At 56.3% G+C, this 57671-nt stretch carries 55 protein-coding genes and 1 tRNA gene (2 of these 56 running past the window's edge); 25 read left to right on the forward strand and 31 right to left on the reverse strand.

The genetic code is table 11. From position 1 onward, the window contains the following. A protein-coding gene (locus LNA76_RS13345) for a dicarboxylate/amino acid:cation symporter (protein ID WP_230019249.1) crosses the window boundary here: on the forward strand, window positions 1–1127 show its 3' portion. It extends 265 nt beyond the left edge of the window; only the last 1127 of its 1392 coding nucleotides appear in the window; its start codon lies off the left edge, out of view; the stop codon is at window positions 1125–1127. A gap of 268 nt (window positions 1128–1395) precedes the next feature. Here LNA76_RS13345 and LNA76_RS13350 read toward each other — a convergent pair whose 3' ends face one another. Both LNA76_RS13350 and trhO read right to left on the reverse strand, forming a co-directional pair. Then, window positions 1396–2079: a glutathione S-transferase gene (locus tag LNA76_RS13350; RefSeq protein WP_230019250.1), complete on the reverse strand. Its 684-nt coding sequence runs from the start codon at window positions 2077–2079 to the stop codon at window positions 1396–1398. A 148-nt stretch (window positions 2080–2227) separates the two neighbouring features. Beyond that, entirely contained in the window at window positions 2228–3235 is a 1008-nt protein-coding gene (trhO, locus tag LNA76_RS13355; protein WP_094198427.1) for an oxygen-dependent tRNA uridine(34) hydroxylase TrhO, read from the reverse strand. Between the two features lie 213 nt (window positions 3236–3448). Here trhO and LNA76_RS13360 point away from each other — a divergent pair, with 213 nt between their 5' ends. After that, on the forward strand, window positions 3449–4543 hold the full coding sequence (locus LNA76_RS13360) for a metal-dependent hydrolase (RefSeq protein ID WP_230019251.1): 1095 nt from the start codon (window positions 3449–3451) through the stop codon (window positions 4541–4543). A 149-nt stretch (window positions 4544–4692) separates the two neighbouring features. Here the strand turns inward: LNA76_RS13360 and LNA76_RS13365 are convergent, their stop codons facing one another. Continuing rightward, a complete protein-coding gene (locus LNA76_RS13365) occupies window positions 4693–5076 on the reverse strand; it encodes a DUF4168 domain-containing protein (protein WP_230019252.1) in 384 nt (127 codons plus the stop codon). Window positions 5077–5192: 116 nt separating this feature from the next. Further along, window positions 5193–5612, reverse strand: coding sequence for a DUF411 domain-containing protein (locus LNA76_RS13370; RefSeq protein WP_108728589.1), 420 nt, complete (start codon window positions 5610–5612; stop codon window positions 5193–5195). A 117-nt stretch (window positions 5613–5729) separates the two neighbouring features. Here LNA76_RS13370 and LNA76_RS13375 point away from each other — a divergent pair, with 117 nt between their 5' ends. Further along, a complete protein-coding gene (locus LNA76_RS13375) occupies window positions 5730–6215 on the forward strand; it encodes a YbaK/EbsC family protein (RefSeq protein WP_094197665.1) in 486 nt (161 codons plus the stop codon). 29 nt (window positions 6216–6244) lie between these two features. Here the strand turns inward: LNA76_RS13375 and LNA76_RS13380 are convergent, their stop codons facing one another. From LNA76_RS13380 to LNA76_RS13395, 4 genes are read right to left on the reverse strand one after another with little or no spacing between them, the layout of a single operon-like run. After that, window positions 6245–6805 carry a cysteine dioxygenase gene (locus tag LNA76_RS13380; RefSeq protein ID WP_230019253.1) on the reverse strand — a complete coding sequence of 187 codons (561 nt, stop codon included), beginning with the start codon at window positions 6803–6805 and terminating at the stop codon, window positions 6245–6247. Between the two features lie 55 nt (window positions 6806–6860). Beyond that, on the reverse strand, window positions 6861–7613 hold the full coding sequence (locus LNA76_RS13385) for an enoyl-CoA hydratase/isomerase family protein (RefSeq protein WP_094197667.1): 753 nt from the start codon (window positions 7611–7613) through the stop codon (window positions 6861–6863). A 43-nt stretch (window positions 7614–7656) separates the two neighbouring features. Beyond that, entirely contained in the window at window positions 7657–9759 is a 2103-nt protein-coding gene (locus LNA76_RS13390) for an acetate--CoA ligase family protein (RefSeq protein ID WP_230019254.1), read from the reverse strand. Window positions 9760–9793: 34 nt separating this feature from the next. Beyond that, window positions 9794–10792: a Bug family tripartite tricarboxylate transporter substrate binding protein gene (locus LNA76_RS13395; protein WP_121739557.1), complete on the reverse strand. Its 999-nt coding sequence runs from the start codon at window positions 10790–10792 to the stop codon at window positions 9794–9796. Window positions 10793–11133: 341 nt separating this feature from the next. Between LNA76_RS13395 and acuI the strand changes: the two genes are divergently transcribed. Genes acuI through LNA76_RS13410 form a run of 3 tightly spaced genes read left to right on the forward strand, consistent with a single transcriptional unit; the run spans window position 11134 to window position 14068 of the window. Then, entirely contained in the window at window positions 11134–12120 is a 987-nt protein-coding gene (gene acuI, locus LNA76_RS13400; protein ID WP_230019255.1) for an acrylyl-CoA reductase (NADPH), read from the forward strand. Between the two features lie 47 nt (window positions 12121–12167). Then, a complete protein-coding gene (locus LNA76_RS13405; RefSeq protein ID WP_094197671.1) occupies window positions 12168–13319 on the forward strand; it encodes a CaiB/BaiF CoA transferase family protein in 1152 nt (383 codons plus the stop codon). Beyond that, window positions 13316–14068: an enoyl-CoA hydratase/isomerase family protein gene (locus LNA76_RS13410; RefSeq protein WP_230019256.1), complete on the forward strand. Its 753-nt coding sequence runs from the start codon at window positions 13316–13318 to the stop codon at window positions 14066–14068. Before LNA76_RS13405 ends, LNA76_RS13410 begins: the two co-directional genes overlap by 4 nt. A 334-nt stretch (window positions 14069–14402) precedes the next feature. On the opposite strand, the gene LNA76_RS13415 is transcribed toward LNA76_RS13410, so the two are convergent. Beyond that, the gene (locus LNA76_RS13415; protein WP_094197673.1) at window positions 14403–15152 is read right to left on the reverse strand and encodes an IclR family transcriptional regulator; all 750 of its coding nucleotides are present in this window, start codon (window positions 15150–15152) and stop codon (window positions 14403–14405) included. Window positions 15153–15493: 341 nt separating this feature from the next. On the opposite strand from LNA76_RS13415, the gene LNA76_RS13420 reads away from it, so the two are divergent. After that, a complete protein-coding gene (locus tag LNA76_RS13420; RefSeq protein WP_108728583.1) occupies window positions 15494–16021 on the forward strand; it encodes a DUF2478 domain-containing protein in 528 nt (175 codons plus the stop codon). Between the two features lie 136 nt (window positions 16022–16157). Here the strand turns inward: LNA76_RS13420 and LNA76_RS13425 are convergent, their stop codons facing one another. Together LNA76_RS13425 and LNA76_RS13430 are read right to left on the reverse strand one after the other, a co-directional pair. Beyond that, window positions 16158–17180: a zinc-binding alcohol dehydrogenase family protein gene (locus tag LNA76_RS13425; protein ID WP_230019257.1), complete on the reverse strand. Its 1023-nt coding sequence runs from the start codon at window positions 17178–17180 to the stop codon at window positions 16158–16160. Between the two features lie 31 nt (window positions 17181–17211). Further along, entirely contained in the window at window positions 17212–18312 is a 1101-nt protein-coding gene (locus tag LNA76_RS13430; protein WP_230019258.1) for an alkene reductase, read from the reverse strand. A gap of 182 nt (window positions 18313–18494) precedes the next feature. Here LNA76_RS13430 and LNA76_RS13435 point away from each other — a divergent pair, with 182 nt between their 5' ends. From LNA76_RS13435 to LNA76_RS13455, 5 genes are all read left to right on the forward strand, one after another. Continuing rightward, the gene (locus LNA76_RS13435; protein WP_094197677.1) at window positions 18495–19442 is read left to right on the forward strand and encodes a LysR family transcriptional regulator; all 948 of its coding nucleotides are present in this window, start codon (window positions 18495–18497) and stop codon (window positions 19440–19442) included. Window positions 19443–19524: 82 nt separating this feature from the next. Continuing rightward, a complete protein-coding gene (locus tag LNA76_RS13440) occupies window positions 19525–21771 on the forward strand; it encodes an alkaline phosphatase family protein (RefSeq protein ID WP_230019259.1) in 2247 nt (748 codons plus the stop codon). Between the two features lie 11 nt (window positions 21772–21782). Beyond that, window positions 21783–22022, forward strand: coding sequence for a hypothetical protein (locus LNA76_RS13445; protein WP_230019260.1), 240 nt, complete (start codon window positions 21783–21785; stop codon window positions 22020–22022). 73 nt (window positions 22023–22095) lie between these two features. After that, window positions 22096–24243 (forward strand): phosphocholine-specific phospholipase C, encoded by a 2148-nt coding sequence (locus tag LNA76_RS13450; protein WP_230019261.1) that lies wholly within the window; start codon window positions 22096–22098, stop codon window positions 24241–24243. A 59-nt stretch (window positions 24244–24302) separates the two neighbouring features. Continuing rightward, window positions 24303–25196, forward strand: a complete 894-nt coding sequence (locus LNA76_RS13455; RefSeq protein WP_094197681.1) for a LysR substrate-binding domain-containing protein — start codon at window positions 24303–24305, stop codon at window positions 25194–25196. Between the two features lie 78 nt (window positions 25197–25274). On the opposite strand, the gene phnX is transcribed toward LNA76_RS13455, so the two are convergent. The 5 genes from phnX to phnD are packed head-to-tail and all read right to left on the reverse strand — an operon-like array spanning window position 25275 to window position 29788. Further along, window positions 25275–26117, reverse strand: coding sequence for a phosphonoacetaldehyde hydrolase (gene phnX / locus LNA76_RS13460; protein WP_094197682.1), 843 nt, complete (start codon window positions 26115–26117; stop codon window positions 25275–25277). Window positions 26118–26163: 46 nt separating this feature from the next. Next, window positions 26164–27276, reverse strand: coding sequence for an iron-containing alcohol dehydrogenase PsrA (psrA, locus tag LNA76_RS13465; protein WP_094197683.1), 1113 nt, complete (start codon window positions 27274–27276; stop codon window positions 26164–26166). A gap of 24 nt (window positions 27277–27300) precedes the next feature. Continuing rightward, on the reverse strand, window positions 27301–28092 hold the full coding sequence (phnE, locus tag LNA76_RS13470; protein WP_395013916.1) for a phosphonate ABC transporter, permease protein PhnE: 792 nt from the start codon (window positions 28090–28092) through the stop codon (window positions 27301–27303). Window positions 28093–28118: 26 nt separating this feature from the next. After that, window positions 28119–28940: a phosphonate ABC transporter ATP-binding protein gene (gene phnC / locus LNA76_RS13475; RefSeq protein WP_230019262.1), complete on the reverse strand. Its 822-nt coding sequence runs from the start codon at window positions 28938–28940 to the stop codon at window positions 28119–28121. Continuing rightward, a complete protein-coding gene (phnD, locus tag LNA76_RS13480) occupies window positions 28937–29788 on the reverse strand; it encodes a phosphonate ABC transporter substrate-binding protein (protein WP_442778989.1) in 852 nt (283 codons plus the stop codon). The genes phnC and phnD overlap by 4 nt, the downstream gene beginning before the upstream one ends. A gap of 152 nt (window positions 29789–29940) precedes the next feature. Here phnD and LNA76_RS13485 point away from each other — a divergent pair, with 152 nt between their 5' ends. Both LNA76_RS13485 and LNA76_RS13490 read left to right on the forward strand, forming a co-directional pair. After that, window positions 29941–30825 carry a LysR substrate-binding domain-containing protein gene (locus LNA76_RS13485; protein WP_230019263.1) on the forward strand — a complete coding sequence of 295 codons (885 nt, stop codon included), beginning with the start codon at window positions 29941–29943 and terminating at the stop codon, window positions 30823–30825. A gap of 140 nt (window positions 30826–30965) precedes the next feature. Beyond that, the gene (locus tag LNA76_RS13490; RefSeq protein WP_094197688.1) at window positions 30966–32612 is read left to right on the forward strand and encodes a long-chain-fatty-acid--CoA ligase; all 1647 of its coding nucleotides are present in this window, start codon (window positions 30966–30968) and stop codon (window positions 32610–32612) included. A 411-nt stretch (window positions 32613–33023) separates the two neighbouring features. On the opposite strand, the gene LNA76_RS13495 is transcribed toward LNA76_RS13490, so the two are convergent. Both LNA76_RS13495 and LNA76_RS13500 read right to left on the reverse strand, forming a co-directional pair. Next, window positions 33024–34328: a hypothetical protein gene (locus LNA76_RS13495; protein WP_230019264.1), complete on the reverse strand. Its 1305-nt coding sequence runs from the start codon at window positions 34326–34328 to the stop codon at window positions 33024–33026. Between the two features lie 299 nt (window positions 34329–34627). Continuing rightward, complete coding sequence (locus LNA76_RS13500) at window positions 34628–35245, reverse strand: LysE family translocator (protein ID WP_230019265.1); 618 nt, start codon at window positions 35243–35245, stop codon at window positions 34628–34630. A gap of 362 nt (window positions 35246–35607) precedes the next feature. On the opposite strand from LNA76_RS13500, the gene LNA76_RS13505 reads away from it, so the two are divergent. From LNA76_RS13505 to LNA76_RS13540, 8 genes are all read left to right on the forward strand, one after another. Next, the gene (locus LNA76_RS13505; protein ID WP_108728564.1) at window positions 35608–36465 is read left to right on the forward strand and encodes a LysR substrate-binding domain-containing protein; all 858 of its coding nucleotides are present in this window, start codon (window positions 35608–35610) and stop codon (window positions 36463–36465) included. Window positions 36466–36619: 154 nt separating this feature from the next. After that, complete coding sequence (locus tag LNA76_RS13510; protein ID WP_230019266.1) at window positions 36620–36943, forward strand: ArsR/SmtB family transcription factor; 324 nt, start codon at window positions 36620–36622, stop codon at window positions 36941–36943. Between the two features lie 91 nt (window positions 36944–37034). Then, entirely contained in the window at window positions 37035–38324 is a 1290-nt protein-coding gene (locus LNA76_RS13515; protein WP_125277704.1) for an arsenic transporter, read from the forward strand. Window positions 38325–38348: 24 nt separating this feature from the next. Beyond that, window positions 38349–38780 (forward strand): arsenate reductase (glutaredoxin), encoded by a 432-nt coding sequence (gene arsC / locus LNA76_RS13520; RefSeq protein WP_094197694.1) that lies wholly within the window; start codon window positions 38349–38351, stop codon window positions 38778–38780. Next, window positions 38749–39483 (forward strand): arsenical resistance protein ArsH, encoded by a 735-nt coding sequence (gene arsH, locus LNA76_RS13525; RefSeq protein ID WP_442778985.1) that lies wholly within the window; start codon window positions 38749–38751, stop codon window positions 39481–39483. Before arsC ends, arsH begins: the two co-directional genes overlap by 32 nt. Window positions 39484–39629: 146 nt before the next feature. Continuing rightward, window positions 39630–40298 carry a response regulator transcription factor gene (locus tag LNA76_RS13530; protein ID WP_094197695.1) on the forward strand — a complete coding sequence of 223 codons (669 nt, stop codon included), beginning with the start codon at window positions 39630–39632 and terminating at the stop codon, window positions 40296–40298. Further along, a complete protein-coding gene (locus tag LNA76_RS13535; RefSeq protein ID WP_230019267.1) occupies window positions 40295–41686 on the forward strand; it encodes an ATP-binding protein in 1392 nt (463 codons plus the stop codon). The genes LNA76_RS13530 and LNA76_RS13535 overlap by 4 nt, the downstream gene beginning before the upstream one ends. Before the next feature lie 96 nt (window positions 41687–41782). Further along, window positions 41783–42190: a YgiW/YdeI family stress tolerance OB fold protein gene (locus LNA76_RS13540; RefSeq protein WP_094197697.1), complete on the forward strand. Its 408-nt coding sequence runs from the start codon at window positions 41783–41785 to the stop codon at window positions 42188–42190. Between the two features lie 342 nt (window positions 42191–42532). Here LNA76_RS13540 and LNA76_RS13545 read toward each other — a convergent pair whose 3' ends face one another. Genes LNA76_RS13545 through LNA76_RS13560 form a run of 4 tightly spaced genes read right to left on the reverse strand, consistent with a single transcriptional unit; the run spans window position 42533 to window position 46277 of the window. Further along, window positions 42533–43759, reverse strand: a complete 1227-nt coding sequence (locus LNA76_RS13545; RefSeq protein WP_230019268.1) for an aminotransferase class I/II-fold pyridoxal phosphate-dependent enzyme — start codon at window positions 43757–43759, stop codon at window positions 42533–42535. A 10-nt stretch (window positions 43760–43769) separates the two neighbouring features. After that, entirely contained in the window at window positions 43770–44984 is a 1215-nt protein-coding gene (locus LNA76_RS13550; RefSeq protein WP_230019269.1) for an MFS transporter, read from the reverse strand. A gap of 39 nt (window positions 44985–45023) precedes the next feature. Beyond that, on the reverse strand, window positions 45024–45746 hold the full coding sequence (locus LNA76_RS13555; protein ID WP_094197700.1) for a TenA family transcriptional regulator: 723 nt from the start codon (window positions 45744–45746) through the stop codon (window positions 45024–45026). Between the two features lie 24 nt (window positions 45747–45770). After that, on the reverse strand, window positions 45771–46277 hold the full coding sequence (locus LNA76_RS13560) for a GNAT family N-acetyltransferase (protein ID WP_094197701.1): 507 nt from the start codon (window positions 46275–46277) through the stop codon (window positions 45771–45773). A 213-nt stretch (window positions 46278–46490) separates the two neighbouring features. Here LNA76_RS13560 and LNA76_RS13565 point away from each other — a divergent pair, with 213 nt between their 5' ends. After that, a complete protein-coding gene (locus LNA76_RS13565) occupies window positions 46491–47477 on the forward strand; it encodes a GlxA family transcriptional regulator (protein ID WP_094197702.1) in 987 nt (328 codons plus the stop codon). Between the two features lie 146 nt (window positions 47478–47623). Here the strand turns inward: LNA76_RS13565 and LNA76_RS13570 are convergent. The 6 genes from LNA76_RS13570 to tyrS all read right to left on the reverse strand — a co-directional run bounded on the left by LNA76_RS13570 (window position 47624) and on the right by tyrS (window position 53042). Next, a tRNA-Ser gene (locus LNA76_RS13570) sits at window positions 47624–47714 on the reverse strand. Between the two features lie 360 nt (window positions 47715–48074). Then, entirely contained in the window at window positions 48075–49223 is a 1149-nt protein-coding gene (gene ribD, locus LNA76_RS13575) for a bifunctional diaminohydroxyphosphoribosylaminopyrimidine deaminase/5-amino-6-(5-phosphoribosylamino)uracil reductase RibD (RefSeq protein WP_094197703.1), read from the reverse strand. 4 nt (window positions 49224–49227) lie between these two features. Further along, window positions 49228–49689: a transcriptional regulator NrdR gene (gene nrdR, locus LNA76_RS13580; RefSeq protein WP_230019271.1), complete on the reverse strand. Its 462-nt coding sequence runs from the start codon at window positions 49687–49689 to the stop codon at window positions 49228–49230. 36 nt (window positions 49690–49725) lie between these two features. After that, window positions 49726–50976 (reverse strand): serine hydroxymethyltransferase, encoded by a 1251-nt coding sequence (gene glyA / locus LNA76_RS13585; protein ID WP_094197705.1) that lies wholly within the window; start codon window positions 50974–50976, stop codon window positions 49726–49728. A 184-nt stretch (window positions 50977–51160) separates the two neighbouring features. Next, entirely contained in the window at window positions 51161–51796 is a 636-nt protein-coding gene (locus LNA76_RS13590) for a YbhB/YbcL family Raf kinase inhibitor-like protein (protein ID WP_094197706.1), read from the reverse strand. Window positions 51797–51815: 19 nt separating this feature from the next. After that, a complete protein-coding gene (tyrS, locus tag LNA76_RS13595; RefSeq protein WP_230019272.1) occupies window positions 51816–53042 on the reverse strand; it encodes a tyrosine--tRNA ligase in 1227 nt (408 codons plus the stop codon). Between the two features lie 241 nt (window positions 53043–53283). Between tyrS and LNA76_RS13600 the strand changes: the two genes are divergently transcribed. Further along, window positions 53284–54651 (forward strand): M23 family metallopeptidase, encoded by a 1368-nt coding sequence (locus LNA76_RS13600; RefSeq protein WP_094197708.1) that lies wholly within the window; start codon window positions 53284–53286, stop codon window positions 54649–54651. Between the two features lie 3 nt (window positions 54652–54654). Beyond that, complete coding sequence (locus tag LNA76_RS13605) at window positions 54655–55752, forward strand: anhydro-N-acetylmuramic acid kinase (RefSeq protein WP_230019273.1); 1098 nt, start codon at window positions 54655–54657, stop codon at window positions 55750–55752. Window positions 55753–56136: 384 nt separating this feature from the next. Here the strand turns inward: LNA76_RS13605 and erpA are convergent, their stop codons facing one another. From erpA to argC, 3 genes are all read right to left on the reverse strand, one after another. Further along, window positions 56137–56505, reverse strand: a complete 369-nt coding sequence (gene erpA, locus LNA76_RS13610; RefSeq protein ID WP_003801826.1) for an iron-sulfur cluster insertion protein ErpA — start codon at window positions 56503–56505, stop codon at window positions 56137–56139. Window positions 56506–56585: 80 nt separating this feature from the next. Next, the gene (locus LNA76_RS13615) at window positions 56586–57323 is read right to left on the reverse strand and encodes a DUF6776 family protein (protein ID WP_159086149.1); all 738 of its coding nucleotides are present in this window, start codon (window positions 57321–57323) and stop codon (window positions 56586–56588) included. Window positions 57324–57358: 35 nt separating this feature from the next. Next, window positions 57359–57671, reverse strand: partial view of an N-acetyl-gamma-glutamyl-phosphate reductase gene (gene argC, locus LNA76_RS13620; protein WP_094197713.1) — the 3' end only. It continues 746 nt past the right edge of the window; the window shows 313 of its 1059 coding nt (coding positions 747–1059); its start codon lies off the right edge, out of view; it ends in the stop codon at window positions 57359–57361.

Here is a 57671-nt window from a genome sequence, read left to right on the forward strand (position 1 = left end):
GCAAGGCCATGATTTATTTTCTGACCTTCTCCACGCTGGCCCTGATTGTAGGCTTGGTGGTCAGCAATATCGTGCAGCCCGGCAGTGGCATGCACATTGATCCCAGCACCCTGGACCCCAGCTCCATTCAGGGCTACGTGCAGCAAGCCCACGACAGCACATTGACGGGCTTTTTGATGAACATCATCCCGGCCACCCTGATCAGCCCCTTTACCGGCGGCGACATCTTGCAGGTGCTGTTTGTGGCGATCTTGTTCGGTATTGCCTTGGCGGCGGTAGGCGATCACGGCAAACCCGTGCTGAAACTGCTGCAAGCCTTGATGACACCCATTTTCAAACTGGTGTCCATCCTGATGAAAGCCGCCCCCATCGGCGCCTTCGGGGCCATCTCCTTCACCATTGGCAAGTACGGCATTGAATCCGTTTCCAGCCTGGCGCTGCTAGTGGTGACCTTCTACGTCACCTCCGTGCTCTTTGTGCTGATCATTCTGGGCGCGGTTGCCCGCTACAACGGCTTTTCCATTACCAAGCTGATTCGCTACATCCGCGAAGAATTGCTGCTGGTGCTGGGCACCAGTTCCTCGGAAGCAGCGTTGCCCACCTTGATGCAGAAGATGGAGCGCGCCGGGTGTGCCAAGTCGGTTGTGGGCCTGGTTGTCCCTACCGGCTACTCCTTCAATCTGGACGGCACCAACATCTATATGACCATGGCGGCCCTGTTTATCGCCCAGGCATGTGATATTCCACTAAGCTTGCAGCAGCAGATTCTGCTCTTGCTGGTTGCCATGCTCAGCTCCAAAGGAGCAGCCGGTGTAACCGGGGCCGGTTTCATTACCCTGGCAGCCACCCTGTCCGTGGTGCCTGCGGTACCGATTGCCGGTATGACCCTGATCCTGGGCATTGACCGCTTCATGTCCGAATGCCGTGCGCTGACCAATCTGGTGGGCAATGCCGTTGCCACCATTGTGGTTGCCCGTTGGGAAGGCGAGCTGGATACCGATCAGCTCAACAGCGCCATGAATGGCGAACTGCCTCCGCTGGATACCAGTGTCACCTTGCATCAACATGGTGAAGTGGGGATTCCCGCACACGAGGCCAGCGAGCCACGCGCTACTGCTACGGCCTGATCCGGGCACATTAATAAAAAAGGCCGGTTTTCAATTGAAAACCGGCCTTTCTTGTTTGTCCACTCTTAAAAACGGCTTCCTGCTGACTGTTCTGACAGGCTCATTCTTGCCTGCTTTAGCCGTTTCACGTCGCTTTCCCTGCCCTTTCATCGTCACTGGGCGTCTAGCTCTGAATCATTGAACGCAACCATCGATGACTCGATCAGCCATCCAGTCAATCGCCATCACATGCTCAAGCCAGCACTGAACGGGCTGATGAAGTGCATGGTCAGACAGCAGGAAAACGCACCACCTCACTTTCTGGCGTCCAGGCAGGATACTTATCCATAATGCTCAGGAACAAGGGGCTGGACTGAAAGTTCAATAACCAGGTCGAGAGTGCCGTCCAAGGCTGCGCATCAAACCAGGCCCTGTCCACTTGTGCGAATTGCCGCACAAAAGGCGCAATCGCCACATCTGCCAGACAAGGGCGCGGCCCCATCAGGTAAGCCTGCTGCCCAATGCGGGCATTCAGGTCCATCAGCCATTCACTGGCCTGCCCCCGATGCAGGACCGAGAAACTGGCAGCATCCGTAAATTGCTCGTCCTCGGTGTGGCGATCCGGGTATTTATAACAATCCAGGTGCCGTTTGAATGGACCATCATTGACCGCAATCAGAGCCAACATTTGCTGGGCATCGCCCTGCTCAGGCTGCAAATACTGTTTGGGATCGTGAGTGCTCAAAGCCCAACGCATAATGTCCAGGCTTTCATCAATGACCTTACCATCGGGCAAGACCAGCACGGGGACGGTGGCTTTGGGAGAGGCCAGACGCAGGGCCTCGGGTTTGTCACGCAGTACAACTTCGCGCAACTGGCAGCTAACGCCGCTGGCTGCAATGGCCAAGCGTGCCCGCATGGCATAGGGGCAACGGCGAAAGGAATACAAAATGGGCAGATCAGATAAGGACATGCTCGATACCATTAGAAAGCCGTGCTGCGGGCACGGACTTAACACGCTAGCGTTCATGCAAAGCGCCCTTCTTCAGCAGAAGGGCGGACTATAAACGACGCAGCGTCAGAATCAAGCTGGTAGAGGTAACACAGCTGCCCGATCAGGGCTAGGCGTCCTTGCCTTGCTGAGCCAGCAGGCGTTGCTCTTCGGCCTTGCGACGGGCGGCTTCGCGGCGCTCGGTCAGCTCGTCCATGCTGACGCCGATGTGACGCTCTTCACGCTCGCGCGCCAGGGCCACTTGCTTTTGGCGCTCACGAAAACGCTCGACCTGCTCGGGAGAGCTATGGCCATGGCAGTAAGGGCAACTGACGCCCTCCTCGAACTGGGGCGAGGCTTTTTCTGCTTCGTTGATGGGCATGCGGCAGGCACGGCAGAAATCGTAATCGCCGGGTTCCAGACCGTGACGTACCGAGACGCGCTCATCGAACACGAAGCAGTCACCGTCCCACAGGCTTTCTGCGGCTGGAATGTCTTCCAGATATTTCAGAATGCCGCCTTGCAGGTGATAAACCTGATCAAAGCCTTGCGAGCGCATGAAGGCCGTGGATTTTTCACAGCGGATGCCGCCCGTACAGAACATGGCCACGCGAGGTTTGCCATGCAAAACCCCCCCTTCCTTGGACTGCTCGGCTACCCACTGCGGAAACTCGGTAAAGCTTTGGGTCTTGGGGTTGATGGCGCGGTTAAAGGTGCCAATGCCCACTTCGTAATCGTTACGCGTATCCACCACCACTACATCCGGATCGCTGATCAGGGCATTCCAGTCCTCGGGGGCAACATACTCGCCCACCATTTCGGCGGTTTTCAGATCTGGCACACCCAAGGTGACAATCTCTTTTTTCAGCTTCACCTTGAGGCGGTAAAACGGTGCCTTGTCGGCATAGGATTCTTTATGCACCAGGCCAGCAATGCGTGGATCGGAGTTCAGATACGCCAAGACGGCACGGATACCCTCCTGAGGGCCGGCAATAGTGCCGTTAATCCCTTCGCGCGCCAGCAACAGCGTGCCTTTGACCTCGTGCTGCTCACAAAAAGCAAACAAGGGGTCGCGCATTTGGGCGAAATCGGGCAATTCCACGAACTTATATAAAGCCGCGATCAGGTAGGTAGACATAGGTAAACGAATTCTCTGGATAGAAGCGGTGGCGTAGCCCGCAGGCGCAAGGATAACGTAGGCCGTCGTACACTATACGCGACTGATACCCCTTGGACCTTTGACGCCTGTCAAAAAAAACGGGGCACGCCGGGGATTCAACTTTAAAATCATAACGCTAAAGCCGTCAGGCCGCATCTGGCCCCGGTATCTGTTTTACTTTGCACGAGAGCTATGGATTCCGTAACACAAGCAGTCCTCGGTGCCAGCATCTGCGGCTCCCTACTGGGGCGGCAGTATGGCCGCAAGGCGGTCCTATCCGGTGCCATCATCGCCACCCTGCCTGATCTGGATGTCTTCATTCAATATGGCGACCCCATTACCGCGATGGTCAGCCATCGCGGTTTCTCGCACTCGTTATTCGTGCTGAGCGCGGCAGCCATACTGGTCACTATTTTGTGGCGACTGCTGTTTCCACAAGCACGCGCCAGCGCCGGGCGGCTGGGACTGGCAATCTGGCTGGCCTTGATTACCCATCCTCTGCTCGATGCCTTTACCAGTTACGGAACACAGCTGCTGTGGCCATTGGCCGCCACACCGGCAACCTGGTCCAGCGTCTTCATTATTGACCCGCTCTACACCCTTGCCTTGTTCATTGCCACAGTCATAGGCCTGATACGCGGCCCAGTGCCTGCCACGGTGCGGGCCTGCACCTGGGCCTTGCTCTTGAGTAGCCTGTATCTGGCTGCCTCAGTCGGCGCCAAGTTCTGGGCCGAGCAGCAGGCAACAGAGCAACTCAAACAACAGCAGGTAGACATTGAGCGGGTGTATTCAGCCGCTCAACCCATGAACATCCTGCTCTGGCGTGTACTGGTACGCGATACGCAAGACCGGGAATGCGAAGTCGTTGTGGGCTTGCTGGATCGCCTGCGTGCCCCCAAAGGCCATCAGTACGAATCCCTGTGCCTGCCCGTCCACAGCGACTACACCCTGTTGTTCCCACCCTTGAAGCAGTTGGAGCAACTGCGCTGGTTCTCTGACAATTGGCTGCGCTATGACATCATCGATGACCTGCTGGTGGTCAGCGATATACGCATGAGCATGGGCCCTGGCCAATATAGTTTTCGCTTTGTCGTCGCTGAACGCATTGCCAACGATACCTGGCTGCCGGTGATTCCATATCGCTGGGCCAGTGGCCACGATATCGCGTTGCTCAAACCCGTTTTGCGCCGTATCTGGGAGCCGGTCCCGCCGCTGCCATTACAAGAATGGGCCAAACGCATTGATGCCGGCGTCCCTATTCCACGCGCCCAAGCGGATTTTCCATAAGCCAGATGCCTAGACTGAGCCCGGCACCCACGCTGGGGACGGTCAAAAAAAACCCCCAAGCCTTTTCAGGGCCTGGGGGTTTACATTTACCCACTACGGTCACTACACAATGACACTCGGTGCTCTGTCAAACCCGAGGATCAAAAACCTTACTTGATCATCCCTTCAACTCGCTGGCGCAAGGCCGGGTCCTGTTGAATAGCCAGACTGATCCCGTTGTAATCGGCCAGATCCATACCATTGGCAGTCACCACACCCACCAAACGCTGGTCGGCCTCCTGCACGATGGATTGGCGCTCTGCATCACTTTTGGCCGCATCCAGACGCGGCTGATATTCCGAAGCGGTCTGGGCTACCTTCTTGTAGGTGCGCGCATATTGCTCCAGTTGAGAATCCGTAGGTTTAACGATCTGGGTAGCCGCAGGGGCTGCCGAGTTGGCCGGAGCCGCATTGCCCTGGGCCATCGCAAAAGGGCTGTACATGCCAAATGCGACTGCGGTAGCAGCAAGAAAAGCTTTAATTGAGGGCTGCATGGATAGAACCTCCTGAACAGAGTCAATGAACACTCATCATGACAAGTGCGGCGGCCGCTTACAAGTTTCGCTATGTAGTTTCGTGTATCTGCATGCCACCTGTCCCGTTACAGTTTTCAGTCGCGCGAGTAAGGACGCCCGTCAAAGTCCACGGTAACTAAATTGCCATCCATCTGGCCCATGCCGGGTGAATTGACAGGCATGCCAGGCGCGGCAACTCCACGCACACTGCCATCGTTCATCATGCGTTTGACGACCTTGGCGGGCACATGGCCTTCAATCAGTTGGCCCGTCTCCTCAATCATCGCTGTATGGCAAGACGCCAGGTCCTCCGGGACTTTAAAAAGCCGCTTCACGTCTTGAATCTTCACGACCTTGACCTCTTTGACCTCAAAGCCCTCATCGCGCATGTGCTGTGCCCACCCCCCACAACAACCACAGTTCGGATCCTGGTACATCGTAATAGCGGGACCCTGTGCCAATGCCACGGAACTAAAGACCATCAAACTGGCCGTCAACAATAAAGGTTTAATCACAATTACATTCCTGTTTTGCAGCGCCACGGCGCTCTGGTTGACACTCTGATGCACTTGGCTAAGACTAGGCACTCGCAAAAAAGTTTAACAAAACACACTAATCCTTCCCGATCCGCTATGAGTCTTGATTCCGTCAAACAGTTCTTTAACGAACACGCTGCCGATCTGCAGGTGATTGAAACCACCGAAAGCACCGCCACCGTGGTGCTGGCCGCGCAAGTGCACCAAGTCGAACCTGGGCAGATTGCCAAAACACTGAGTCTGAAAGCAGGCGATAAAGTGGTCTTGCTGGTCGCTCGCGGTGATGCCCGCCTGGACAACAAGAAGCTGCGCAATGCCTTTGGTACGCGTGTGAAAATGCTGGACCTGGAAAGCACCGAAGCCTTGACGGGCCACCCGGTCGGCGGGGTCTGCCCCTTTGGTCTGGCCACCCCGCTGGAGATCTACTGCGACCTGTCCTTGCAGGACTACGACACAGTGCTGCCTGCAGCAGGTTCTATTAATTCTGCGGTACGCATCACCCCACAACGCCTGGCCGAGCTGACCAGCGCACAATGGATTGATGTGACCCAGCCACCTGTCATGCTTGAACAGGCATCCTGAGGGGGCAAGCCCCTGGGCAGGACCTAGACTTATGCAGGTCGGTTGGCATAGCCGGAGATAAACTCCTTGGCCTGCCCGGTCTGCGGGTCAAACACATGGCGGCGAACCTTACCGATATCGGCGCCATAAACGTGAATGCTGATGGACACCTGGTCGTCATACACATTGGAGACCTCGTGTATATCGCCCACCGTGGGTGACACCACTTCCACCACGCCCGGCTCCAGAATCTGTGTCTCTTCTTCTGTCATATGGCCGGTATCAGGATCACGGTCAAAAGGCCGGGAACGTTCGGCGCCACGCAACATGCCAATCAAGCCCCACACCGTATGGTCGTGAATGGGCGTTTTCTGGCCGGGGCCCCACACAAAGCTGACCACGGAAAAGCGTTCCTGCGGACAGCAATACAGCAAGTACTGCTGATAGAACTGCGGATGGGGCTGGGTGTACTCCGGGGCCAGCCAGTCGTCCTGGGCCACCAGCTCGCCCAGCAAAACGCGGCCATCACGCAAGATATCCGCCTCGCCCACCGCAGGGCGGGCCGTCAGTTCATTCATCCCTTGGATAAAGCGCTCAAAACGGGGGTGCATACGGGGATGTCTCCATCGTTGACTGGGCCTTGCGGCCCAATGCGTGAATCAATTCTTATTTGTTCAGATACACCGGGGCGCGTTTTTCTTTGAACGCGTTCATCCCTTCCTTGGCATCATAACTATCCTCGATCGCTTTCAGGTGTCGCATGGTACGCGCCATTTGCTCAGACGGACCACGCGTGAGCACCTCATTATTGATAAAGCGCTTCAAGGTTTGCAGCACGCGCGGCGACATCTTGGCCAGATCCTGCGCCATGCGCACCGCCGCCTGGACGTGCTCCCCGACCGGCACCACCTCATTGGCAAAGCCCAGATCGTAGGCACGACGGGCTTCCAGAGTGCGACACAACAAGATCACTTCCATGGCAGCGTGATGGGGAATGCGCGAGGCCAGCCCGGAAATGATGCCCCCCGTAAAGCCCAGCTTGGCTTCAGGGTAAGAAAACTTGGCACTCTCGGAAGCTACCAGCAAGTCCGTCATCATGGCCATCACCAAGGCCCCACCCACGCACCAGCCACTGACGGCCGCAATAATGGGCTTGTCGGTTTCAAAGCCTACCGTGGGAATAGCACGCCACAATTCGGGCCACTCATTGACGTCAGCACCGGCTGAAAAGGCATCGTTACCTGCCCCGGTCAGCACGGCTACGCGGCGTGTGGGATCTTCATCAAAGGCCAGAAAAGCCTGCTGTAATTCCTTGACCACGGTGGCGCTCAAGGCATTGCGGCGATCAGGTCGATTGATCGTAAAGATGGAAACACCGTCATCGTGGTTTTCTACAAGAATGCACTGATAATCCGACATGGTTGACTCCTCCTGGGTATTTTTCAAAGAATAAGTATTGGTTTTATGTGCCTATGGACAGGCGGGCATCGACAGCATGACAACGGGTGGCCGCCACGATCAATGGGTTGATATCCAGTTCAAACACGGTATCGCGCAAGTCGTGGGCCAGAAAGCTGACACGCACAATCGCATCGAGCACACCGGCCCGATCCAGCATGCGCCCCCGGTACCCCTTCAACAATTTGTCGATCATCAAGGTGGACAAGAGCCGGTCCGCATCAGCCAAGGTTAGCGGTGCGGCCGCAATGACCCGGTCTGACAACATTTCCACCAGAATGCCGCCCGCACCAAACACCACCACCGGGCCAAACTGCGCATCCTGGCGCGCGCCGATCAGCAATTCCACATCGCCCTTGGCCATGGCCTGCACCAAAACACCTTCCAGACGGGCATCCGCTTTATAGGCTTTGGCATTCGCGTAGAGCCGGGCAAAATCACGTCGCAAGCTGGCCTCGTCGGCCACATCCAGCGCCACCCCGCCCGCTTCGGTTTTATGGACGATGTCGGGAGAGACGATCTTCATCACCACCGGATAGCCCATCTGCTCCGCTTGCGCCACGGCCTGCTCCACGTCCTCGCATACCTGACCCAGATTCACCGGCAAACCGTAATGCGCCAGCAAACGCTTGGACTGGTCTTCATTAAGGACACCACGCGGCATCACGGTAGGAGCCTGGCAAGCGCTGGGGCGCAAAGCCGCCTGACGCGACACAAACTGCCCATGACGTTTCCAGGCCGACAAGGCCAAGGCCGCCTCCAGACTGGAGCTGGCATACGCATGGCCGTGCTGGGCCAGCTTCTGCCGCAAAGGCTCGGACGTTGCACCGGCATCAAAGGCCACCATGACGGGCTTGGCCCAATGCGGTTCGGGATGGATGATTTTTTCAATCAGAGCCGCCATCCACTCCTGCGGACACATGGAGGCCGTAATCAATACCGCATCGCTTTGCTGATCCTGCATCAAGGCATCCAAGGTGGCGCGGGCTACCTCGGTGGAGTCCTGAGTCAGACGCGCTCCCAAATCCACCGGGTTATCCGCCTGCCCGGCCGGGTAGTGGGCGGCCAAAGCATGCTTGGTAGAAGCAGAAAAGTTGGACAGCTCCACGCCGTGGTCTGCCAAGGCATCGGCAGCCAAGGCCCCTCCACCACCTGACGGTGTCACAATCGCGACCTTGGAAATCTTGTTGCTGGTAAAGCGCACCATGCTGTTTGCCAACAAAAGCATGGCTCCCATATCGTCCATCAGGCTGATGCCTTCATCGCGGCAGACACTGGCAAACACATCATGGTCCCCCGCTACGCTGGCGGTATGCGAAAAGGCGGCTGCCTTGCCCGCACTGGAGCGCCCGGCCTTAACGGCCAGCCAGGGCTTGCCTGCGGCTTGAGCCCGGCGAGCCGTACGACGCAAAGCCTGGGTATCTTTAATGCCCTCTATATAGGTACAGATCACCTGCGTCTGGGGATCATCAATCAGGAAATCCACAAAGTCGCACAGGTCCAGGTCCGCCTGATTGCCCACCGAGAAGCCATAGGTAAAGCCGCCGCCCATCGCCCATGCCCGATCAAAATACGTGGTCATCAAGGCACCGCTTTGGCTGACAAAACCAATAGGCCGCTCCGGCAGACTGTCTCTGTCCAGCACCGGCGAAGAACACAGCACCAGATTGCGGCTGGGGCTGATCATGCCCAAACAGTTAGGGCCGATCAGGCGCATGCCCGAGTCACGACAGATACGCAGCAAGGCTTGCTCACGCTCCAGCCCTCGCTCGCCTGCATCGGCAAAGCCTGCAGAGATCACCAGCAGACCGCGCACCCCCATTTGGGCCGCAATCTGTGCCTGCTCCAAAACGGTATCGGCTCCCACCGTAAACACGGCCAGATCCGGAGCACTGTCCAGCGCAGCCAGACCGGGCACAGCAGGCAAACCAAACAGACTGCTGCGGCTGGGATTGATGGGTAGGACCTTGCCGCCATAACCGTGCTTGAGCAACATGCGAAACAGTCGCCCACCAAACTTGGACTGATCCTCCGAGGCGCCGACCAAGGCTATGGATGCCGGGTCCAGCAACGCGTCCAGTGTGCTGACGCAAGTGACGGTCTCCATCCCATGTTTCTCCTGTTGGGGGTTCTGTAAGCGTTTACTCATCGCTCATCTTGATGGTCTTAAGGAGCTCGCGGTAATAGGCGCGGCTTTTTTCCAGATCTTTGGCATAGGCTTGCCCATCTTTCCAGCTGGCGCTGACACTGATGCGATGAAAACGCTCCTGGGTTTGCGGCTCGGCCAGGATTTCTTCCGTGGCTTTGGCCAATTTCTGTATGACCGGCTCGGGCGTGCCGGCGGGCGCAGCCAGCCCCCAGAAGCCTTCAAAAGGCAAAGCGAGCTCAAAACCTTCTTCACCGGGAGTGGGCACATCTGGCAATTCGGGGTGGCGCACACTGGCATACGTGACCAAGGCCTTGGCTTTACCACTTTTCACCAGTTCCAGCCCGACACCATCAATAAAAAAATCAACATGCTTGCCCAGCAAGGCCGTCATGGTGTCCGCTGAACCCTTGAAGGGGACGTGCAATAGATCCAGTTTTTGCGAATTTTTCAAGATCTCGCCGGCCAAATGACCTCCCGACGCAATGCCTGCAGAGCCAAAGGTCAAGGTTCCAGGCTCTTTGCGCGCCAACTCAACAAACTCTTTCAGATTGGAGACAGGCAAGTCATTACGGACCGTCATGATGGGCAGATAACCCGCCAGGCTGCCGATAAACTCAAAGCCCTGGACTGGGTCATACGGCACATCGCGTATATAGGGCAGCACCGTAAAAGCCGTGCTGGTGGCCAGCAACAAGGTATAGCCATCAGGTTTGGCACGACCTACGATGGAAGTCCCAATCGACGTCGTGCCACCGGGTCGATTCTCAATGACGATGGGAACGCCTAGCTTGACGCGCAAACGGTCGGCAAACACGCGCGCCAGATTGTCGCTATTGCCGCCGGGGGGATAGGGAACCACAAAAGTGACTTCACGGCTGGGATAGGTATCGGCCGCGATGGCCGCCGGGGCAGAAAAGCTGCTCACTGCCACCAGACCCGAAACCAGTATTGTGCGTAAAAACCCTGTACGCGAAAAAAAAGAATTAGACATGATCCTTGCCTCCTGTGTGAGAGTTTTTCTCTCTTATTGTTCCACTATATAGAACGCTGTTCTTGTTTTTGATCTTAAAAATGCCGTGAAAACGGCGCGAGTACAACAGACAGCAACAACACAAGCAACTGAGGACAACGGTTCAAATAGTGGGAGATTTGATTTCAAGTGTCAACTATTAATCCCCTCCGGGATTTCCCCAGTTCAATCATCATGTCGCGTTGGGCTTGACCGCAACGCACTTCTAGATACAATGAAAACACCGATTTTTTACGTCATTTTTAAGAACGCAGTTCCAAATATCAGAACACCACCCTTTAACTGATCGAAGGAATTCATTCATGTTCTCTGCCATCGTCATCGACAAAACCGACGGCCAATACAAGGCCTGCCTGCAATCCCTGGACGAATCTGCTCTACCCGACGGCTCGGTCACGGTTCGCATCGACTACTCCACCTTGAACTTCAAAGACGGCCTGGCCATGACGGGTAAGTCCCCCGTGGTGCGCCAGTTCCCCATGGTGCCCGGCATCGACTTTGCCGGTACGGTCACCGACAGCAGCGATCCGAATTTCAACGCCGGCCAAAAAGTGGTGCTGAACGGCTGGGGCGTGGGCGAAGTGCATTGGGGCGGTCTGGCACAGTTGGCCCGCGTGAAAGGCGATTGGCTGATTCCGCTGCCCGAAGCCTTCTCCACCCAGCAAGCCATGATGATTGGTACCGCCGGCTACACCGCTGCCCTGTGCGTGCGTGCCTTGCAACGCCAAGGCGTGACACCCGACAAAGGCCCCATTCTGGTGACGGGTGCCGCCGGTGGCGTAGGCAGTGTCAGCGTAGCCCTGCTGCATGCCTTGGGCTACACCGTGATGGCCAGCACGGGCCGTCCTCAGGAAGAAAGCTATCTGAAGGCCCTGGGCGCCAACGAGATTGTGGACCGCAATACCTTAAGCGAACCTGGTAAACCGCTGGGCAAGGAACGCTGGGCTGGAGCCATTGACAGCGTGGGTAGCCACACCCTGGCCAATGTCTGCGCAGGCACACAATATCTGGGCGCAGTGGCCGCCTGCGGTCTGGCCCAGGGCATGGACTTCCCCGCTTCTGTGGCCCCCTTCATTTTGCGCGGCGTGCAATTGATCGGTGTGGACAGCGTCCATTGCCCCAAACCCGAGCGCCTGGCGGCCTGGGACTTGCTGGCCAAGCATTTGTCCATCGAGGCCCTGGAGCGCATCGGCGCCAGCACCATCGCCCTGTCTCAAGCCATTGATCAGGCCAGTCAGCTACTGGAGGGCAAAGTACGCGGCCGCATCGTGGTTGATGTGAACGCCTAAGGCCCTGTCGGCCCCCATCTACCTATATCACGCTCTGGAGCTGATTCATGGATACGACATTGCCCCTGAACGGGGTTCGGATACTGGAATTTTGCAATGTGGCCGCTGGCCCGTACTGCGGTATGTTGTTGGCCGATATGGGGGCTGACGTCATCAAAATCGAACACCCCAAAGGGGGAGACACCTTACGAAGCTGGCCGCCCATCAACCAGGGCTACAGCGAGAACTTTGCTTCGCTAAACCGCAACAAGCGCTCGGTGACGCTGGATCTGAAAAACCCTGACGATGTGGCCAAGGCACGCCAACTGGTGCTGAATGCCGATGTCTTGCTGGAGAACAACCGGCCCGGCGTCATGCAACGTTTAGGACTGGACTACGAGAGTCTGAAAGCTATTAACCCCAGACTGCTGTACTGCTCCATTTCCGCCTATGGACAAAGCGGCCCACGCTCGCAAGAAGGCGGTTTCGATCTGACGATTCAGGCCATGAGCGGGGTGATGAGCGTCACCGGCGAGGCAGGCGGTGCCCCGGTTAAATGCGGGGTCCCATTGGCCGATTTTGCTGCCGGTTTATATGCGGCTTTTGCCATCAGCGCCGCCTTGCCACAAGCTCGTGCCACCGGCCAGGGCGCGCATATAGACGTACCCATGCTGGGGACCACACTAGCCATCGCTGCATTGCAAACCTCGGAGTATTTCGGCAGTGGCCGCGACCCGGACAAGCTGGGCTCCGCCCATCCACGCAATGCGCCCTACCAGGCCTTCCAGTGCAAAGGCGGCTACTTCGCCATGGCCGCAGGCAACGACGCGCTGTGGCGCTCTGTCTGTCAGGTTGTTGAACGCCCGGATCTGACCGAGGATGAACGCTTTACCAGCACCACCCTGCGCGCCAAACATCAAGACGCCTTGCGTGAATTGCTGGAAGCCATTTTTGTGCAGCACGACTGCGAACATTGGCTGGCCCAATTCCGTGCCCAAGGCGTACCCTGCAGCCCCATCAACCGCTATTCCGACGTCTTGCGCGACCCGCAGGTCGAACATATGGAATGGGTGCAAAACATTCGCCTGCCGGGTACGGATACGGACACCCGCAGCTTTATCTCGCCCTTGCGTATCAATGGGGTGGGCTTGCCCGTCCGTCTGCCCCCCCCCGCGCTGGGCGAACATAACGACAGCATCTTGCACGGAGTCACCCCATGACAGCGCCGTATTGCAGCCGCAGCCCCAGCCTGAACGTGGACTGCGCGGGCAAAGTCTGGACCCTGACGCTAAACCGGCCCGACAAACGCAATGCCTTGTCGGCCGAGCTAGTCGAAGCCCTGATCGCGGCCGTGCAGGCCGCAGAACAGGCCCAGGCCGATCTGCTGATCTTGCGCGGTGAAGGCCGTAATTTCAGTGCCGGTTTTGACTTCAGCGACTACGAGCAGCAAAGCGAGGGGGATCTGGTGCTGCGCTTTATCCGCATCGAAACCCTCTTGCAGAGGCTGGCCCACACACCGTGCGCCACCCTGGCCCTGGCGCATGGGCAAAACTTCGGCGCAGGCGTGGATTTGATTGCTGTCTGCCGTCAGCGCGTGGCCAGCGCGGACGCGCGCTTTCGCATGCCTGGACTGCAGTTTGGGCTAGCCTTGGGAACTGGCAGACTGGCGGCCCTGATCGGCGGTCAGCAGGCTCATCAACTTTTGGCAGGAAGCCAGGTTTTTGATGCTGCCACAGCAAAACAACTGGGATTTATTGACGACACGCAAGAGTCCGACGCGTGGCCTGCGGTCATCGAGCAAGCTCAACAAACAGCAGGCTTGCTGGACGCGAGCAGTCGCACCTATCTGCATCAGTTAACGGGTTGCCCACAACAGGCTGATCGGGATATGGCAGCCTTGGTGCGCTCGGCTTCCGCACCCGGCATCAAGGAAAGAATCGCGGCCTTCAGACAGGCCGCAAAGTCTTGAACGCTGATATTGAACGGCGACAAAAAAAGCCCCCACGCTACGCCTTCGGCTTGCTGCCCCCCGAGGGGGAGTTTTTGTCTTGGGGCGGCCCGGCGACAAAAAAAGCCCCCACGCTGCGCCTTCGGCTTGCTGCCCCCCAAGGGGGAGTTTTTGTCTTGGGGCGGCCCGGCGACAAAAAAAGCCCCCACGCTGCGCCTTCGGCTTGCTGCCCCCCAAGGGGGAGTTTTTGTCTTGGGGCGGCCCGGCGACAAAAAATGGGCAAAGCATCCAAGTTTTAACAGCAGTTCAAATCCGGGCTGTTTCATCCAGCCCGGAACCTGTCTTCTAGAACGGCTTAGCGACCGCTATAACCCAAGCGGCGCGAGATCTGCGCCGCTGCCGTCATCAAGGTTTTACCGGCCTGAATCAGTCGCGCTTCTTCCAGGCGCTCGGCAGGCCCGGAAATGCCCAACGCCGCCACCACCATTGCCCGACTGTCGTAAATAGGTGCAGCCGCACCCACGACCTGCTCACGCCACTCGCCCCGGTTAATCGCATACCCCTGTTCGCGCACTTGTTCCAGTTCACGGCGCAAATCACCAAACTTGACCAGGCTACGCGGCGTATAAGGTTTGAGACGGTTCTTGATCAGATTCAAGGTATCTTCACTGGCCCAGGCCAACATCGCTTTGCCCGTTGCCACACATTGCGCAGGCGAGCGTCCGCCCACGGTGGTGTAGGCACGCACAGGCTGCGGGCTGTCGATCTTTTCGATATACAGCACCTCGACCCCATCGAGCAGCGACAAATGCACTGTTTCCTGGGTTTGCTCGGCCAGCTCTTTCATGAAGGGCAAAGCCTCCACGCGTACATCCAGCCGATTGGCCAAGCCCGAGCCCAACTCCCACAGTTTCATGGTCAGCTCGTAGCGCCCGGTGTCTTCGTTCTTGCGCGCAAAACCCTGGTGAACCAGCGCCTGCAACAGTCGATGCACATTGCTTTTATTGAGCATCAGTTGATTGGCCAGCTCGGTCACACCCGAGCCTCGTTCGTGCTTGGCCAGGGCTTCCAGGAGCACCAGGCCCTTAACAAAAGTCTTGTCCAATCGAATATCCCATCAATCACTAAAAGTGCATGAATTGTCTCATGGAACCGGGCCTAGGCCCTTGGTGGTGACAAGACTGATTCAAAATCGAAACAAGCAAGCAGCTCTGGCCCTACTTATTCTTCAGTGCCCCTGACATGGGCGAACACCAGCCGGAACAGGTCATGATATTCAGGTATCAGGATCATCAGTGTTGAACATATTTCAGTCTGAATACCCGCCTAGGCCCATGCAGTGCGGCAGCAAACCCAGGCCCACTTGCCGCTTCCCAGCGATTACTAAAAGCGTGTACAACGTGTCTTTAATCCATAAACTCAACAGTCGCCTGGAGCCCAACCCCGATGGACACCCCTTCTACGCCCTTTGCCCTTGCGGCCATCGTGCATGCAGGCAAAGGCAGTGCCGACGCCTTGCTGCTGGAATTCGTGCAGGAGTTGCGCGCGAAAAACTACCGCGTCTGTGGTCTGGTGCAAGGCCCGGAAATCCAGAAGGAAGGTCATAGCCTGCGCACCGTGCAGGATCTGGACAAGGGCACGCTCTATCCCATCACCCAGAACCTGGGTTCGGAATCCACGGCTTGCTGTCTGGATATTGGCGCCTTGCTGGAAGCCAGCGAAGTGCTGCGGCAGGCGCTGGAAAGCCCTGCCGATCTGGTGATTGTGAATCGCTTTGGCATCATGGAAGCAGACGGCCAGGGTTTTAACAATGAAATCATGGCCTTGATCGACCAAGGCTACCCGGTGTTGACCGTGGTCGCCCACACCTATTTGCCTGCCTGGCGTGAGTTTACGGGTGGGCTGGCCGTGGAGCTGGCGCCAGAGCGCCAGGCACTGTGGAACTGGTTCGAGAGTAGCCGTCAGGCAGCCTGAATCGGCCACCTGACACGATTGCCCTCACAAAACCTGCAAAGCCACCCAAGGCCATGCGGCCGGCCCTTATCAACTAGCTCCACGCCTGAACAGCAGTAAGCCTACAGCCTGCTAAAGGCTAGAACACAGCTTGGTGCTACTGGCCCCACCCCTCCAGAACCAGTTTGCCCCTTGCCTTGCCCGACTCGATCAAGGCATGGGCTTTCTTCATATTGCTGGCATTGATACTGCCAAAACGCTCCGTCATGGTAGTACGTATCAAGCCCGCATCAATAAGGGCTGCGACTTCGCTTAACAAACGGTGCTGGGCCTGCATATCGTCCGTGCCAAACAAGGAACGGGTAAACATGAATTCCCAATGCAAAGACACAGATTTGCGTTTGAGCTTGCCCACATCAAGACTGGCCGGGTCATCAATCAAACCGAATTTCCCCTGCGGGGCAATGACCTGCACGAGCTGGTCAAAATGCTGATCGGTATGCGTCAGGCTGACGACATAATCCACTTCCGGATGCCCGATGCGCTCCAGTTGCGCTGCCAAAGGCTGGCTGTGGTCAATGACATGATGCGCGCCCAGCTCCTTCACCCAAGCTTGGGTTTCAGGGCGGGAAGCAGTGCCAATGACGGTCAAAGAGGTCAAGCGGGAAGCCAACTGCGTCAAAATAGAGCCCACACCACCAGACGCCCCCACAATCAGTAAAGTCTTGCCGGCAGGGGCCTTTCCTGGGGCTACGCCCAAGCGGTCAAACAGCATCTCCCAGGCCGTAATGGTGGTCAGGGGCAAGGCAGCCGCCGCCGCAGAATTCAGCGTTTTGGGCGCATGCGCCACAATACGCTCGTCCACCAAATGCAGTTGGCTATTGGTGCCAGGGCGCGCAATGGAACCGGCATACCAGACGCGATCACCAGGCTGAAACAAGCTCACTTGTGGTCCTACCGCCTGCACAATCCCGCAGGCATCCCAACCCAGCACCTTGTATTGTTCACCCTCCGCAGGTTGAGCCGATTCCCGAACCTTGGTATCGACCGGATTAACCGACACCGCCTGTACGTGCACCAACAGATCACGGCCTGTGGCCACCGGGTCGGGCAACTCAACATCCAACAGGGACTCGAGCTGCTCAATCGCTTGAGGGACTTTGTAGGCAATCGCTTTCATCTTTTTTCCTTTTTAATATCAGTCGTCTGTCTTAGGCCATGCTCGGATAATCGGTGTAGCCGTGTGCGCCACCTCCAAACAAGGTGTGGGGGTCGAAGCTGGCTAAGGGAAGCTGATGACGCAAGCGTGCTGGCAAATCTGGATTGGCAATAAAGGGGCGGCCAAATGCCACCAGATCCGCCAGGCCACTCTTTACAATCTGCTCGGCTCTGTCGGCGTCGTATTTGCCCGCAACGATAATTCGGCCCGAGAAATGGGCACGCAAGGCGTGACGAAAATCATCAGGAATCTCAGGCGCATCCTCCCAATCCGCCTCTGACAAGTGGATATAGGCCAAACCCTTGCCGTCCAATACCTTCGCCAAATGCAAAATGGTGGGGATGATTTCGGGGCAGTTCATGGCGCGCTGCGTAATAAAGGGAGCCAAACGGATACCGGTGCGTTCTGCCCCGATCTCGCCCGCTACCGCTTCGACCACTTCTCTGGCAAAGCGAACACGATTTTCCACACTGCCGCCATACACATCTTCACGATGGTTAGAGGTGGTACGCAGGAACTGATCAATCAGGTAGCCATTGGCCCCATGGATTTCCACGCCATCAAAACCGGCTTGTATCGCCTTGGCAGCCGCCTGGCGATAGTCCTCAATCACGGCAGCAATCTCTTGCTCGGTCAGAGCACGCGGCACGGGGCAATCCAGCATCCGCCCCACCCCATCCTCCCCCACGACCCAAACCTGGGCCTGAGGCGACAAGGCCGAGGGAGCCACAGTCTGCCCATCGGCATGAAAGCTGGCATGAGACATCCGGCCTACATGCCACAGTTGCAAGACAATCCGGCCACCGGCCTGGTGCACGGCGTCTGTTACCAAGCGCCAGCCCTGCACCTGCTGCTGAGTGTAAATACCGGGAGTGAAGCTATAGCCTTGCCCTTGCCGAGAAATCTGCGTGGCTTCGCTGATCAATAAACCTGCACTGGCACGCTGAGCGTAATACTGGGCCATCAACGCATTCGGAATATCCCCCGGCTGATCGGTACGGCTACGCGTCATGGGAGCCATCACGATACGGTTCGGTAGCTGCAAGCTGCCCACGTTTAACGCCGAAAACAAAACAGATGTCTCTAAAGCCATGATTTGCAACCCTCATCAAGAAAGTGGAAGTGTGGATCACAGTGTGCCTTTTCAGACTCTTTAGAAAAACAGGCCTTTGCTTGAAACGATTTTCAAAAATATTTTGAAAATCGCATCATAATTAATCCCATTAGTTCACTTTTCAGCATAAACACGTTGAACTCAGCCCAGCGAGACACGCCATGAAAGCACTGCAGGATCTGGAAATTTTTGTTCGCACCGCAGACACTGCCAGCCTATCGGCCACAGCGCGAGGGTTGGGCATTACACCGGCAGCGGCCAGCGCGGCACTCAAGCGCCTGGAGGCGGAAGTGGGCGTACAGCTTTTCCTGCGCTCCACCCGCCATTTGCGGCTGACCTCTGAAGGCGAAGTGTTCCTGGCTCAATGCCGTCCCGCCCTGTCCGCCCTGCAACAGGCCAGCCTGCAACTGGCCAGCGGTGGCCCCGGCTCCCGTGGCCAACTGAAGCTGGCCGCACCGTCTGACCTGGGACGCAACGTGCTGTTGCCTTGGTTAAACGAATTTCAGGATGCCAATCCGGGCATAGACATACGCCTGCATCTGTCCGACCGGCTGGCCAACGTGTACAGCGAACCCATTGACGCCGCCTTTCGCTATGGCCATCCAGCAGACTCCAATCTGGTGGCGATGCCTTTAGCGCCGACACACCGCCGGGTACTGTGCGCCGCCCCCTCCTACTTGAAGCAGCACGGCACCCCCACCTCCCCTCTGGAACTGCAGGAGCACGACTGTCTGTGCTTCATGCTGGGAGACGATGTTCATGATCGCTGGAAATTTGAGCGTACTGGTCAAGCGGCTACCTTTGTCCGAGTCCGGGCAGTCAATGTTTCCAACGACGGAGATGTCGTCCGGCGCTGGGCCTTGCTGGGCAAAGGTATCGCCTACAAATCCTACTTCGACGTGGCCCAGGACCTTGCCAATGGCCGCTTGCGCACTATCTGCGAGGACTGGCTGGGCGAGAGCACCCCCCTGTATTTGCTGGCTGCCGGACGGCAGCAAATTACCCCCTTGCTGCGCCAGCTGCATCAGTTCATGCAGGAACGCCTGGAACGCTGGGAGCAGTCGCCCCATCTGCCGAAAAAGCACACAGGAACGACGATGAACGTCTAGGATATCGACCCAAGGCCGTCATCCTGCCTTGCTCTAATTCGATCGACCCTTTCCCCAACATCAGTGACAAGGCTATCGAATCATGAGACATGCGCACACGGCCCGCTCCGCCTCCCAGCGGCCCGGTTTTCCTTCTCCCTCTGAAAATTCCCATCCGGGCAGCCATGCGTTGCCCTTCCAAGGCCTGTCCCGGCCTGTCTTTGGTAAACCCGGTCTGCTCAAAGCCCTCGCCGTGGCCACCCTATCGGCTACCTTGGCTGCTTGTGGCGGGTCCGGCACAGGCAACGACCAGGAAGCGGAGCCCGAAACACCCGTCAACCCGGACAAGCCGGATACCCCTAGCACCCGCCACGCCCTGATCATCAATTTGGATGGGGCAACCTACCAGGCCGTGCAGCAAGGCATTGCCGATGGCAGCCTGCCCAATCTGGCCAAGCTGCAAGTACAACTGGCCTACAGCGGTGGCGTCGCCGGCACCCCCAGCCAACAAGCCAATCTGGATATGCCCAGCTGGGCCAGCCTGCTGACCGGAACCTGGGCCAACCGTCATGGCGTCGTGTCTACCGCGCCGGATCAGGTGCTGCGCCAAAACAGCCTGTTCCACTCCGAGCAAAACGGACAGAATGCTGCAGCCGTGGCATCCAAAGGCTTGGCACACTTGCTCAAGGCCGACCACGATGCCGAGCGTCTGCATGAGCTGGCCGACTGTTCTCCACAAACCGTCACCCTGTCCTGCGTCTCCAGCCAGGCCCTGACGATGATCAAAGGGGACTACCGCAAGGTTCTGGTTCAGTATCGCGCTGCCAAAGATGCTGCGCTGGACTTCGGCATTGAATCACCGGGCTACAACGCTACCTTAAGCAAGCTGGACAAGGAAATCGGCACCTTGCTGGACGCTGCTGCCAAGCAAAAAGACCGCGAGTGGCTGGTGATCGTGACCGGTAGCCATGGCCTGAGCGAACACGGCCAGGATAATGGCTTGCCTTTGCTGCCCCAGTCCACCACCTTCCTGGCCATCAATCAGGCCGTCAACACAGGAGAACAGGGCATTGGTGCCAGCGTGCCCGCTACGCTGCCCGAGCTGTATCAATACAACAGCCTGGTGGATGTGGCCCCTACCATCATGCGGTATCTGGACAAGCTGCCCCCGGCTGCCGACTACAAGCTCGATGGCAGCAGCCTGCTAGGCCCACAAGCGGTCACGAGTCTGCAAGCCACGGTGCTGGACAACCACTCCTCTGCCGTTGCAATCAAACTGGACTGGAAAGCCCCCGCCGATGCCTCTATCGATATTTTGCGGGACGGCCAGGTAATCGCGTCACGCCTACCGGCTGGCACACAAAGCTATACCGACAACCAGGCCACCGCTGGTCTGTCTGACCGAGGCACCTACCAGTTTGACTACACCGTGCAGGCCGGTTCAGGCACCGATGCCGCCTGGCGCAGTCTGTTCAGCCCGCCCATCTCGTATTTGCCTCCCGTCCCTCTGGAAGCCTCCCTGCTCAATGGCCTGGTCTCCTACTATCCCTTTAGCGCCAACCTGCCCCCTGTAGACGCGCAGAAAAACAGCACCATGGCACCGGCCTCCAACGACCTGCCCAATGCGGCCGGTCTGGTCGTGCCCGGTCCCTTTACAGGCACGCATGGCTTGCTGGTTGACACCAACTATGTCACCGAAGAAGGTCTGGAAGGCTATCGCATGACGCCGGCCCAAGGCTTTGACATCTCCACGGGCAGCAACCCGCAATTCACCATTGGCTTTTGGTATCAGGTGCCCAAGTGCATCGATCGCAACAACGTCACGGTCCTATCCAACAAGAACTACGTCAGTGGTGCCAATGCCGGTGTCGCCATTGGCTTGTTCAACAGTGGCATCCAAAACCAGTGCGGCATTGCCTTCAATATTGGCTCGGGTGGAGTACGTGCCGACGGCCCAACCAATCCCTACACCCAGATTCCAGTAGGTAAGTGGGTGCACCTTGCTTTCTCGGTGGACGGTGTTGCCAAGACCATGAACATGCGCGTGTTTGATCCCTCTACCGAGCAGGTTATGCGCGTGGCTACCAACAAATCCACGGGTGCAGTTGATGTCTCCAAGCTCTCGCCCTACCCACAATGGGGTATTGGCGACGATGGCACCGGCACGTTCCTGATGAACAAGTGCAATGGCTCGGTCAAACCTCCCTATACGGTTGGCCAATGCTCGGTTGCTCCGCCCACCCAGCAAATGTTTGGTGACCTGGCCATGTGGAACCGCGTCCTAAGTGAGCAGGAGCTGAGCTCGATCTACTGGTCCAAGAAACCCCTGTCCAGCCTGAGCACACACTAAGCGAGGCCACCATGAACGCTCTTGATTTACGCGCTGTACGCAGTGCCCTGGCCATCGGCATGACTGCTTTGCTATTGAGCGCCTGCAGTGACGGAGGCTCCAGCGCTGCCGAACCCCCGCCCGGCACAGGAGGCTCGAGCAGCGAGCAAGTGCCTATTGTGACGCCCCCGGCCACGGGCTCTCAAGGGGAGCAAGGCACGGACCTTGGCACGCCGCCCACCCCGAACTCGCAATTGGACTGCGCACCTTAAGCGCATGGCAGCCCGGCACGACAGATGTCCTTGCCTGGCTCCACTCCAACCACTTATCGACAAGGCTTTCCCCATGACTCACATCAATCGCCGTAATTTTCTGCGACTGGCTGCTAGTGCGGCCGCTTTAGGCCCCTTTCCGCCTGCTATTCAAAAGGCGCTGGCTATCCCCGCCAATAACGCCACGGGAACGATTAATGACGTCGAGCACGTCATTATCCTGATGCAGGAAAACCGCTCTTTTGATCACTACTACGGCACCATGCCAGGCGTGCGCGGTTTCAGCGACCGTATCACCATCCCGATGGCATCGGGCGAATCGGTCTGGCGTCAGCAAGGCACCAATGGCATGGTGCAGCCCTACTACCTGGATGCGACCAAAGGCAATGCCTTGCGTGTTGGCGGCGCACACGACTGGAACGACCAGCAGGAGGCCTGGGATGGCGGTCGCATGGCAAACTGGCCCAAAGCCAAGTACACCAACGTCGCTATGGGCTACCTGAAAGAGTCCGACTTGCCCTTTCATTGGTCACTGGCTAATGCCTTTACTATTTGCGACGCCTACCACACCTCTATCAATACCGGCACCTTCACCAACCGCATGTTCTTGTGGAGTGGCAGTAACGGGGCCAATCTGATTGATCGCGCCTGCGTGACCAACTCGAACTGGGGTCGCCTGGGCCCGTCCGACGATGGTCTGGATTGGACGACGTACCCAGAGCGTCTGCAAGAGGCCGGTGTGCGCTGGAAGGTGTACAACCGCCCCGGCAACAACAGCAATAACAACCAGCTCGTGGCCTTTGCGTCCTACCGCAAGGTGAATGAGGACCTGGCCGCACTAGGCTCTCCTGATGCCGAATACTCCCCTCAAATGGAAGCTCTCTCCCCCTTGTACAAGGGTTTTGGCAACACCATGCCTGACGGCGGGTTTTTGCAAGCCATTGCCGATGACATCAACATGGGCCAATTGCCACAGGTCAGTTGGATTGTGGCCCCCGGCCCCTACAGTGAACACCCCAGCATGGGTGTGCCCGGCCAGGGCGCCTGGTATCTGGAGCGACTGCTGAACATTCTGACCGAAAAACCCGAGATCTGGAGCAAGACCGTCCTGATCGTGAACTACGACGAGAACGACTGCTTCTTTGACCACATGCCCCCTCCTGCTCCTCCGTGGCGCAATCGAGATGGCTCATTGGAAGGCAAGTCCACGGTAGATGTCTCCAATGAGTACTACACCATGCCTGCCCCTGACGGGGACTCGCGCAAGGTAGCACCCGATGGCCGCCCTTTCGGGGCCGGCCCACGTCTGCCCACCCTGATTATTTCCCCATGGAGCGTGGGTGGCTGGGTCAATTCCCAACAGTTTGACCACACCTCGGTACTGCGCTTTCTGGAGCAACGCTTTGGTGTGCAAGAACCCAATATCAGCCCCTGGCGCCGCGCCGTATTCGGCGATATGCGTTCCTGCTTTGATTTCAAATCGCCCAATGCCTCCAAACCCGCCTTGAGTCCAGCACCGACGCGCGAACAGGCAGACGCAACCTTGAGCCAGCAAGCCGGTGCAGGCAAGGTGCCCATGCCCCCTGTGGGCACAGAGCCCATGCCCAGCCAGGACTTAATGCTGCGCCCTTCACGCGCCCTGCCCTACCAATTGCACACCAGCGCCAATGTGGACCTGGACAAAGAGCAGGTCTGGTTAACGTTCAGCAATACCGGCACGCAAGGCACCGTGTTCCATGTGTACGACGAGCTGCAACTCTCGGACTATCCACGACGCTTTACGGTGGAGGCCAACAAGATCATCTCGGACGCCTGGACCATCCATGCAGATCACAAGGGCAACTACAGCCTGTGGGTGTTGGGGCCAAACGGCTACCATCGCCACTTCAAGGGCAACATCCACGCGCTGCGCCAAGGCCCCAAACCAGAAGTGCGTGTGTGCTACGAGCCCCAGGCCAATGCCGTGTCCTTGACCATCATGAATATGGGGGATCAGGCCGCGACCGTCACGGTGAGCGCCAACGCCTATCGCGAGGATGGCCCCTGGGTCTACACCGTTGATCCGGGCATGCAAATGGATGCACGCTGGTCGCTGGAAGTCTCGGGCAACTGGTACGACTTCACCGCCACCATGGGTGAGTCCTTCGAGCGCCGCTTTGCCGGTCGCCTGGAAACTGGCCGGGATGGCATCAGCGACCCGGCCATGGGTGTCGCACGCTAGTCATACTGCCCAGGCACAATGTCAAGGTCCGTTCCGGAAAGCACTGTTAGAGAAGTACGATGACGCTCAACCAATTACGGGCCTTCGTCATGGTGGCCCAGCACGGCGGCTTTTCAGCCGCCGCGCGGGCCTTGAACATGAGCCACACCACGCTTAGTTCACAAATTCAAATCATTGAACGCGACTATGGGGCCGAGCTGTTTCACCGCCGCGGCCGACGCGTCGAGCTCTCTACCCTGGGGCTGGAAATGCTGCCCATGGCCAGGCGCATGATCTCGTTGGAATCCGACATGCGCCAGATGCTCGATGGCAGTGGCAAACTGCATTACGGCACCTTGAAGCTGGGTGCCGTCAGCCCCTATCACGTCACCGAGCTGATCGCATCCTTTCATGCGGTATATCCACGCATCAAGCAGTCCGTCAAACTGGGCAACTCGGAATTGGTATTGGACGATCTGGATCAATACATCTGCGATGTTGGCGTGGTTGCCAGTTGCCAGCCACAGCGCCGCTATTACATGCAACCTTACGCTCGCTACCCGGTCATCGCCTTTGTGCGCCAAGACCACCCTTTCGCCCGACGCAATAACATTGCACTGGAGGAGCTGGCCGGTGAGCCCTTGCTGATGCGCGAAGAAGGCTCAACAACGCGCAAGGCACTGGAAGACGCCTTACACGAACGCAAGATCAAGGTAGATGTGGCCATGGAAATAGGCAGCCGCGAAGCCCTGCGCGAATCGGTTATTCGCGGCCTGGGAGTGGGCACGGTCTCCGAATCCGAATACGTGCCAGACCCGCGCTTGCGTGTGGTGCGTATTCAAAACGAGCCGGTCTGGACGCAGATCCACGTCTGCTGTTTGCACGAGCGTCGGGAATCTCGTTTGGTCGCTGCCTTTTTTGATGCAATCGCTCATCATCAAAGCGCCCTGCCCGTCGCCAGTACCGTTGCCTGAACAACAAGCAGGCAGCAAAAAGGGCGGGGCTTGTCGCCCCGCCCTTCTTACCAGGCCTGATTCAATGCCCCCACAGAATCAGGGTGTCTCGCCTTGTGCCAGACGTGCCTGGATCGCCTGCACCACAGCCGGGAAATCGGCCACGGTTTCAATTACGTAATGAGCACCCGACTGACGCAAACGTTCACTGGCACGCTCCACCCGCGCTTGTACCTCTGCCGGATCCGTTTGAGCCAGTTCCTCCAGGGACAGTCCCACTTCATTGCCCGACAAGCTCAACCCTACCGTCCACATTCCGGCACGGCGGCCTTCTTCAATACCCGGTACGGTATCGTCCACTTTGATGCAGCGACGCACATCGCCCACACCCAAAGCCAGCACATTGGCCAGTGCCATGAAGGGGCCAGGTCGGCCACCAGCAGGCAACTCATCACCGGCAATAATGCAGTCCGGCGCAATGCCCTGGCTGGCAGCGGCGGGCAACAAGACATCCAGCACCTGACGCGGATAGCCGGAGCAAGAACCAATTTTGATACCCTTGGCACGTAACTCTTCCAGCACAGCAGCCGCACCTTCAATCGGGGCCGAGTATTCCGCTACCTTCTCGATCTGCATAGGCATAAAACGCTCATAGATAGCGTCAATGTCGGCATCGGTAGACGCACGATCGAACTGAGCCAACCACTGATTCTGAATCGACTCGGTGGCCAGCAAGGTACGGATGTGATCACGCTTGGACAAACCCATCGGACCACGGGCCTGCTCCAGGCTGATTTGAATGCCAAATGTGGCAAAGGCATCTACAAAAATCTGCGTCGGTGCCAAGGAGCTGAAATCGACCAGCGTGCCTGCCCAGTCAAAAATGACAGCTTCGACCTTGTCCGACATCAGCGTATTGAGCGCATTGAAATTCTGAGTCATTGTTTGCAACCTTCAGTCCTAAAAACAAGCCGGCTTAAAAACCGATTTATACCTGCACTGCATCCAGAGCATGTGCACCAATAAAATTACGTCCGCGTGGTCCTTGCAGTGCCTGGGCAATGCGCTGTTGCCACTGTTCGGGCGATACCCCGTAGCTGGCCGGATCAATGCTGACCCCCAGACTTTGCAAAAAACCACTCAAGGCCGAGACGGCTTGTGGTCCGTTGCGAGCGTCAAAAATCGACAATAAAAACTGATCCAGCTGTTCATCCTGGCCCAAGGCCATCTGCATGACGTGCGGCAAGCTAAAGGAGCATGCAATGCCGTGTGGCAAGCCTTGCTCCAGAGTCAGGTCATAGGACAGGGAGTGCGCCAGAGCTGTCTTGGTATTGGAAAAAGCCAGGCCCGCCATCGCTGCTGCCACAGCCAGTTGAGCACGCAGCTCCAGGTTGGACAGATCCTGCATCAACAAAGGCAAACTGCTGATCACTTGTCGTGCTGCCGATACCGCCAGGCTGGCCGACACGGGATTGCGATTCACGTTCCATAAGGACTCCAGCGCATGCGACAAGGCATCCAGACCACTGGCCAAAGTAGCGCCAGCGGGCAGGCTGCACATCAAGGCCGGATCAATAATCGCGGCCTGAGGCCAGGTCCAGGGCAGATGCAGGGAGTACTTGCGCCCCTGCCCCTTATCCCAAATGGTTGCCCAGGGGGTTACTTCGCTCCCGGTTCCTGCCGTGGTGGGCACGGCAATCAGGCTGCGCACCCGCCCTGGAGGCTGGCTCAGGCTGGTGTTGCCCGACAAGCAGTCGAGCAGTTCGGCAAACGTTCCCGAAGGGGTGCTGGTCAACATGGCTTTGGCGCAATCAATCACACTGCCGCCTCCCAAGGCGATAATGCACTCAGCCTCAGGGTAGTCACGCCACAGACGCTCGTACAACGGCGCCAACCAGGACACATCCGGATTCGGTTGAATATCGGTTTCAATCGCAACCAGTTGCTCACCCAACAAGGCTTGCAGGCGCTCGCACTGCCCCAGCTCCCGAGCCTGCGGAAAGGCAATCAGAATGGCCCGGCGGCCGCCCAAGCGTTCAGGCAAACGCTCGAACGCACCATTGCCAGCATCAATCTGAACGGGATTGAAAAAATGCCACATAAGAATCTCGAATAAAAACGGCGATCAATCGCGGCCGTTGTTGCGAATAGCCTCGCGCAGGCGATTGGAAATCAGGTCAGCCACTACTACCATCACCGTAATGACCACGATGCAGGTTGCGGTTTCCTGATACTTGAACAGTTTCAGGCTGCTGACCAGCTCAAAGCCCAAACCACCGGCCCCCACCATGCCCAGCACGGTGGCCGAACGCAGATTGACCTCAAAACGATACAGAATCACCGCAATCCAGGCCGTAATCACCTGAGGCAACACCCCGAACACAATGACCTGCAAGGGGCGCGCGCCAGTGGCACGCAAAGCGTCCAGCGGACCTTGGTCAATCTCTTCTATGCTTTCCGCAAAAAACTTGCCCAGCATCCCCACACCGTGGACAGCCAGAGCCAGCACACCCGGGAAAGGCCCAAGCCCCACCGCAGCCACAAACACCAAAGCCAGGATAAGTTCGTTGATACTGCGTATCACGTTCAAGCTTTGACGGGTAAAACTGTACAGATAACGGTTGACATTCAAGTTACGGGCCGCCAGAAACGACACCGGAACGGCTCCCAGCACACCTAGTACCGTGCCCCAAATCGCGATCTGAATCGTCTCGATAGCAGGCGGGACCAGACTGCCCAAAATACTCCAGTCGGGCGGGAAGGTGCGGCTTAAAAAGTCAGCAATCTGCGGCAGGCCAGCCGCAAACTCGGCGGCGCTTAACTGTGCACCTTGCGCACTCCATTGCAGCCCCACGACAATCGCCGCGACCAACACAGCCGTAGTGACCCAGCTTTTAACACTCGTAGGCGTGGACATGACCCAGGAATACTTATGTTCCATGATCAGGCTCCCTTGGTCGCAATGGCCAGTGGTTCGTTCAGGAAGGAGGCCGCGGCCTCATTTGCCTCTTGGGAGTGCGCACCGCCCTGCCCTGGCTCCGGGCCAGGATAGATACGGGTCAGATCATCTTCCGTCATCAGATCAGGAGCGCCGTTATAAACCACCTGACCATGGGCCAGGCCCACAATACGGTCGGCAAACTCACGGGCGTAATCGACCTGATGCAGGTTGCACACCACGGTAATACCCAGTTCCCGACTGGCGTCGTGCAAATAACGCATCACCAGACGGGCTGTTTTAGGGTCCAGGCTGGCAACCGGTTCATCAGCCAGAATGATGCGGGGACGCTGCGCCAGGGCACGGGCAATGCCCACACGCTGACGCTGGCCACCCGACAAGGAATCCGTGCGGGCCTGGGCTTTATGCGCCAGCCCCACCCGCTCCAGACATTCTTTGGCCAAGGCAATATCAGCACGGCTGAACAGTTGCAGGATCGAGCTCCACACGGGAACCGCCCCCAAACGCCCGGTCAATACATTGCGCAGCACTGACAAACGAGGCACCACATCGTGATGCTGGAAAATCATGGCAACCTGGCGACGCAAGGCCCGAGTATCCTGAGCCGACATGGCATCAATACCAGCCACCGACATCTCTCCTGTATCGGCCTGCGCCAGCCGGTTCATGCAGCGCAGCAAGGTGGACTTGCCCGCTCCGGACTGACCCAGCACAACCAGAAACTCACCGGCTTGTGCATCCATGTCCACACCGCACAGGACATCATTGGAGCCATAGCTTTTGTTCAGGCCACGCAAACGGATCATTTCATGCTCCGCAGATCCAGGTTCAGCACCTTGGCGGTATCACGCACTACGTTGTAAGCAGCATCGTCAGTCGCCTGAAAACCATTCAACATGCCCTGATCACCCCAAGGTACATCTTTGATGTTGGCCAAGGCCTTGGCCACTTTCTCTTTCACACTGGGGTCCAGATCCTTGCGCCAGACCATGGGCGACTCGGGAATATCGTTGGAAGACCACACCACTTTCAAATCATCCTGAGCCAATTGGCCTTTGGAAATCGCGCTGGCGTAAATGCGGTCGGCCACAGCAGCAGCATCCACTTTCTTGTTGGCTACCGCCAGCAAGCTGGCATCGTGCGAACCGGAGAACACCACACGGGAGAACAGCTCTTCAGGCTTGTAACCATCGTTTTCCAGACCGGCTTTAGGGAACAGATGGCCGGACGTCGAGCTAGGGTCTACAAAGGCGAAGGTGCGATCTTTCAACTGATCCACCGTGTCAATCCCGCTATCGGCACGCACCACAATCAAGCTCTTGTAGGCGCTTTTACCTGTTTTCTTGGTAACGGCGACTGCGAAGGCTTCTACATCCGCCACCGAGTTGGCCAGCACGTAAGAGAATGGTCCCAAGTAGGCCACGTCCAGCTTCTTGGCACGCAGGGCTTCGATAATGCCGTTGTAGTCTGTGGCCACAAAGGGCTCGACCTTCATACCGGACTCGCGCTCCAGTTGCTCAATCACCTGCTTGCTCGATTCGATCATGGCCTGCGAGTCTTCGGCAGGAATAAGACCAATCGTCAAGGTGTCCTGGGTGGCCTGGGCGGCAGTCCCAAACACCGAAAAGACAATGGTAGCGGCACTTGCCGCGATAAAAGAGCGGCGGGCTGTCTGAAATACGTTCTTGTTCACGGCAGTCGTCCTTGAGGTTTGTAGGAGGAATGCCGACATAGTAGAAAGATCACATTGCCTTCATATTATGGATTTAAGATTCAAAACATCAGTTATCTATAGATGGAGTCTATATGTCTGCCGCACGCCTACGTGCCTTTCTGGCTGTTGCCCGCCATGGCAGTTTCAGCGCCGGGGCCCGCGCCCTGGGATTGGCCCAACCCACCGTAACCAAGCAAGTACAGGGGCTGGAACAGCAACATGATGTGGAGTTGTTTCATCGTCGGGGCAGAGGTGTCCAACTGACCCAGGTGGGGATGGCGCTGCTGCCGGTCGCGCAGCAACTGGGCGCACTGGAAGTCGATGCCTTCAACCTGCTGCATGACAGTGGAAAACTGCACGTAGGCCGACTGCGTATTGGCGCAGTCGGCCCTTTTCATGTCATTGAAATGGTGGAGGCCTATCACCGACTGTTTCCCGGCGTGGACATCTCTATTCATATGGGAAACTCAGCACAGGTGCTGGCCGATCTGGCCGACTACGCCACCGATATTGCCGTGCTGGCCGGAGCCAGCGAGGATGCGGCCTTTCACACCGAACACTACGCCAGCCATGCTGTCATTTTGTTCGCCCCCTTGTCACACCCTTTGGCCCAACACGACAGTGTGCCTTTAGCTGCCTTGCAGGACGCTCCCTTGCTGCAGCGGGAATCGGGCTCCACCACACGCGCCTGCCTGGAAGCAGCACTGGAAAAAGAAAATGTCCGGCCCCGTGCCGTCATGGAAATTGGCAGCCGGGAAGCCTTGCGTGAAGCCGTCGCCCGAGGACTGGGCGTGGGGACGGTGTCCGAGGCGGAGTTCATCCCGGACCATCGTTTCAAAGCGGTTCGTATTCAAGGCGATCCCGTGCGCACCGACACCTATTTGTATTGTCTGACCGAACGCCGGGAGAGCCGAATGATTGCCCAATTTTTCACTGAGGCTTTGGGATTACGCAAGCAAATACAAACGCCGACATAGACGTATTTGTGAGCTTTCGGCTACTGTGCATAAGAAGGCCATGACAGTCAGCGATGGGTTTCGTCCATTTTCTGCGCGTAGACTCACCGTCTGAAGGCCCGTCAGTTTTGTTTGATTGACCCCCAGGGAGGACGAAAACCATGCTTGGCATGATGATGAATACCCCGCTGTTAGTGTCATCCATACTGCGTCATGCGGCCAACTACCACGCAGACCGCGAAGTTGTCTCACAAACGGTAGAAGGCCATATCCACCGCTACACCTATGCAGACCTGTCCAAGCGCAGCCAAAAACTGGCCAATGCGCTTCAGAAAATGGGCTTGCAGCAAGGAGACCGCGTAGGCACCCTGGCCTGGAACGGCTATCGTCACCTGGAGCTGTATTACGGCGTCTCAGGCTCCGGGCTGGTATGTCATACCATCAACCCGCGTCTGTTTCAGGATCAAATCGGCTACATCATTGAACACGCTGGCGACAGCGTCCTGTTTGCTGACCTGAGCTTCCTGCCGATTTTGGAGGCTCTGGCCGAGCCCTTATCCAAGCTCAAAGCCGTGGTCATCATGACGGACGAAGAGCACATGCCCAAGTCAGAATTGCTACCCAATCTGACCTGCTACGAAACTCTGATCGCCAACGAACCAGACGAATTCGACTGGCCGGTGTTTGACGAGAACACGGCATCGGGCCTGTGCTACACCTCCGGCACCACGGGCAACCCCAAAGGCGTGCTCTACAGCCATCGCTCCACCATCTTGCATGCCTTTGCCTTGAGCATGCCCGATGCCCTGTGCCTGTCGGCCTCCGATACCATTACCCCGATTGTGCCCATGTTTCACGTCAACGCCTGGGGCCTGCCTTACGCTGCCTTGATGGTGGGCGCCAAACTGGTCTTGCCCGGTCCAAAACTGGACGGCGCCAGCCTGCACACCTTGTTTGAAAATGAAGGCGTCACCATGACGGCCGGTGTACCTACCGTCTGGCTAGGCCTGCTGGACTGGATGCAGGCCAATGGCAAAACCTTCAGCAGCCTGCAACGTCTGGTCATTGGCGGTTCATCTGCACCACCCGTCATGATTACCCGCTTCCAGAAGCTGGGCGTAAAAGTGCGCCACGCCTGGGGCATGACTGAAACCAGCCCCGTCGGTCTGGCCGCCGCCTTGCTGCCCCAGCACGAATCCTTGCCTGAGAACGAAAAACTCAAACTGCTGGCCAAACAAGGGCGTCCGCTCTTTGGCGTCGAGTTCCGGGTAGATGGCGACGATGGCCAGCCCATTGCGCGCGACGGCAAAATGTTTGGTGCCATGATGGTGCGCGGCCCCTGGATTGCCAGCGCTTACTTCAACAATCAGGACAGTTCCGCCCACACAAAAGATGGCTGGTTCAATACAGGCGATGTGGTCACCATCGATAAAGACGGATTTATCCAGATCGTGGACCGCACAAAAGACGTGGTGAAATCCGGTGGTGAATGGATCAGCTCGATCGAGCTGGAAAACATTGCTCAGGCTCACCCGGCAATCAAGGAAGCCGCCGTGGTGGCCAAGCCTGACGAGCGCTGGGGCGAGCGCCCGGTTCTGGTGGTGCAATTGCAAGACGATGCCACCTTCACCAAGCAGGACATGATTGATCTGTTTACAGAACAAGTCTCCAAATGGAGCATTCCTGACGAGCTGATCGTGGTAGATGAACTGCCCCACACGGCAACCGGCAAACTCTTGAAAACCGCTATTCGCAAGCTGATTCAAGAAGATCTGGACAAACTGGCTACGCAAAACAAGGTGGTTTAAGCGACGCCTAGGCAGGCATCAAACCCAGCGTCAGACAGCACAATCAAGGAGCCAATCTAGGCGGCCTTGAAGTGCGATAGCAAACTGCCCTCCGAAGGTGTGGATAGTTATCCAACTTTCGGGGGGCAGTTTTTTTGCTTGTACCTTTACCTTGGCTTTTGCCAGGATCAGAGACATAGGCTTGGGTTCTGGCTATGGCTATGGCTATGGTCGCTCTGTTTCAAGGCACTTAGCACTGAAATAGCAAGGCTTCTGTGAAGAACACCGCTTTAGCAGCAGCCTGAACATAATTCATTTTTGTGCAAATGGAAGACTCAGACTGCTGCGCTTACTACTGCTAACCCACGTCTTTCCTGCAAATTACCCGCTGCACGCAAGCTGCTGATGACCAGCCTCAACAGCAGGGCCTTTTCAAGGATGAACAGGGGTAGGAATGTCCCAGATATTCAGGCCCGCATTCTCACGCTCCCACGCCCTTACAGAGAACTTGGCACGGTTGAACAGGCCCAGATAGTTTTCATAGCGAATCTTGTTACCGACTTCCACAGGCAGTTCTCCCAGGAAGTCCCGCATCTTGGACAAGTCCGCGTGATACTGCTCTGGCGACATCAAGCCACCCGGCGTCACAGACGTGGGAGGGGTCGATTCAAAGCGGTTACGCGTGAAGATCACCACATCCGAGCCCCACAGAATCCGGTTTTGGTATTCCTTGAAGAAATTCAGCCAATCCTGGCGGCTGGGCATTCCGGGTTCGGGGTGAAGCATATAGTCCTGCACCAGATCCCAGGAAATATCGGTAGACCAGCTTGGGCAAGCATCCAACACTTTCTTTACGCGCGTAATGTGATCCTGAGTCGGCTTCACAAAACGCCCCAATCCAGTATGCGCCCATACCACTCTGGCCTTGGGTGCATGTCCGCACACATGTTTCAAACCCTCCACATAGTCCTGATCGGGATAGGCATGCTCCAGCTCACCCTGATAATTGACCTCTACCCGGTACATATCGTTGTGCAAAATCGCGACCAGGCCAATTTCCTCGATCGTTTTGAACAGATACTCCAGGGATTCGGAATAGAGCGACACCTTGCTGCCATCACCCGCGTCCGGAGGCAAGGGCACGGAGGGCGCCTTGGTTTGCTCTACCGTTTCACCGGCTAGTTTGCTGGACACCAGCTCCTTGTGAATGGTGAATTCGCCCACCCCGGCAAACACGCCTGGAAAACTAAGCACCGCACGCTTGATATGTTGCGAGGCATAGACGTCCATTGGGTTGAACGCCGTGATCATGACATCCAGTTTTTCCTGATACTGGGGTGGCAGCCGCTCGTACTCGCGGGCAAACATGGCATCGACAAAGGAGTAGTAATACAGGTCGGCCTTAGGGCCAATATAGTAATTGGGCCCGTACATCTGATTGCCAGGGCCCGGAGCCTGATAGAGCTCGAACCCATCCCAACGCTGCTGCAAAGGAATAGGCATGATGGTCGAGCGCACAATCTGCTGCAAATTGCCGCCCATATACCTTTCTGCATATTCCTTTAAAGGAATCCCCTGCATGGCATAGTTGGATGCATGGAAATGTACGTCCGCATAAAGCTGGCTGGTATCCAGCCTGGGTTCCGGGCTTTGGGCCACAGCATGGCCCTGCAAGGCAGCCAATAAAATCAGACCGTAACCCGCTACTGTTTTTGCGTTTATATGATGACAAGTCATTCGTGTCTCCCTATCTACAAGTCGTGTGCAAAACCTGATACTGCAACTTGTCGATAATACCGACACACCCATCCATAAATAACAAAAAATAACAGATATTCTTTTTTAAACTTTATTTATATTATTTTCTATCTATTTAAATTTTCAATATTAATTGCCGTACAAAAAAAATCACCACAATAACAAAAAAACCCAACCATAATTTCAAAAAACAATTAACAACAACTTATTAAAACCTGAACAATCAGGCTATTCACACCGCTTGGCTATCCAACTCAACGCCATCAAGCAAGCCACCCCTAGGAGACAGAATTGGCAAATAGCAGTGATGCACCCAGACCCAGCAAGGCTACACCAATTCCCTTGTCCAGCCATCTTTGCCGAGCCAGCATGGCGGCCCGCAAGCGTTTATCTGAAAACACCAGAGCCACCACGCTGAACCAGACCCAATGAGCAAAGGACATCCAGAAACCATAGGCAAAATTCAGCCAGAATGGTGCATTCGGCTGTACCAACTGAGTAAAAGTCGCCACCACAAACAACATGGTTTTAGGATTCAAGGCATTGGTTAAAAAACCCATACCAAACGCCTGCCAGGCGGTGGGCACACAAACTGCTTGACCATCGGTATCAGGCACAGCGCGGTTACTGAAAGACTGATAGCCCAGGTACATCAAGTACGCCGCCCCCACCACCTTCATCATCCAAAACAGAGTGGGAGATTGAGTAATCAGAATCGCTACCCCCAACACCGTGTAAACCACGTGCACTTGCACGCCGGCCGCAATGCCCAAGGCTGAAATCAGACCAGTCTTGCGACCAAAGGAATAGCCATTACGAGTGACCATGGCAAAGTCTGGGCCTGGGCTGATCACAGCCAGGATAGTAATGGTGGCAACCGCCAACAGTTCATGCATATTTAACAAGCCTAAGTTTGATGAAATCGGCGTTATGAACGACTGTTCATACAGCCAGAATGCAGTATCAGTCCTACACTCCTACTAATGGAAAAATCTCTGCCCACAGGACCTCACTGTCGAAAAACAGATTTCTCTCAGAAACAGAGAATATTTTCAGATAATTTATGGCTACATCTAACTTTCAAGTTATTTTTTATTCCTGCTCCAACAACGAATATTTCGTCAAACTCAGAAAATTCATTAGCCAAAAAATTATTTATTTCGTCCCAATCTCGCCATCACAGGATGTCATTATTGATAATCCTGTGCTAATTTAAAAACGATAATTACTGCATCATTTCTGTGAGTTTTCATCGACTATGCAAATTCCCAACCTCACGGCTTTTCGCTACTTTGATACGGCGGCTCAGGCAGGCAGTTTTGTGCAGGCAGCGCAAGTACTCCATGTCACGCACGGCGCTGTCAGCCGACAAATTCGTGCACTGGAAGAATCGCTGGGAGTCGAGCTGTTTGAAAGGCGCAATCGGGCCGTATTTCTGACGCCTGCAGGTCGCCAGCTCTTGCATGTCACCGCCCCTATGTTTGAACGCCTGGAAGATGTTGTTCACCAACTGCAACAAAGCCAGCGCGAACATGCCTTGGCCGTCTCCTGCGAGCCCACTATTGCCATGAAGTGGCTGATTCCGCGTCTGGGGGGTTTCCAGGCCTTGCACCCCAATATCACCGTGCATCTGATTACAGCCGGAGGGCCGGTGAACTTCGCGCAAATGGGGGTGGATCTGGCCATACGCCGCGACGACTTTCATTGGGCGGACTCGGTCTGCGGCCTGAAGTTATGCGAGGAGCGAATAGGACCTGTCTGCCAAGCGCAATACCCCCACACGCAGGACACGGCCCAACAGGTGCTGATACAGAGCAGTTCTCGACCCCAGGCCTGGGCCACTTGGGCGCGACTTAGTGGCCAGCCCATACGCGCTGCCAACAAGCTGGAACTGGAACATTTTTATTTGTGTATTCAGGCGGCCTTGTCCGGGCAAGGCATGGCGATCGTGTCGCATCTGATGGTGGAGGACGAATTGCAAAGCGGCCAGCTTATCGCCCCGCAGGGTTTTATCCCCGACGGCTCGGCGTACTACCTGCTCTCCCCGCAGGCTCTGGATCAAAACCCACGTGCAGAAGTCTTTGCTGACTGGTTGAGCGAGCAGATGGCGACATAGCCCTACTCACAGACAGCACCAGACACCTTACGGTGCCCTCCCAAAACACAATCATGGCTTTGCCTTTGCCATCCGCGTAGACAAATAGTCTGAAAAAACCACCAGTACACAAATCAACTATTCAATAATTGTTGAATTATTGTATTATATGCCCATGGAAGAATCTCACGTTATCCGCTCCCTGGCCGCCTTGGCCCACGAAGCCCGCCTGCGGGTATTTCGCGCACTGGTTGTAGCCGGTGCGTCCGGGCTGACACCCGGCACCTTGGCCGAACAGTTAAGCATCGCTCCCAATGCCCTGTCCTTTCATTTGAAAGAACTCAGTAATGCCGGCTTGATTCATAGCGAGCGCCAAGGCCGTAACCTGCTCTACAGCGCCACCTTTCCCGCCATGAACGATCTACTGGCCTACCTGACTGAGAACTGCTGTCAGGGTGAACACTGCCTTACAGCGCCCAACTTGTGCCAACGCCCCTAAAAAAGCCAACTAACACCGATTCAATTCAACCAACCGCTTGTTGGCCTAATACCCAAGGCCTGACCGCCTGCCCCTGACGACAAAATTTGCCATGCTCACATCTGTCCTGATTTTCCTTGCCACCCTGATCTTGGTCATCTGGCAACCCAAAGGCTTGGGCATAGGCTGGAGCGCCTCTCTGGGCGCGGCCGCGGCCCTACTTTCAGGTGTGGTGCAGTGGAGCGATCTGGCTGTGGTGTGGGGTATCGTCTGGAATGCAACCGCTACTTTTATAGCAATCATTATCATCAGCCTGGTGCTGGATGAAGCCGGTTTCTTTGAATGGGCCGCACTGCACGTTGCCCGTTGGGGGGCAGGCAGTGGACGCAGGCTTTTTGCATTTATCGTGATTCTGGGCGCTGCCGTGTCTGCCCTGTTTGCCAACGATGGCGCTGCCCTGATTCTGACGCCTATTGTCATGGCCATGTTGCTGGCCTTGGGCTTCTCGCCCGCCGCGACCTTGGCCTTTGTCATGGCGGCAGGGTTTATTGCCGACACGGCCAGCTTGCCACTGGTCGTCTCCAACCTGGTCAACATTGTCTCGGCCGACTATTTCAAACTGGGCTTCACGGACTACGCCGCCATCATGGTGCCCGTCAATATCGTGTCCGTGCTGGCCAGCCTGCTCGTCTTGATCTTGTATTTCCGACGTGACATTCCTGCCCAATATCGCCTTGAGCAGTTGAAACCACCCGCACAAGCCATTACGGACATGGCGACCTTCAAGGCAGGCTGGATCGTGCTGGCTTTACTGCTGACAGGTTTTTTCGCACTGGAGCCCTTGGGGATTCCCGTCAGTGTCGTTGCCGCTGCCGGAGCCATCATTGTGCTGACGGTTGCCGCTCGTGGCACAGTCATCAGCACAAGGAAAGTGCTGCGCGGTGCGCCCTGGCAAATCGTCGTGTTCTCGCTGGGCATGTATCTGGTGGTGTATGGCCTACGTAATGCCGGGCTGACCAACCATCTGGCCCTGCTGCTCGATGAGTTCGCCCAGGCTGGCGTGTGGGGAGCCGCCATGGGCACAGGCGTCCTGTCTGCCCTGTTGTCCTCGGTCATGAACAATATGCCCACGGTCCTGGTCACGGCCCTGTCCATTGATGCTTCCAGCGCCCAGGGCGCCGTCAAAGAAGCCATGATCTACGCCAATGTCATCGGCAGTGACCTGGGGCCCAAATTCACACCCATAGGCAGTCTGGCCACCTTGCTCTGGTTGCACGTACTGGCCCAGAAAGGCACAAAAATTAGCTGGGGCTACTACTTCAAGGTAGGAGCCATCCTGACCACCCCCGTCTTGCTGATCACTCTGGCGGCCTTGGCCCTACGGCTAGGTATCGCCCACTAACCCCCTGACATCGAGCACAAGGCCATGAGCAACATCACCATCTATCACAACCCCGCCTGCGGCACCTCGCGCAATACCCTGGGCCTGATCCGCAATAGTGGTCAAGAGCCCACCATCATCGAGTACCTGCAAACACCACCAGACCGCGCCACACTGATCAGGCTGATAACAGACTGCGGCCTGAGCGTACGCGAAGTCCTGCGCCAAAAAGGAACACCTTATGAAGAGCTGCAACTGGGCGACCCCAAATGGAGTGATGAACAACTGATTGATTTCATGTTGCTGCACCCCATTCTGATCAACCGTCCCATTGTGGTCACACCGCTGGGCACACGCTTGTGCCGCCCTTCGGAACAGGTGCTTGAAATACTGCCCCAGCCGCAGCAAGGCGCATTCCGGAAAGAGGACGGCCAAGCCGTCATTGATGAAAAAGGACAAAGAATTGAGCCAGCCTGACTTAGCCAATCTGGACGAGCACGCTTTTACGAGCCCGACACTGTCAGAGTTGCCGCCTCCAAGGCGGGCTACGCATGCGCCTCGAATTCTGCTTTTGTACGGCTCTTTGAGGGAACGCTCCTATAGCCGATTGTTGACGCAAGAGGCGGCGCGACTGCTGAACGCAATGGGTGCCGAAACCAAGATCTTTGACCCACACCAGTTGCCTTTGCCCGATGGCGCAACAGATGAGCACCCCAAAGTGCAGGAACTGCGTCAATGTGTACAGTGGGCCGAGGGCATGGTCTGGACTTCGCCCGAGCGACACGGTGCCATGAGCAGTGTCCTGAAAGCACAAATTGACTGGATTCCGTTAAGCATCGGCTCCGTACGCCCAACGCAAGGCAAAACACTGGCGCTCATGCAAGTCTCTGGCGGGTCCCAGTCCTTTAACGCCTTGAACCAGATGCGCGTCCTGGGCCGCTGGATGCGCCTGATCACCATTCCCAACCAGTCCTCCGTTGCCAAAGCCTTTCTGGAATTTGACGACCAAGGCCGCATGAAACCCTCCCCCTACTACGATAGGGTGGTCGATGTCATGGAAGAACTGATCAAACTCACCTTGCTGACACGCGACTGTGCGGATTATCTGGTCGATAGATACAGCGAACGCAAGGAGACGGCACAGGAACTGTCAGCGCGGGTACAACAGCGCAGCATCTAGCACCCTGATCAGGGCGGGAAACACAGAGTCTGCCTGCTTTTACAATACAAAGCAGCCGTACAAGCCCTTCTGCGCTTGCGGCTGCTTTGCGCCATGCCTCACACTAGCATCAGATTCCCTTCATCTTTCCCTGCCAGGCTGTGCATATGCGTATTCTCTTAATCGAAGACGATTCCTCGCTGGGCAGTTCCTTGCAGTCCTGGCTACATATGGACGGCTATGCTGTGGACTGGTTACAACGCGGCGATCAAGTTGCCACGGCCTTGGCAACCCATACCTATCAATGCATCCTGCTGGATCGGGGCCTGCCCGGCCTGGACGGCGATGCCGTTTTGCGTAGCTTGCGAGGAGCTGGTAGTCCTCATGCCCACGTTCCCGTCATTGTGATCACCGCACGCGATACCTTGGCAGACCGAGTGCAGGGCCTGGATCTGGGAGCAGACGACTATCTGGTCAAGCCGTTTGACCTGGAAGAACTATCCGCACGAGTACGCGCGGCCTTGCGTCGCAGCGCAGCACAGGCCAGCTCCGAATGGCGTCACGGTCCCGTCGCCATTGACCCGACAGCCAAGCGTGTCACATTGAACGATCAGCCTGTGGCTGTAACCGCACGCGAATTTGCTGTTCTGCAGGCCTTGATGCACCACCCCACCCATATTTTGAGCCGCGCTCAGCTTGAAGAAGCCCTCTATGGCTGGAGCGAGGAAGTGGAGAGCAACGCGATCGAAGTCCATATTTACAATCTGCGCAAGAAACTGGGCAGTGACTTCATTGTCACTGTACGCAATCAAGGCTATGTGCTGGCCCCCGCATGAAACATCTGCTCCGTAAACTGACGCGTACCCGCTCCAGCCCGAATGCTTCGGCATCACGCCCGCAAGGCTGGTCCCTACGGCGTCGTCTGCTGCTGACCGTAATGGGAACCAGTATTGGCCTGTGGCTGGTCAGCCTTTCCATTGTGGTCAGTGTCGCCTGGCACGCTACCGGTGATGTTCTTGATGACGCACTGGAGGAAGGTGCCCGTCTGGTCTTGATGTTGGACCCGCAGGAGACTTCACCCGGATCCAATACAACGGGCACAGGCCTGAACCGTGACGAGGCGCTCAAACTGCGCATGTACTACCAGTTGGTCGCGGCAGATGGCCGTGTGCTGCTGCGCGGCGACGACACACCTGAAACGGCTTTTTTACCGCAGGCACACAGCAAGCAAACCACCACCGTCCGGGTCGATGATGAACTCTGGCGGGTTTACGTGCGCCCTGGGTCGGCAGGCGTGACCGCCCAGGTCGCCCAACCTATGGAAGAGCGTCTGGAACTGCTGGAGGATATGGCAGAAAATCTAGCCTGGCCCGTGTTGGGACTGCTGGCGCTGCTGGGCCTGTCAAGCTGGTTCCTGATCCGACGCCTGATGCGTCCTTTGGAAGATACCGTCAAACGCATCAACGCCAAATCCCCCGATGACCTCACGCCCGTGCAGGGTGGCCATCCGCCCCGTGAACTGCAGGCCATGCTCGATGCCCTCAACACCTTGATGGCACGTCTATCCACAGCACTGGAAAGTGAGCGGCGCTTTACCGCCGATGCCGCCCACGAACTGCGTACCCCTTTGGCTGGGCTGCGCATGCGCGTTCAATTAATTGAACGCGAACTGCAACTACCTGATGCCCATCTACAGCAATTACGCGCTGATCTGGATCGCTGCACCGCCCTGGTAGAAAGTCTGCTCGCCCTGACAAGACTGGAACCACAGGCAGAACCTCTGAAACGTGAAACCGTAGACCTGAATCAAATCCTGGACAACCTTAGCCCATCCCTGCCCTCGGTGTCAGTGAACATGGAAAGAGCCTTGGCCGTGACAAGCTTGCAGGCTGCGCCGGTATTGTTAAGCAGCGCCTTACGCAACCTGATTGGCAATGCCATTCGCTACGGCGGCGCAGGCGTCCGGGTACGAATCGAAACGACACGCAGACACGATGGCGGTGTACGCCTTGCGGTCCGGGACAAGGGGCCTGGCGTTCCCCTCGAACAACGGGCCAGACTGGGAGAACGGTTTTTTCGCGTACTGGGCACCGGCCAAGCCGGCAACGGCCTGGGCTTGTCTATCGTGGCCCGCATCGCGGCCTTGCACAATGCCAAATTGTCCTTTGAAGATGGGCTGGACGGCCAGGGCCTGAGTGTCATACTGGATTTTCCACCCCGTTAAGAGTCTTAAGATTGCCTTCAGGTTCAGGAGTTCTACTAACACTATTCCGCAATCGGCGGAACATTGACCCGATAACCCGATACAGGAAACCCAATCATGCGATTCACTTTACCTACCCTCGCCGCCGTCCTTGCCCTGAGCGCCAGCGCTGCTATCGCACAACCCGCCAGCTACACCGGCCCAAACAATGCACCCCAGGCGAGCAGCGCCGCTGGCTCTTATTCCGGCCCCAACAATGTGCCACTAATGACCGTCAAGCAGTTGCTGGAGACCGGCCGCGACGACCAAATCGCACGTTTACAAGGTCGTCTGGTCTCGTTTGAAGGCGATGAACGCTACATTTTTGAAGATGCCACCGGCCGTATAACCGTGGAGATCGACAACGAAGACTTCCCGGCTGGCCAGACCATCAGTGCTGAGCAAAAAGTGGAACTGACTGGGGAATTCGACAAAGGCCTGCGCAAGACGGAGTTTGAAGTCGACCGCCTGAGTCTGCTGCCTTAAGCTTGCCTAGTCAGGTGTCCCAATGAAACTGGTGCCGGATGAGCTCAAACCAATTGGCTTATCCGGTAACAGGATCCCAGTCAACCGTCACCGTGATAATGACCTATCCGCCTTTCAAGCACTTGCCAAAAGCCATCAACCACATGAACCACCAAAGGCGAGACCGTCAATCCGGCGGTCGCTCAGAACGGCGAAGTCAATCTGCAAGCTGAGCAACAAAGCGAACAAGCCAATAAAAACATACCAAAACCATTGCTTTCGGCGCCGCCCACCCTGTGACAGCACCAGCACATGGAAAGTCAGTACGGCTGAAAATAACAGTGTCAAAAACATCTGCCCCCCTCATTCCAGCGTCTCAAGCAAGGAGCATCCCTGCAAACTCTGACTCTTCTGCTCAAGAGCAATCTTGAGTGCCACATCAATGTCCTGCTGCAAATCGGCAAGCGATTCCAAACCTACGGACAAGCGCAGCAGATTATCCCCAATCCCGCAGCTCATACGATCCTCTGGTGACCAACGCCCCTGCGTCGTCGATGCTGGGTGCGTGACCATGCTGCGTGTGTCTCCAATATTGGTCGCGATTGAAATCAACTGCAAAGCATCCATACAAGCCCAAGCCTCTTTTTGGCTCATACCCACTTCAAAGCTGACTACCCCACCAAAACCGGCCTGCTGCGCGCAGGCAATTTCATGGCAGGGGTGCGACTCCAAGCCCGAGTAAAACACCGAACCTACCTTCGGATGCTTATCCAGCCAGCGCGCCATCGACAGTGTGTTAGCACTGATGCGCTGCATACGCAACTCAAGCGTCTCCAGGCTCTTGAGCAGTAACCATGCATTCATCGGACTCAAGCACGCTCCCTGCGAACGCAACACCGACCGCAGCGGCTGCATCAATGCATCGGCCCCACACACCACACCGGCAATGCACCGACCGTGACCATCCATATATTTACCGGCAGAATGCAATACCAGATCTGCACCTTGCCGCAATGGCCGCTGCAAAATAGGGGTCAGCATGGTGCTGTCTACCAGCAGCAATGCCCCATGGGCATGAGCCATGCGTGACAGCCGGGCAATATCGGCGACATGCTGCATCGGATTCGCTGGGGTTTCCACCATAACCAGGCATGTATCACTGTCGATCGCCTTTTCCCAAGCATCGTAATCCAGCATGCCGACGACACGCACTTCAATGCCATAGCGAGCAAAATGCTGGCGCAGCATGATCAAGGTCGTGCCAAACACATCACGTGCGCATACGATATTGCTACCACTCGCTGCAAACGCCATCACCACCGCTGACAGTGCCGCCATGCCGGATGCAAACGCCACCGCCGCTTCGGCCTCCTCCAGGAAGGCAACCCGCTGCTCGAACGTGTTGACTGTCGGATTGGTAAATCGACTATAGACATTGCCCGGTTCCGTCCCTCCAAAACGAGCGGCCGCCTCCCTCGCTGAGCTGAAAGAATAGGCAGACGTCAGCGCAAGCGGCTCACAAAAGCTGTCGGAAAAATCGGCATCCTGTCCAATCCTGAGCATTTGGGTAGCACGTTGGTCATTGAACATGATAGATATCTCAGCTGAATTCAGATTGAGTCCGTCGAAACACAACAGACGATAGAAAGAGTGAAGAAACACCAGCGATCGCAGTGAGCATTGCCAGGACCATCACCGTCGCCTGATAACTGCCCAGACGGTCATAGCCATAAGCACCTAATTGAGCGGATCCAAAAGCGCCTATCTGGTGAACCAGAAAAAGCATGCCAAATACCTGCCCCTTGACGGCGCCTCCATAGCGACCCAGACAGATCGCGGACGTCAATATGACAGTTCCGAGATAACTGGCCCCAAATACGGCGGCAAACACGTAGGTCGTCACTATTCCGGAGGGAGCCAATAGCAAAGTCATGGCCAGACAACGTAGTACGTAGAAAGCCGCCAGTAGTCGGTGCTGGGCAAAACGCACTGCCAACCAGCCAGCGGCCAAACCGCTAATCATTTCCAACACGCCAAACAGGCTCAGGCTCATCCCCATGCTGGAGCGGCTGACCCCGGCGTCCCGCCATAAAGGCACCAGATGCACGTCAATGAAGGCCATCGACGCTCCACATCCGAAGAAACCAAAGGCAAGGACATAAAAGCCAGGGTCACGCAACACGACAGGCCAGGTGCCAACGCGCTTCTCGGGGGCATTTCCAGCAGGCTCTTTCACAGGCAAGGGCACACGCGCACCTAACCAGAACAGCACCGCCAAAGGCCCCAGAAACAGCAGACCGACCACAGAAAATACCTGCTGCCAGTCGAAATGGGCTTGCAACCACAACCAGAATGGGGAAAGAACAATGAATCCAATGGCCGTGCCATTGGTGATCAAGGCATAAGCAAAACTTTTATGTCTCTGGTCGAACAATCGATCAACCAATATCCCCATGGGCACAAACGTCATCGCCGCAAGAGAAAACGCGGCCAGCAGCCCATACAGGATGACAAAAAGCCAATATTGATGAGGCATGAGGCCAAGCAAAAGGAAGGCGGCTCCTCCAAGCACGCTGCCGATCAATACGGTCCAAATAGGCCCAAAACGATCAGACAAGGCGCCGACCATCGGCGATACCAGCCCGGATACCAAAAGGAATACCCCGCCAACAAAACCAAAGTCTGATCGGCCGCGTTCAAAAGAGAGAGCCAGGTCATTGAAATAGACCTGGAAAACCCCTTTGAACGCGCTAGAGAGGAACATGGCCAAAAATCCCAACCCGACCAGAGAGCGGATCACATTCTTGTTTTGCATGAAGCAGCATCTACCCCAGTTTTTTAGTGGCGCACCCAATCAACTCAGACGAATGGTGCTGGGCTGGCAATACTCTCGATGCAGGTTGTCATACATATTCCAGAACAACTTGCAGGTATGGTCCACGGCCTCCAAGGCTTCTTTCTGCAATTTTTCAGTATTACAGAGCTCGGTCACCAAACTCAGCCCTTGCATGACATGGCCAACATCCTCTTCCTGGTGTACGGAAAAGAACAAAAGATCTTTTTCCTGCAAGCCGTAAACTTCTCCCAGCAAGGTGTGGCGCGCCTCCCCGGCCTTGGTCTCCAGGTTTTGGCCTTCGCTGGCAATCATGACGGCTGCCGCACCCACGTGGTAGCGCTGCGGATCCTCGACCGCTCTCAGTCGATAATCAATCAGCTCTTGCGTGGCGGGTAGCGGAGTTGCGGCGTCGCGCTCTTCATCACTAACTCCCAGGGCGCGAATAAAGTTCTGCATCAAAACGACGTGATTGTCTGTCTGGGAGAGGCGGCCCGTCTCTTCTTCATACACATTAACCAGCAAAGCCCGCTTGAATTTTGGGACCGGGCAATAGAAGAAAAGGTGCTCCACATAATGCAGAAAATGCTTGGTCAATTGATAACCTTGCAAAGCCACTTGCTTCAACAATTTCTTATTAGGCTGCTGCGTATTGAGCAATTCAATAAAGATAGGATGAGCCAAAGTAAGATGGCCATGCAATGTACTTTCAAGCTCATTTTTAAATTCTGACTTACTCAACATTTACAAGATCCTTTTTAAGAATTCCTAAATTCCCATGCGTTGGGCCAGCACTTCTATGGATTGCGACATGTAGTGACCCGCAAAAACCTGTCCGGCCACACGGGCATAGTCCGGTAAAATCCCCCAGGTCTGAAAACCATATCGAGTCCATAAACGATGTGCCCGAGACCCCTCGCGCACATCTAAAACAAACTGCTCGATGCCCAACTCCCGAGCTCGGCAGATCAAGGCTCGCAACGCCTGTTTTGGCAAACCCTGTCCACGAAACCCCGGAGCCACGACAGCCTTGGCTAACTCGGCACTATGTCGGCAATTGGGCATGCCACTCAAATTCATCATCACAAAGAAAGCGGGCTGACCTGCATAGGTCGCATACAAGGCTTGCGTATCGCCGTCTGCAACCCTGCGATTCAGAGCGTCCAGGAACATGTGCGCCTGCTCTCCCGAAAGCTCGGAGGCAAACCCCAGCGTGCCGTTATCAGCGACAGTCTTATTGATCAGCTCTAGCACCCCGGAGCCGGTTGATCCCATAAAAGCTGGATTCCAATGCAGCTCAATGACTCTTGATTCTTCCGCCACAAGGACAAATCCTTTCCATGTAAAAAGTTCTTGCTTAGCGTAGTTTTTCGACTGCCCAAGCTCCAGACTGTTTCAGGACATAAATAGAAAAAAAACACCATTAAAGAAAAAGAATAAAAGGCGATAACATGAGTCAATCAAATCAATGATTCATCCGAATAAGCCATGAAGCGGATTTTCTTTGTAATCCTTCCCCAGATGCACATCCTGGATCTGGGAGGGCCCATGCAGATCTTTGCCTCTCTAACAGAGCTGGATATAGCCGACATAAAAATCCAGTGTGTGGGACCGGAGTCCCACATACAAAGCTACCAAGGGCTTTGTCTGAACGCGATCGCGCCCCTCCCGAAACGTCTAATCGAAGGGGATGTCATTGTCGTAGTCGGAAGCAAAATCCAGGCCGAACTCCCCGCTACCTCAGCCCAGCAAAAAGTGACGCGATGGCTCAGTGAGATCGGAGGGAGGCTGCCGCCGGGAGTCTTGATCGCCAGCGTGTGCACGGGTGCTGTACAGCTGGCACAAGCAGGGCTGCTGGATGGCCGCCTCTGCACGACGCATCACAATCACCTCAAAATGCTGCAACAACTTGCGCCACAAGCGCGGGTTATCAACAAACGCATCCTTGTGCAGGATGGCCCGATCTACACCTCGGCTGGCGTTTCTGCGGGCATCGATCTGGCATTGCACTTGATCACTCAGTATTTCGGCAGCGCCATCAGCGCACGCATCGCGCGCGAAAATCTGATTCAATTTCGGCGTCTGGAAGCAGACCCGCAGTTAAGTGTCCATCTGAGCTATCGCAATCACCAGCACCCCTTGATTCATGCCGTGCAAGACTGGTTGGCACAGCAGACGACGGTCCAGACCCCGCTCAAGGAATCCTTATCAGCACAGTTTTCAGTCAGCTACAGGCATCTGAGCCGTCTGTTCATGAAAGAATGCGGCATCAGTCTGAAGCAATACCAACAAATCATGCGACTGGACCGATCGCGCCAATTATTTATGGATACCGACTGGTCTATTGAGCGAATTACCGAGCATTGCGGTTTCGCCAGCCTGCAATCATTTCGCGCCGCCTGGCGGCAACACGAAACACTGCCTCCGTCCAAATGGAGGGAGAAGCAAAGGCAACACTGTCCAGACCCGCGCTGATCTTGTTCTGCCCCCAGTCAGCGATCATTTTGTTTTGTAGTGACGACACAGAATCGGCCTGAAAATGAATTATTAATTTCACCGATCCTGTAAAAAACACCCAACAAAAAGCCCCCGCACATTGCTGTGCGGGGGCTTTTGAATTCTGGCGGACAGAGGGGGATTCGAACCCCCGATACGCTATAAACGTATACACGCTTTCCAGGCGTGCGCCTTCAACCACTCGGCCACCTGTCCTACTTGCTTTTTCTGGCCAAGCAATTTGAAGCTGCTAATGCCAAGTCCATAATAATAGCAGCACTTATCCTTATAAGGCAAGTGCTGAAATTTTTTTGGGCTAAGCCTTGTTGCTGAGTGGTTACTGACTGCTGAACCGTAGGATAAGCCTGGTCTCAATTTATCGTGAGTTCGGACTCTTGGCCTGCTTCTAAAGAGACGATTGATACTGCTCGGCAGACTTAATCAAACGACCATCGGCACTTGCCTCAAGGCCACAGTCAAGGTGATAGGGTCGGAAAAACGGTAGGCTCAAATTCACAGGCTTGAAGGCATGCTCTTTGCAATATCTGGCCGCCAGGCCGAACAGCAATACCTGACTTATTCCGAGTCCGGCGGATACGCCCCACCGACGGCTCGCAGCAAGGCTTCCCAATGATCGCGTTGGCGTGCCAGAACACGCAGATCGGCACCTAGCAAGCGCACATCGGTAAACTCGAACGGCTCTACATCGTCCAGCCCGGCCAGCTCGGTAATATCGGCCACGCCTCGTCCCTGCCCCAGAATCTTGGGGGCCAGGTACATCAGCAACTGGTCAACCACACCTGCATCAATCAAGGCACCAGAAAGACGCGCCCCTGCTTCTGCGTGGACTTCGTTGATCTGCTGATCTGTCATCCAGTCCAGAACGGCGCGCACATCCACCTGACCTTCGTGCAAAGGCATGGGAATGACTTGTGCATTGCGATCTGCCAACTCGGCTTCGCGTTCGGGATCCCGACGATGGCTAAATACCCAGCAAAGCGTGCCATCCAGCAAGGCAGCATTGGGGGTCAGACGCAAATGCGTGTCCAGTACGGCTTTGATGGGTGGACGTGGCGTAGAAACCGCCCGTACATTCATTAGCGGATTGTCCGCGTTAACCGTACCTATACCCGTCAACACGACACAACTGCGAGCGCGCCAATGATGACCATCGTCACGCGCCTGCGGCCCGGTAATCCATTGAGAGCTGCCATCGGGCAAGGCACTGCGGCCATCCAGCGAGGCGGCCATTTTCATCCACAACCAGGGGCGTCCACGTGTCATGCGGGCAAAGAAACCAGCGTTGATCGCCAGCGCTTGCTCGACGCACAAAGGGCCATCTACCGTAATTCCCGCCTGACGCAGGCGAGAAACACCATTGCCTGCCACCAAGGGGTTGGGGTCGTACATGGAAAAGACGACTCGTCCGGCACCAGCCTTAATCAAGGCATCGGCACAAGGAGGCGTGCGTCCGTGATGGCTGCAAGGCTCCAGAGTGACATAGAAAGTAGCACCGGCCACATTGACGCCGCGCTCCTTGGCTTGGCGCAAGGCCATCACTTCAGCGTGAGGCCCACCCGCCTGCTGCGTGGAACCTGAAGCCAGCAATTGGCCATCGCGCACAATCAGGCAGGCGACTCGTGGATTGGGAGCACTGATATACAGGGATTTTTCGGCCAGCTCCAGGGCTTGCCGCATCCAGATGACGTCTTCTTGCTCGACCATCGCCTTAGCCGCGGTCGGGATCGTTCATTTCGTCGATCGCCTGTACGAACTCGCGGATGTCCTTGAAGCTCTTGTAGACCGAGGCAAAGCGCACATACGCCACCTGGTCCAGTTGCTTGAGCTCGGCCATGACCAGCTCGCCTATGGTCTCGGAAGAGACTTCGCGCTCGCCAGTCAGTTGAAGTTTTTCTTCGATGCGCTGCACGGCGGCATCGACCTGAGCCATGGGGATAGAGCGCTTGCGCAGTGCAACACCCATGCTCGCCCGCAGACGTGTGGGATCAAAATCCATACGAGTGCCATTGCGCTTGGCCACGACGGGCAGGCTCAGCTCAGCACGCTCGTAAGTCGTGAAGCGCCGTTCACAGGCCGAGCATTTGCGACGTCGCCGTATGGCGTCGCCTTCTTCGGTGATTCGAGAGTCGATCACCTGGGTATCGGCATGGTGGCAGAACGGACACTTCATTCAAGATCGCGGGCCTTGCGGCCCGCTCCGGCTGGATTACTTGGAGGAGTAAACGGGCAACTTGGCAGTCAGCTCGTGTACACGGCGACGAACGTCCGCCAAAACGGCTTCGTCGTGAGGGTTGTCCAGTACATCAGCAATCAGATGCGCCGTCAATTCCGCTTCGGCTTCCTTGAAACCGCGAGTGGTCATGGCAGGCGTACCCAAACGCACACCGCTGGTGACAAAGGGCTTTTCAGGGTCGTTAGGAATGGCGTTCTTGTTGACCGTGATGTGAGCCTTGCCCAGCGCTTCTTCGGCCACCTTACCCGTGATGCCCTTGGGACGCAGGTCCACCAGCATCACGTGACTTTCTGTGCGACCGGACACGATACGCAGACCACGCTCGACCAGAGTGCGAGCCAGCACGTCGGCGTTCTTTACGACCTGAGCAGCGTAATCCTTGAACTCAGGAGCCAAGGCTTCTTTAAAAGCAACGGCCTTACCGGCGATCACGTGAATCAGTGGACCACCTTGGATACCGGGGAAAATAGCCGAATTGACGGCCTTTTCGTGCTCGGCCTTCATCATAATGACGCCACCACGAGGACCGCGCAGGGACTTGTGAGTCGTAGAAGTCACGAAGTCAGCGTAAGGCACAGGGTTGGGGTAAGCACCACCAGCCACCAGACCAGCGTAGTGAGCAATGTCCACCATGAACAAGGCACCGTTCTCATGAGCAATACGAGCCATGCGTTCAAAGTCGATGCGCAGGGCGTAAGCCGAAGCACCACCGACGATCAGCTTGGGCTTGTGCTCTTTGGCCAGACGCTCCAACTCGTCGTAGTCCAGCTCTTCGTTCTCGTCCAGACCGTAGGACACGAAGTTGTACAGCTTGCCCGAGGCATTCACGGGGGAACCGTGGGTCAAGTGACCGCCTTCAGCCAGGCTCATGCCCAGAACGGTATCACCGGGCTTGAGTACAGCCATGTACACGCCCTGGTTGGCTTGCGAACCGGAGTTGGGCTGCACGTTGGCCGCTTCAGCACCAAACAGCTCTTTCAGACGGTCGATAGCCAATTGCTCGACCACATCCACGAACTCGCAACCGCCGTAGTAGCGCTTGCCAGGATAACCTTCCGCGTATTTGTTGGTCAGTTGTGTGCCCTGGGCCTGCATCACGGCGGGGCTGGTGTAGTTTTCCGAGGCGATCAGCTCGATGTGCTGCTCCTGGCGCACATCTTCGCTTTGGATCGCAGCCCAAAGATCGGGATCAACTTTGTCAAGAGTCGCAGAACGGTCAAACATGAGGGTTCCTAAGGATAAAGTAGGTAGCAAACTAAGAAAGCAATATTTTAGCGCGGAAGCGCATCAAACCACCCAGACAAACGTCTCCGGTGGCAGAAACCCCAAAAAATGCGGAAATAAGTAAGGCGGCAGCGGGCGGACTCAAAAGAATATGAAAAAAACTCAAATAGTCCGCCCAGGGCAATCAGGGCTGCTGAATCAAACGGGGATTCACGGTATATAGGCCGGTCAGGGATGCACGGCCCAGAATATGGCCTTCCATGGCGCGCAACACATCCTGACCCGTAAAGCGCCCTTCCAAAGGAAGCTCGGCGATATCCAGGGCATAGACCGTAAAGACATAACGGTGCGGCAAGGCATCGTTCCACGGCGGGCACGGGCCATCGTAGCCAAAGTAATCACCGTTCATGTCGCGGTCGCTGGCAAACCAATTGGTAAAGTCATTGACGCCCTGGCGCGTATCGTCCAGAGCCAGTGGGCCGGCTTTACCACGTGGCGTGATGCCCTTGGAATAAGAGCCTTCTGCCAGGCTACGCAGCTCGGGCGAGACGTTAATCAAGACCCAATGAAAGAAATCCACCCGAGGCAAATCCGCCGGTACCTCACGCCCGTCCTGATTCACATCGTCCGGCTTACTAGGGACATCGGGGTCGTGGCAAATAACCACGAAAGATTGGGTCTGCTCGGGAACATCGGACCATTCCAAATGCGGATTGGCGTTACCGGCCAAGGCGACTCTCGATTGTGCGTCGTAACGGCAAAATGCCAGACGCTCGGGAATCACGCTCTGATCTTGAAAAGAATCACTACGCAGTTTCATTGCAGACCTCCACAATCAATCAGCCGGTCAAAGTGACTCGCGCAAACTTGCGCTTGCCCACTTGCAGCACATAGCTGCCCGGCTCCAGTTGTAAACCTTTATCGTCCACACGTTCGCCATTGATGCGCACGCCGCCCTGCTCCACGTTGCGCTGGGCCTCGCTACCGGAAGCAACCAGACCCGCTTCGCGCAAGACGCGCAACAAGGCCAATTCACCGGCCACGGTCACCTCGGGCATATCTTCGGGCATTTCGCCACGGCGGAAACGGGCATCGAACGTTTCCAGTGCCTGCGCGGCTGCTTGGGCGCTATGGAAACGTGTGACGATCTCCTGTGCCAGCTCCACTTTGACTTCACGTGGGTTACGGCCTTCTTCGATCTGCTTTTGCAGACCGGCAATATCTTTCAGACTACGGAAAGACAACAGCTCGAAGTAACGCCACATCAAGGTGTCGGAGATGGACATCAATTTGCCGAACATGGAATCCGGCGTTTCACTGATACCAATGTAATTGCCTTTGGATTTGGACATTTTTTCTACGCCGTCCAAACCCACCAGCAATGGCATGGTCAAAATACATTGCTGTTCCTGACCATATTCTTTTTGCAATTCACGACCAACCAGCAAATTGAATTTCTGATCGGTGCCGCCCAATTCAACATCGGCTTTCAATTGAACGGAGTCGTAGCCCTGCAATAAGGGGTACAAAAACTCGTGCACCGAAATAGGTTGATTCGCTTTAAAGCGTTTGGTGAAGTCATCACGCTCCATCATGCGGGCTACGGTATAACGCGAGGCCAACTGAATCATGCCGCGCGAACCGAGCTTATCGCACCATTCCGAGTTATAGCGAACTTCGGTACGGGCCGGGTCCAGAACCAGTGCAGCCTGATCGTAATAGGTCTTGGCGTTGGCAATAACCTGTTCCGGCGTCAAAGGCGGGCGAGTCGTGTTGCGCCCGCTAGGATCGCCAATGGTTGAGGTGAAATCACCAATCAAGAAAATGACGGTATGCCCCAAATCCTGCAGTTGGCGCATCTTGTTGAGCACCACCGTGTGCCCCAGGTGAATGTCAGGAGCCGTGGGGTCCAGCCCCAGCTTGATACGCAAGGGTTGCCCCGTTGCATGGCTGCGCGCCAGTTTGCGAGCAAACTCGGATTCGACGAGCAATTCGTCGCAGCCGCGTTTAACGATGGCTAAATCAGCCAGGACTTCTGGAGAAAGGGGCTCTGAGGGGGATGACATAACAAATCTGGTGACAAACTAATGAGTAAAAATGCTCGAAAAATTAAGCCTAATGCGCTAGGATAGCCTGCTATTGCGAGACGTGCTTAATAAATGAGCAAGGTTTCGTAAACAAACTATTTTATCATTCCCGCGCAGGTCAGATTGCCAGGGCAGGAATGTTCTGTCCGCCCAGTACAACTGACCTCCGCTTGCCAGCCAAGCGGACAGTAAACCGTACATCCAACAAGGTTCTGGTTTTATGTTCAGCAAAGGGAAACGCTCCTGCTCCCACCTCGACATCCACCAGCCTCGGTTCGCCCGAGCCCTAGTTATCCGCACCGGTTTGATCGCGCTTGCCCTTGGCTCCTTTGTCGCTGCGGGTGCGCTTGCCGTGGTCATGCCCAGCAGCCCGGAACCCCAGATTTACCAAGCCCGCACTGCCTTGACCCTGCCTTCGGAGCTGACGGTGCTACAGGCTCAGGACCAGCAAGCCTACATTACTGAAACCCGTATCCGCCGCGGCGACACCTTGTCCGCCCTGCTCCAGCGCATGGAAGTCAGTGAAGAAGGGCTATTGCAATTTCTGACGCATGATAAAAAGGCGCGTTCGATCTACAAGCTGTACCCAGGTCGAGCCATACAAGCCGCACTGGATGCCAACGGCAATTTGCAGTGGCTGCGCTACCGTCATACCCCCTATTCCGAGCAATCCGGCCAAGGCCAAGCCCGCTGGCTGGAAGTGCGCCCTGATGGCAATAACGGCTTTATCGCCCAGGAACAGAGCGATCTGGCCCAAACCCGAGTACGAGTGGCCCAGGCCACCATCAACAGCTCGCTGTTTGGCGCCAGTGATCAGGCCGGTATCCCCGACAACATCACCCTGCAAATGGCGGATGTGATGGGCAGCAAAATCGACTTTCTGAAAGACCTGCGCAAAGGCGACAGCTTCCGCGTGGTCTACGAATCCTACGGCCATGAAGGCCAGGACGTAGGTTCAGGCCGCTTGCTGGCAGTGGAGTTCAATAATCAGGGCAAAACCCATGAAGCTGCTTGGTTCCAGCCCGAAAACGGCTCTGGTGGCTATTACGATTTCAGCGGCCAAAGCCTCAAAGGTGCTTTTCTGCGTACGGCCTTGAAGTTCACCCGTATCAGCTCGACTTTTGGTGGTCGCCGCCATCCGGTGCATGGCGGCTGGCGTAACCACAAAGGCGTAGACTATGCAGCACCCTCTGGCACCCCCATCCATGCCACGGCAGATGGCACAGTGGAATTCATAGGTCGCCAGAACGGTTACGGCAACACCATCATTCTTAAGCATCACGGTCAGTTCACCACGCTGTACGCCCACCAAAGTCGCTTTGCCGCTGGTCTGCGCAAAGGAGACCGCGTAGAACAGGGTCAACTGATTGGGTATGTTGGCTCGACCGGCTGGGCAACAGGTCCGCACCTACATTACGAATTCCGAATTGCCCAAAAAGCCGTTGACCCTCTGTCGGTAGACCTGCCAGTAGCCCGCGTCCTGGATGCGCCGCAGCGCAAACAGTTCCAGCAGACCCTGGCTTCCTACCAGAGCAACTTTGCCTTGCTGCACACAGATGCTGAACCCGTAAAGCTGGCCAGCCGCTAAACCATGCAAGCCCCCCTGTTTATCGGACTGATGTCCGGTACCAGCATGGACGGTGTGGATGCCGTACTGGCATCCTTCGGTCCGCAGGGGGCGCAAGTACACCAAACCCATAGCCTGCCCATGCCAGCCGCTCTGCGAGACGAGCTGCTGGCTTTGCAGCATCCCGAGCACAATGAACTGGCCCGCGCCAGTGTTGCCGCCCTGCAGTTGACAGAGCTCTACGCCCAGGCTTGCCAGCCCTGGACCCAAGGCCCAGAGAAAGATCTGATCCGGGCGATTGGTGTACACGGGCAAACTATCCGCCATGCGCCCGACCAGGGCTACACCCTGCAATTGAATGCCCCTGCCCTGCTGGCCGAGCGCTGCGGAATAGATGTGATTGCAGATTTCCGCAGCCGAGATATTGCTGCTGGCGGCCAAGGCGCACCCTTGGTGCCTATTGTTCATGAGGCGCTGTTCCGTCACGAACACGGGCGCGTCATTCTGAATCTGGGCGGGATTGCGAATATTTCCTTGCTACTGCCTGGTTGTGATGTTTTTGGTTTTGATACTGGTCCGGCGAATATGCTGCTGGATGCCTGGGTGAACAAACATCAAGGCCAGTCCTACGACAAAGACGGGCAATGGGCCAATAGCGCCGTCTCTGACCCTGCCTTGCTTGCCAGCCTGCTGAGCGAACCCTGGTTTGCTTTGCCTGCGCCTAAATCAACAGGCCGTGATCTATTTAACTTGGGATGGCTGCAGGAGCATCTGGATCGTATCGATCCGAAAGGCGAGCTTCAGCCTGCTGTGGTGCAATCCACTCTGATGGATTTGACCGTACACAGCGTTGCGCAGGCCATTCAGCCTTACTCAGATCATATTCAGGACTTGATTGTGTGCGGCGGTGGCGCAGCCAACCCCGCCATGCTGAAACGCCTGGGCGATCTGGTGGCGATACCAATCCGTTCCAGCGCGGAACTGGGCATGGATCCGCAATCCATCGAAGCACTGGCCTTTGCCTGGCTGGCCTACGCGCATATCGAGCGTATTCCTGCCGGGCTGCCCGCTGTAACAGGCGCACGGCGCGCGACGGTGCTGGGTGCCTGCTATCCGGCTTGATCGGTATTTTTAGCCTTGCCTAGCAACAATAGCGTCTCGGACTCATCATTCATTGCTCGGAACTACGCGATCAGACTGAATCCGACAAGGCCTCTTTCCTCCTACACCACTAAAGAAGCACAAGTGTTTTCTGGCTAGAGCAGTCAACAATTGATCCGTTTCCAGGATTGAGCTATTCCGCTTCTCTGGCCGACCTCTGAATAGACGCCCACCACTCGACTCATCCAGCCAGGCTCTTGCGGGTCACGTCCTTACACCCCAAAGCCCCCCTCAACACCCCCCCACAAAAAAAACACCCCAGACCCTGCATTCAGAGTCTGGGGTGTTTTCCTACAAACCTGCTAAAGGCAATAACGCCAAGCAATCAGCGCCAGCCTTGCCTTCTTACATCGTGAAGGACGAGCCGCAGCCACAAGTGGTTGTCGCATTAGGATTACGGATAACGAACTGAGCACCGTCCAGGTCGTCTTTGTAATCAATTTCTGCGCCCACCAAGTATTGGAAGCTCATGGCGTCAACCAGTAATTGCACGCCGTCTTTATCAATAATGGTGTCGTCGTCGTTAACCAGCTCATCAAAGGTGAAGCCGTACTGGAAGCCGGAACAGCCGCCACCTTGCACGAAGACGCGCAGCTTCAGTTCGGGGCTGCCTTCTTCAATCAGGAGCTCACGGACCTTCTCAACCGCTGAATCGGTAAAAATCAGTGGGGAAGGAGGGGCTTGCAGATCAACGGATTCGGTAAGAGTGCTCATGTGGTTCTCCTGCCGGCCCCCGCCGGCATGAATAATTATCATGTGATCGCCTTGCACATGACCACCCGCGGGTAAGGTGATTAGTCTGGCGGGGCGATTTTTTCCTGGCGAGAAGCACGGATAACGCTTCCTTCCAGGACGTTCAGCGTCAAGGCGGTGGGTTCAAATCCTGGCGGCAAAGCCAGCCAACCCATAGCGCGCTGAAACTGGTTGAAGTTTAAAACCAAAGGATCGATCTGTTCTACAGACGACTCTGTCAGTACCGAGTCCGGCCCGGAACTGGGTGATAAATCGATTTTAACGTTTTTTCCGTCTTGCCGCCCAGTCAGCTGAAACTGCAGGCGACCTGAAAAAGTCTTTCCTTCTGGGGCGTTACGCTGCAACAACACCTTGTACTCCAGCAAATCACCCCTTTGGACAACATCCATAGCCCGAACAGTAACAGAACCACTGGGACCGGGCGGGAGCAACTGCTCGTAAAAGGCCAACTGCTCACGTGTCTGCGCCAGCTCAGCCTGAGTAGACGACAAGGACTTTTCCAGCCCCTTACGTGTACTCTCTTCCAGCACCAATTGCCCGCGCAGCACCTCAAACTCGGTTTGGATCTGCTGCAGGGATTGCTGACTACGCGCCAGATTCTGCATCGCCAGCTGAATTTGTTCGGACTGGTCACCAGCTTGAGTCAGACTGCGGTAAAGCCACAGCCCACCGCCGCCCAGAAGCACTCCCAGTAAAACGGCCAGCCCAATCGTCGCCACCCCACCCCGCGAACGGGGAGGAGCGAGTGTATGAGAATGGGTTTGCGGTGATTCAGCCATAAATATTTGACCTATTCACCAAGGCCAAGTTCCCCTTAAGGCAAAATAGCAACGTGCTTCAAGCCGGTTTGCTCGGGCAGGCCGAACAAGATATTCATATTCTGCACAGCCTGACCCGACGCACCCTTAACCAGGTTGTCCTGCACCACCAGAATGATCAGTTGGTCGCCATTGCCAGGACGCTGCACGGAAATACGTAGCTGGTTAGAAGCACGCACCGAGCGGGTTTCTGGCAGGGTACCGGCAGGCAGCACGTCCACAAAAGCTTCTTTGGCATAGCGCTGCTCGTACAAGGCCTGGAAGTCTGTATCCATGGCTTCGGGCTTGATGCGCGCATAGATCGTGGAG

The sequence above is a fragment of the Alcaligenes sp. MMA genome, from assembly GCF_020907215.1.
Classification (GTDB): domain Bacteria; phylum Pseudomonadota; class Gammaproteobacteria; order Burkholderiales; family Burkholderiaceae_B; genus Alcaligenes; species Alcaligenes aquatilis.

Bases quoted from the DNA above. Each gene is read 5' to 3' on its own strand.
- tyrS (WP_230019272.1), bottom strand. From the start codon at position 53,042: ATGTCATCCCCCTCAGAGCCCCTTTCTCCAGAAGTCCTGGCTGATTTA.
- LNA76_RS13485 (WP_230019263.1), top strand. From the start codon at position 29,941: ATGTCTGCCGCACGCCTACGTGCCTTTCTGGCTGTTGCCCGCCATGGC.
- LNA76_RS13445 (WP_230019260.1), top strand. From the start codon at position 21,783: ATGAACGCTCTTGATTTACGCGCTGTACGCAGTGCCCTGGCCATCGGC.
- LNA76_RS13365 (WP_230019252.1), bottom strand. From the start codon at position 5,076: ATGCAGCCCTCAATTAAAGCTTTTCTTGCTGCTACCGCAGTCGCATTT.
- LNA76_RS13505 (WP_108728564.1), top strand. From the start codon at position 35,608: ATGCAAATTCCCAACCTCACGGCTTTTCGCTACTTTGATACGGCGGCT.
- LNA76_RS13350 (WP_230019250.1), bottom strand. From the start codon at position 2,079: ATGTCCTTATCTGATCTGCCCATTTTGTATTCCTTTCGCCGTTGCCCC.
- phnE (WP_395013916.1), bottom strand. From the start codon at position 28,092: ATGTCCACGCCTACGAGTGTTAAAAGCTGGGTCACTACGGCTGTGTTG.
- LNA76_RS13550 (WP_230019269.1), bottom strand. From the start codon at position 44,984: ATGCAAAACAAGAATGTGATCCGCTCTCTGGTCGGGTTGGGATTTTTG.
- LNA76_RS13455 (WP_094197681.1), top strand. From the start codon at position 24,303: ATGACGCTCAACCAATTACGGGCCTTCGTCATGGTGGCCCAGCACGGC.
- LNA76_RS13395 (WP_121739557.1), bottom strand. From the start codon at position 10,792: ATGTCTAATTCTTTTTTTTCGCGTACAGGGTTTTTACGCACAATACTG.
- phnC (WP_230019262.1), bottom strand. From the start codon at position 28,940: ATGATCCGTTTGCGTGGCCTGAACAAAAGCTATGGCTCCAATGATGTC.
- phnX (WP_094197682.1), bottom strand. From the start codon at position 26,117: ATGACTCAGAATTTCAATGCGCTCAATACGCTGATGTCGGACAAGGTC.
- glyA (WP_094197705.1), bottom strand. From the start codon at position 50,976: ATGTTTGACCGTTCTGCGACTCTTGACAAAGTTGATCCCGATCTTTGG.
- LNA76_RS13425 (WP_230019257.1), bottom strand. From the start codon at position 17,180: ATGAAAGCGATTGCCTACAAAGTCCCTCAAGCGATTGAGCAGCTCGAG.
- LNA76_RS13420 (WP_108728583.1), top strand. From the start codon at position 15,494: ATGGACACCCCTTCTACGCCCTTTGCCCTTGCGGCCATCGTGCATGCA.
- trhO (WP_094198427.1), bottom strand. From the start codon at position 3,235: ATGTCTACCTACCTGATCGCGGCTTTATATAAGTTCGTGGAATTGCCC.
- nrdR (WP_230019271.1), bottom strand. From the start codon at position 49,689: ATGAAGTGTCCGTTCTGCCACCATGCCGATACCCAGGTGATCGACTCT.
- arsC (WP_094197694.1), top strand. From the start codon at position 38,349: ATGAGCAACATCACCATCTATCACAACCCCGCCTGCGGCACCTCGCGC.
- LNA76_RS13435 (WP_094197677.1), top strand. From the start codon at position 18,495: ATGAAAGCACTGCAGGATCTGGAAATTTTTGTTCGCACCGCAGACACT.
- LNA76_RS13560 (WP_094197701.1), bottom strand. From the start codon at position 46,277: ATGGGATCAACCGGCTCCGGGGTGCTAGAGCTGATCAATAAGACTGTC.
- LNA76_RS13555 (WP_094197700.1), bottom strand. From the start codon at position 45,746: ATGTTGAGTAAGTCAGAATTTAAAAATGAGCTTGAAAGTACATTGCAT.
- LNA76_RS13405 (WP_094197671.1), top strand. From the start codon at position 12,168: ATGGATACGACATTGCCCCTGAACGGGGTTCGGATACTGGAATTTTGC.
- LNA76_RS13490 (WP_094197688.1), top strand. From the start codon at position 30,966: ATGCTTGGCATGATGATGAATACCCCGCTGTTAGTGTCATCCATACTG.
- LNA76_RS13530 (WP_094197695.1), top strand. From the start codon at position 39,630: ATGCGTATTCTCTTAATCGAAGACGATTCCTCGCTGGGCAGTTCCTTG.
- LNA76_RS13535 (WP_230019267.1), top strand. From the start codon at position 40,295: ATGAAACATCTGCTCCGTAAACTGACGCGTACCCGCTCCAGCCCGAAT.
- LNA76_RS13380 (WP_230019253.1), bottom strand. From the start codon at position 6,805: ATGCACCCCCGTTTTGAGCGCTTTATCCAAGGGATGAATGAACTGACG.
- LNA76_RS13510 (WP_230019266.1), top strand. From the start codon at position 36,620: ATGGAAGAATCTCACGTTATCCGCTCCCTGGCCGCCTTGGCCCACGAA.
- LNA76_RS13540 (WP_094197697.1), top strand. From the start codon at position 41,783: ATGCGATTCACTTTACCTACCCTCGCCGCCGTCCTTGCCCTGAGCGCC.
- LNA76_RS13360 (WP_230019251.1), top strand. From the start codon at position 3,449: ATGGATTCCGTAACACAAGCAGTCCTCGGTGCCAGCATCTGCGGCTCC.
- LNA76_RS13430 (WP_230019258.1), bottom strand. From the start codon at position 18,312: ATGGCTTTAGAGACATCTGTTTTGTTTTCGGCGTTAAACGTGGGCAGC.
- ribD (WP_094197703.1), bottom strand. From the start codon at position 49,223: ATGGTCGAGCAAGAAGACGTCATCTGGATGCGGCAAGCCCTGGAGCTG.
- LNA76_RS13450 (WP_230019261.1), top strand. From the start codon at position 22,096: ATGACTCACATCAATCGCCGTAATTTTCTGCGACTGGCTGCTAGTGCG.
- LNA76_RS13615 (WP_159086149.1), bottom strand. From the start codon at position 57,323: ATGGCTGAATCACCGCAAACCCATTCTCATACACTCGCTCCTCCCCGT.
- LNA76_RS13410 (WP_230019256.1), top strand. From the start codon at position 13,316: ATGACAGCGCCGTATTGCAGCCGCAGCCCCAGCCTGAACGTGGACTGC.
- LNA76_RS13500 (WP_230019265.1), bottom strand. From the start codon at position 35,245: ATGCATGAACTGTTGGCGGTTGCCACCATTACTATCCTGGCTGTGATC.
- LNA76_RS13515 (WP_125277704.1), top strand. From the start codon at position 37,035: ATGCTCACATCTGTCCTGATTTTCCTTGCCACCCTGATCTTGGTCATC.
- LNA76_RS13605 (WP_230019273.1), top strand. From the start codon at position 54,655: ATGCAAGCCCCCCTGTTTATCGGACTGATGTCCGGTACCAGCATGGAC.
- LNA76_RS13440 (WP_230019259.1), top strand. From the start codon at position 19,525: ATGAGACATGCGCACACGGCCCGCTCCGCCTCCCAGCGGCCCGGTTTT.
- LNA76_RS13375 (WP_094197665.1), top strand. From the start codon at position 5,730: ATGAGTCTTGATTCCGTCAAACAGTTCTTTAACGAACACGCTGCCGAT.
- arsH (WP_442778985.1), top strand. From the start codon at position 38,749: ATGAAAAAGGACAAAGAATTGAGCCAGCCTGACTTAGCCAATCTGGAC.
- LNA76_RS13600 (WP_094197708.1), top strand. From the start codon at position 53,284: ATGTTCAGCAAAGGGAAACGCTCCTGCTCCCACCTCGACATCCACCAG.
- LNA76_RS13565 (WP_094197702.1), top strand. From the start codon at position 46,491: ATGAAGCGGATTTTCTTTGTAATCCTTCCCCAGATGCACATCCTGGAT.
- acuI (WP_230019255.1), top strand. From the start codon at position 11,134: ATGTTCTCTGCCATCGTCATCGACAAAACCGACGGCCAATACAAGGCC.
- LNA76_RS13590 (WP_094197706.1), bottom strand. From the start codon at position 51,796: ATGAAACTGCGTAGTGATTCTTTTCAAGATCAGAGCGTGATTCCCGAG.
- LNA76_RS13545 (WP_230019268.1), bottom strand. From the start codon at position 43,759: ATGTTCAATGACCAACGTGCTACCCAAATGCTCAGGATTGGACAGGAT.
- LNA76_RS13385 (WP_094197667.1), bottom strand. From the start codon at position 7,613: ATGTCGGATTATCAGTGCATTCTTGTAGAAAACCACGATGACGGTGTT.
- LNA76_RS13495 (WP_230019264.1), bottom strand. From the start codon at position 34,328: ATGACTTGTCATCATATAAACGCAAAAACAGTAGCGGGTTACGGTCTG.
- erpA (WP_003801826.1), bottom strand. From the start codon at position 56,505: ATGAGCACTCTTACCGAATCCGTTGATCTGCAAGCCCCTCCTTCCCCA.
- LNA76_RS13390 (WP_230019254.1), bottom strand. From the start codon at position 9,759: ATGGAGACCGTCACTTGCGTCAGCACACTGGACGCGTTGCTGGACCCG.
- psrA (WP_094197683.1), bottom strand. From the start codon at position 27,276: ATGTGGCATTTTTTCAATCCCGTTCAGATTGATGCTGGCAATGGTGCG.